The organism is Prevotella amnii DSM 23384 = JCM 14753 (genome assembly GCF_000378745.1).
GTDB classification, from domain to species: domain Bacteria; phylum Bacteroidota; class Bacteroidia; order Bacteroidales; family Bacteroidaceae; genus Prevotella; species Prevotella amnii.
Genome location: NZ_KB905270.1, coordinates 57672 through 115342, shown reverse-complemented (window position 1 = coordinate 115342; position 57671 = coordinate 57672). Strand labels below are relative to the sequence as shown.

Annotated in this window: 66 protein-coding genes (2 of these 66 cut by a window edge); 21 read left to right on the top strand and 45 right to left on the bottom strand. The window is 37.0% G+C overall.

Annotation, left to right across the window (positions count from 1 at the left end):
• The 30 genes from rpsD to rpsL all read right to left on the bottom strand — a co-directional run.
• A protein-coding gene (gene rpsD, locus F596_RS0103595) for a 30S ribosomal protein S4 (RefSeq protein ID WP_008448319.1) crosses the window boundary here: on the bottom strand, positions 1-153 show its 5' end (the start). 453 nt of this gene lie to the left of the window's left edge; only the first 153 of its 606 coding nucleotides appear in the window; the start codon lies at positions 151-153; its stop codon lies off the left edge, out of view.
• Between the two features lie 31 nt (positions 154-184).
• Entirely contained in the window at positions 185-574 is a 390-nt protein-coding gene (gene rpsK, locus F596_RS0103590) for a 30S ribosomal protein S11 (protein ID WP_008448330.1), read from the bottom strand.
• 20 nt (positions 575-594) lie between these two features.
• A complete protein-coding gene (gene rpsM, locus F596_RS0103585; RefSeq protein ID WP_008448269.1) occupies positions 595-975 on the bottom strand; it encodes a 30S ribosomal protein S13 in 381 nt (126 codons plus the stop codon).
• A 98-nt stretch (positions 976-1073) separates the two neighbouring features.
• Positions 1074-1190: a 50S ribosomal protein L36 gene (gene rpmJ / locus F596_RS0103580; protein ID WP_004352823.1), complete on the bottom strand. Its 117-nt coding sequence runs from the start codon at positions 1188-1190 to the stop codon at positions 1074-1076.
• Between the two features lie 11 nt (positions 1191-1201).
• A complete protein-coding gene (gene infA / locus F596_RS0103575; RefSeq protein ID WP_008448263.1) occupies positions 1202-1420 on the bottom strand; it encodes a translation initiation factor IF-1 in 219 nt (72 codons plus the stop codon).
• Between the two features lie 133 nt (positions 1421-1553).
• Positions 1554-2888: a preprotein translocase subunit SecY gene (secY, locus tag F596_RS0103570; protein WP_008448317.1), complete on the bottom strand. Its 1335-nt coding sequence runs from the start codon at positions 2886-2888 to the stop codon at positions 1554-1556.
• A 4-nt stretch (positions 2889-2892) separates the two neighbouring features.
• Complete coding sequence (gene rplO, locus F596_RS0103565; protein ID WP_008448332.1) at positions 2893-3339, bottom strand: 50S ribosomal protein L15; 447 nt, start codon at positions 3337-3339, stop codon at positions 2893-2895.
• Positions 3340-3363: 24 nt separating this feature from the next.
• A complete protein-coding gene (gene rpmD / locus F596_RS0103560) occupies positions 3364-3540 on the bottom strand; it encodes a 50S ribosomal protein L30 (RefSeq protein WP_008448268.1) in 177 nt (58 codons plus the stop codon).
• A gap of 19 nt (positions 3541-3559) precedes the next feature.
• Entirely contained in the window at positions 3560-4072 is a 513-nt protein-coding gene (gene rpsE / locus F596_RS0103555) for a 30S ribosomal protein S5 (RefSeq protein WP_008448282.1), read from the bottom strand.
• A gap of 6 nt (positions 4073-4078) precedes the next feature.
• Positions 4079-4423, bottom strand: a complete 345-nt coding sequence (gene rplR, locus F596_RS0103550; protein ID WP_008448265.1) for a 50S ribosomal protein L18 — start codon at positions 4421-4423, stop codon at positions 4079-4081.
• Between the two features lie 21 nt (positions 4424-4444).
• Positions 4445-5011 carry a 50S ribosomal protein L6 gene (gene rplF / locus F596_RS0103545; protein ID WP_019035882.1) on the bottom strand — a complete coding sequence of 189 codons (567 nt, stop codon included), beginning with the start codon at positions 5009-5011 and terminating at the stop codon, positions 4445-4447.
• 15 nt (positions 5012-5026) lie between these two features.
• Positions 5027-5422, bottom strand: a complete 396-nt coding sequence (gene rpsH / locus F596_RS0103540; protein WP_019035881.1) for a 30S ribosomal protein S8 — start codon at positions 5420-5422, stop codon at positions 5027-5029.
• A gap of 119 nt (positions 5423-5541) precedes the next feature.
• Complete coding sequence (gene rpsN, locus F596_RS0103535) at positions 5542-5844, bottom strand: 30S ribosomal protein S14 (RefSeq protein WP_008448326.1); 303 nt, start codon at positions 5842-5844, stop codon at positions 5542-5544.
• A 5-nt stretch (positions 5845-5849) separates the two neighbouring features.
• A complete protein-coding gene (rplE, locus tag F596_RS0103530; RefSeq protein WP_019035880.1) occupies positions 5850-6404 on the bottom strand; it encodes a 50S ribosomal protein L5 in 555 nt (184 codons plus the stop codon).
• Entirely contained in the window at positions 6404-6721 is a 318-nt protein-coding gene (rplX, locus tag F596_RS0103525; RefSeq protein WP_008448305.1) for a 50S ribosomal protein L24, read from the bottom strand. Before rplX ends, rplE begins: the two co-directional genes overlap by 1 nt.
• Positions 6722-6740: 19 nt before the next feature.
• The gene (gene rplN, locus F596_RS0103520; protein WP_004335794.1) at positions 6741-7106 is read right to left on the bottom strand and encodes a 50S ribosomal protein L14; all 366 of its coding nucleotides are present in this window, start codon (positions 7104-7106) and stop codon (positions 6741-6743) included.
• Positions 7107-7108: 2 nt separating this feature from the next.
• A complete protein-coding gene (rpsQ, locus tag F596_RS0103515; RefSeq protein WP_019035879.1) occupies positions 7109-7375 on the bottom strand; it encodes a 30S ribosomal protein S17 in 267 nt (88 codons plus the stop codon).
• 2 nt (positions 7376-7377) lie between these two features.
• Positions 7378-7572, bottom strand: a complete 195-nt coding sequence (gene rpmC, locus F596_RS0103510) for a 50S ribosomal protein L29 (protein WP_008448280.1) — start codon at positions 7570-7572, stop codon at positions 7378-7380.
• 5 nt (positions 7573-7577) lie between these two features.
• The gene (gene rplP, locus F596_RS0103505) at positions 7578-8006 is read right to left on the bottom strand and encodes a 50S ribosomal protein L16 (RefSeq protein WP_008448314.1); all 429 of its coding nucleotides are present in this window, start codon (positions 8004-8006) and stop codon (positions 7578-7580) included.
• Positions 8007-8020: 14 nt separating this feature from the next.
• Positions 8021-8758 (bottom strand): 30S ribosomal protein S3, encoded by a 738-nt coding sequence (gene rpsC / locus F596_RS0103500; protein ID WP_008448273.1) that lies wholly within the window; start codon positions 8756-8758, stop codon positions 8021-8023.
• 8 nt (positions 8759-8766) lie between these two features.
• Entirely contained in the window at positions 8767-9177 is a 411-nt protein-coding gene (rplV, locus tag F596_RS0103495) for a 50S ribosomal protein L22 (protein WP_008448267.1), read from the bottom strand.
• A gap of 42 nt (positions 9178-9219) precedes the next feature.
• On the bottom strand, positions 9220-9486 hold the full coding sequence (gene rpsS, locus F596_RS0103490) for a 30S ribosomal protein S19 (protein ID WP_004335814.1): 267 nt from the start codon (positions 9484-9486) through the stop codon (positions 9220-9222).
• 22 nt (positions 9487-9508) lie between these two features.
• A complete protein-coding gene (gene rplB / locus F596_RS0103485) occupies positions 9509-10336 on the bottom strand; it encodes a 50S ribosomal protein L2 (protein ID WP_019035878.1) in 828 nt (275 codons plus the stop codon).
• Positions 10337-10343: 7 nt separating this feature from the next.
• Positions 10344-10787: a 50S ribosomal protein L23 gene (rplW, locus tag F596_RS0103480; RefSeq protein ID WP_008448287.1), complete on the bottom strand. Its 444-nt coding sequence runs from the start codon at positions 10785-10787 to the stop codon at positions 10344-10346.
• Between the two features lie 21 nt (positions 10788-10808).
• Positions 10809-11438, bottom strand: coding sequence for a 50S ribosomal protein L4 (gene rplD, locus F596_RS0103475; RefSeq protein ID WP_008448323.1), 630 nt, complete (start codon positions 11436-11438; stop codon positions 10809-10811).
• On the bottom strand, positions 11438-12052 hold the full coding sequence (gene rplC / locus F596_RS0103470) for a 50S ribosomal protein L3 (RefSeq protein WP_008448336.1): 615 nt from the start codon (positions 12050-12052) through the stop codon (positions 11438-11440). The genes rplD and rplC overlap by 1 nt, the downstream gene beginning before the upstream one ends.
• A 51-nt stretch (positions 12053-12103) precedes the next feature.
• Positions 12104-12409, bottom strand: a complete 306-nt coding sequence (gene rpsJ, locus F596_RS0103465) for a 30S ribosomal protein S10 (RefSeq protein ID WP_008448278.1) — start codon at positions 12407-12409, stop codon at positions 12104-12106.
• A gap of 89 nt (positions 12410-12498) precedes the next feature.
• Positions 12499-14613 carry an elongation factor G gene (gene fusA, locus F596_RS0103460; RefSeq protein WP_019035877.1) on the bottom strand — a complete coding sequence of 705 codons (2115 nt, stop codon included), beginning with the start codon at positions 14611-14613 and terminating at the stop codon, positions 12499-12501.
• A gap of 37 nt (positions 14614-14650) precedes the next feature.
• Positions 14651-15127 carry a 30S ribosomal protein S7 gene (rpsG, locus tag F596_RS0103455; protein WP_008448289.1) on the bottom strand — a complete coding sequence of 159 codons (477 nt, stop codon included), beginning with the start codon at positions 15125-15127 and terminating at the stop codon, positions 14651-14653.
• Positions 15128-15332: 205 nt separating this feature from the next.
• Entirely contained in the window at positions 15333-15716 is a 384-nt protein-coding gene (rpsL, locus tag F596_RS0103450) for a 30S ribosomal protein S12 (RefSeq protein WP_004335835.1), read from the bottom strand.
• Between the two features lie 798 nt (positions 15717-16514).
• Here rpsL and bamJ point away from each other — a divergent pair.
• From bamJ to rbr, 9 genes are all read left to right on the top strand, one after another.
• Positions 16515-17120: a BamJ family beta-barrel-assembly machinery protein gene (gene bamJ / locus F596_RS0103445; RefSeq protein ID WP_019035875.1), complete on the top strand. Its 606-nt coding sequence runs from the start codon at positions 16515-16517 to the stop codon at positions 17118-17120.
• Positions 17121-17152: 32 nt separating this feature from the next.
• Positions 17153-18043 carry an FKBP-type peptidyl-prolyl cis-trans isomerase gene (locus F596_RS0103440; RefSeq protein ID WP_019035874.1) on the top strand — a complete coding sequence of 297 codons (891 nt, stop codon included), beginning with the start codon at positions 17153-17155 and terminating at the stop codon, positions 18041-18043.
• Between the two features lie 92 nt (positions 18044-18135).
• On the top strand, positions 18136-19101 hold the full coding sequence (locus F596_RS0103435) for an FKBP-type peptidyl-prolyl cis-trans isomerase (protein ID WP_019035873.1): 966 nt from the start codon (positions 18136-18138) through the stop codon (positions 19099-19101).
• A 243-nt stretch (positions 19102-19344) separates the two neighbouring features.
• Positions 19345-19821: an Lrp/AsnC family transcriptional regulator gene (locus F596_RS0103430; protein ID WP_019035872.1), complete on the top strand. Its 477-nt coding sequence runs from the start codon at positions 19345-19347 to the stop codon at positions 19819-19821.
• A gap of 42 nt (positions 19822-19863) precedes the next feature.
• Positions 19864-21720, top strand: coding sequence for a gamma-glutamyl-gamma-aminobutyrate hydrolase family protein (locus F596_RS0103425; protein WP_019035871.1), 1857 nt, complete (start codon positions 19864-19866; stop codon positions 21718-21720).
• 35 nt (positions 21721-21755) lie between these two features.
• Entirely contained in the window at positions 21756-22787 is a 1032-nt protein-coding gene (locus F596_RS0103420) for a M28 family peptidase (protein ID WP_008448041.1), read from the top strand.
• 306 nt (positions 22788-23093) lie between these two features.
• Positions 23094-23363 (top strand): co-chaperone GroES, encoded by a 270-nt coding sequence (locus F596_RS0103410; RefSeq protein ID WP_008447979.1) that lies wholly within the window; start codon positions 23094-23096, stop codon positions 23361-23363.
• Between the two features lie 48 nt (positions 23364-23411).
• On the top strand, positions 23412-25040 hold the full coding sequence (gene groL, locus F596_RS0103405) for a chaperonin GroEL (protein WP_008448026.1): 1629 nt from the start codon (positions 23412-23414) through the stop codon (positions 25038-25040).
• A 484-nt stretch (positions 25041-25524) separates the two neighbouring features.
• Entirely contained in the window at positions 25525-26178 is a 654-nt protein-coding gene (rbr, locus tag F596_RS0103400; RefSeq protein ID WP_008448005.1) for a rubrerythrin, read from the top strand.
• Between the two features lie 183 nt (positions 26179-26361).
• Here rbr and F596_RS0103395 read toward each other — a convergent pair whose 3' ends face one another.
• The 5 genes from F596_RS0103395 to ribD all read right to left on the bottom strand — a co-directional run bounded on the left by F596_RS0103395 (position 26362) and on the right by ribD (position 33733).
• Positions 26362-28611, bottom strand: a complete 2250-nt coding sequence (locus tag F596_RS0103395) for a monovalent cation:proton antiporter family protein (RefSeq protein ID WP_019035868.1) — start codon at positions 28609-28611, stop codon at positions 26362-26364.
• Positions 28612-28708: 97 nt separating this feature from the next.
• On the bottom strand, positions 28709-29932 hold the full coding sequence (gene pepT / locus F596_RS0103390) for a peptidase T (RefSeq protein WP_008447947.1): 1224 nt from the start codon (positions 29930-29932) through the stop codon (positions 28709-28711).
• Positions 29933-30265: 333 nt separating this feature from the next.
• Positions 30266-31810, bottom strand: a complete 1545-nt coding sequence (gene guaA, locus F596_RS0103385) for a glutamine-hydrolyzing GMP synthase (protein WP_019035867.1) — start codon at positions 31808-31810, stop codon at positions 30266-30268.
• 65 nt (positions 31811-31875) lie between these two features.
• Positions 31876-32649: a sugar phosphate nucleotidyltransferase gene (locus tag F596_RS0103380; protein ID WP_019035866.1), complete on the bottom strand. Its 774-nt coding sequence runs from the start codon at positions 32647-32649 to the stop codon at positions 31876-31878.
• 142 nt (positions 32650-32791) lie between these two features.
• Positions 32792-33733: a bifunctional diaminohydroxyphosphoribosylaminopyrimidine deaminase/5-amino-6-(5-phosphoribosylamino)uracil reductase RibD gene (gene ribD / locus F596_RS0103375; protein WP_019035865.1), complete on the bottom strand. Its 942-nt coding sequence runs from the start codon at positions 33731-33733 to the stop codon at positions 32792-32794.
• A gap of 28 nt (positions 33734-33761) precedes the next feature.
• Between ribD and prmC the strand changes: the two genes are divergently transcribed.
• The 7 genes from prmC (at position 33762) to F596_RS0103340 (ending at position 40776) form a co-directional block, all read left to right on the top strand.
• On the top strand, positions 33762-34622 hold the full coding sequence (gene prmC, locus F596_RS0103370) for a peptide chain release factor N(5)-glutamine methyltransferase (RefSeq protein WP_024992609.1): 861 nt from the start codon (positions 33762-33764) through the stop codon (positions 34620-34622).
• Positions 34619-35104, top strand: a complete 486-nt coding sequence (locus tag F596_RS0103365) for a regulatory protein RecX (protein ID WP_019035863.1) — start codon at positions 34619-34621, stop codon at positions 35102-35104. Before prmC ends, F596_RS0103365 begins: the two co-directional genes overlap by 4 nt.
• Positions 35088-35792 (top strand): ComF family protein, encoded by a 705-nt coding sequence (locus F596_RS0103360; RefSeq protein WP_008448055.1) that lies wholly within the window; start codon positions 35088-35090, stop codon positions 35790-35792. The genes F596_RS0103365 and F596_RS0103360 overlap by 17 nt, the downstream gene beginning before the upstream one ends.
• Positions 35793-36022: 230 nt before the next feature.
• On the top strand, positions 36023-36655 hold the full coding sequence (gene pyrE, locus F596_RS0103355) for an orotate phosphoribosyltransferase (RefSeq protein ID WP_008447963.1): 633 nt from the start codon (positions 36023-36025) through the stop codon (positions 36653-36655).
• Position 36656: 1 nt separating this feature from the next.
• On the top strand, positions 36657-37079 hold the full coding sequence (locus tag F596_RS0103350) for a polyketide cyclase (RefSeq protein ID WP_008447938.1): 423 nt from the start codon (positions 36657-36659) through the stop codon (positions 37077-37079).
• A 36-nt stretch (positions 37080-37115) separates the two neighbouring features.
• Positions 37116-39635 (top strand): ribonucleoside-diphosphate reductase subunit alpha, encoded by a 2520-nt coding sequence (locus F596_RS0103345; protein ID WP_008447928.1) that lies wholly within the window; start codon positions 37116-37118, stop codon positions 39633-39635.
• A gap of 97 nt (positions 39636-39732) precedes the next feature.
• A complete protein-coding gene (locus F596_RS0103340) occupies positions 39733-40776 on the top strand; it encodes a ribonucleotide-diphosphate reductase subunit beta (protein ID WP_008448011.1) in 1044 nt (347 codons plus the stop codon).
• A gap of 165 nt (positions 40777-40941) precedes the next feature.
• Here F596_RS0103340 and F596_RS0103335 read toward each other — a convergent pair whose 3' ends face one another.
• Genes F596_RS0103335 through F596_RS0103325 form a run of 3 tightly spaced genes read right to left on the bottom strand, consistent with a single transcriptional unit; the run spans position 40942 to position 42734 of the window.
• Positions 40942-41544: a DUF3109 family protein gene (locus F596_RS0103335; protein ID WP_019035862.1), complete on the bottom strand. Its 603-nt coding sequence runs from the start codon at positions 41542-41544 to the stop codon at positions 40942-40944.
• A complete protein-coding gene (ung, locus tag F596_RS0103330; RefSeq protein ID WP_019035861.1) occupies positions 41538-42203 on the bottom strand; it encodes a uracil-DNA glycosylase in 666 nt (221 codons plus the stop codon). The genes F596_RS0103335 and ung overlap by 7 nt, the downstream gene beginning before the upstream one ends.
• Positions 42204-42248: 45 nt before the next feature.
• On the bottom strand, positions 42249-42734 hold the full coding sequence (locus F596_RS0103325) for an arginine repressor (RefSeq protein ID WP_019035860.1): 486 nt from the start codon (positions 42732-42734) through the stop codon (positions 42249-42251).
• Between the two features lie 303 nt (positions 42735-43037).
• Here F596_RS0103325 and F596_RS0103320 point away from each other — a divergent pair, with 303 nt between their 5' ends.
• Together F596_RS0103320 and F596_RS0103315 are read left to right on the top strand one after the other, a co-directional pair.
• Positions 43038-44282 (top strand): clostripain-related cysteine peptidase, encoded by a 1245-nt coding sequence (locus tag F596_RS0103320; protein ID WP_019035859.1) that lies wholly within the window; start codon positions 43038-43040, stop codon positions 44280-44282.
• Between the two features lie 223 nt (positions 44283-44505).
• On the top strand, positions 44506-45225 hold the full coding sequence (locus tag F596_RS0103315) for a Bax inhibitor-1/YccA family protein (RefSeq protein WP_019035858.1): 720 nt from the start codon (positions 44506-44508) through the stop codon (positions 45223-45225).
• A 433-nt stretch (positions 45226-45658) separates the two neighbouring features.
• On the opposite strand, the gene F596_RS0103310 is transcribed toward F596_RS0103315, so the two are convergent.
• The gene (locus F596_RS0103310) at positions 45659-48166 is read right to left on the bottom strand and encodes a hypothetical protein (RefSeq protein ID WP_238292653.1); all 2508 of its coding nucleotides are present in this window, start codon (positions 48164-48166) and stop codon (positions 45659-45661) included.
• A gap of 32 nt (positions 48167-48198) precedes the next feature.
• Positions 48199-48411, bottom strand: a complete 213-nt coding sequence (locus F596_RS11765) for a hypothetical protein (RefSeq protein ID WP_154648169.1) — start codon at positions 48409-48411, stop codon at positions 48199-48201.
• Between the two features lie 699 nt (positions 48412-49110).
• On the opposite strand from F596_RS11765, the gene greA reads away from it, so the two are divergent.
• Both greA and F596_RS0103290 read left to right on the top strand, forming a co-directional pair.
• A complete protein-coding gene (gene greA / locus F596_RS0103295) occupies positions 49111-49581 on the top strand; it encodes a transcription elongation factor GreA (protein ID WP_008448036.1) in 471 nt (156 codons plus the stop codon).
• Positions 49582-49601: 20 nt separating this feature from the next.
• Positions 49602-50000, top strand: a complete 399-nt coding sequence (locus tag F596_RS0103290; RefSeq protein WP_019035854.1) for an HIT family protein — start codon at positions 49602-49604, stop codon at positions 49998-50000.
• A 92-nt stretch (positions 50001-50092) separates the two neighbouring features.
• Here F596_RS0103290 and F596_RS0103285 read toward each other — a convergent pair whose 3' ends face one another.
• Positions 50093-51445 carry an MATE family efflux transporter gene (locus F596_RS0103285; RefSeq protein WP_019035853.1) on the bottom strand — a complete coding sequence of 451 codons (1353 nt, stop codon included), beginning with the start codon at positions 51443-51445 and terminating at the stop codon, positions 50093-50095.
• Between the two features lie 282 nt (positions 51446-51727).
• Between F596_RS0103285 and nhaA the strand changes: the two genes are divergently transcribed.
• Entirely contained in the window at positions 51728-53029 is a 1302-nt protein-coding gene (nhaA, locus tag F596_RS0103280) for a Na+/H+ antiporter NhaA (RefSeq protein WP_019035852.1), read from the top strand.
• A gap of 669 nt (positions 53030-53698) precedes the next feature.
• Here nhaA and trpS read toward each other — a convergent pair.
• The 4 genes from trpS to gltX form a co-directional block, all read right to left on the bottom strand.
• A complete protein-coding gene (gene trpS, locus F596_RS0103275; protein ID WP_008448028.1) occupies positions 53699-54787 on the bottom strand; it encodes a tryptophan--tRNA ligase in 1089 nt (362 codons plus the stop codon).
• Between the two features lie 69 nt (positions 54788-54856).
• Complete coding sequence (locus F596_RS0103270) at positions 54857-55357, bottom strand: hypothetical protein (protein WP_019035851.1); 501 nt, start codon at positions 55355-55357, stop codon at positions 54857-54859.
• Positions 55354-56589: a 3-deoxy-D-manno-octulosonic acid transferase gene (locus F596_RS0103265; RefSeq protein WP_024992612.1), complete on the bottom strand. Its 1236-nt coding sequence runs from the start codon at positions 56587-56589 to the stop codon at positions 55354-55356. Before F596_RS0103265 ends, F596_RS0103270 begins: the two co-directional genes overlap by 4 nt.
• A gap of 31 nt (positions 56590-56620) precedes the next feature.
• On the bottom strand, positions 56621-57671 hold the 3' portion of the coding sequence (gltX, locus tag F596_RS0103260; protein WP_019035849.1) for a glutamate--tRNA ligase. Its footprint extends 467 nt past the window's final position; 1051 of the gene's 1518 nt are visible here — the last part of the coding sequence; its start codon lies beyond the right edge, outside the window; the stop codon is at positions 56621-56623.

Genomic DNA, 57671 nt, shown 5'->3' with positions numbered 1-57671 from the left:
TAGCTGAGCACCGTATTCTGAAACCTTACGACGACGGTTATTACCATGTTGCCCAGGAGGAAAATTTCTCTTAGACAATACCTTATCTGCGCCGAAAATTGGCTCACCAAAACGGCGTGCTATTCTAGATTTTGGACCTATATATCTTGCCATATTTTTTTCTTTAAACTTTTATAAGATGTTATTATACACGACGACGCTTTGGTGGACGACAACCATTATGTGGTAAAGGGGTTACATCTACTATTTCTGTAACTATAATACCCGCAGCATTTACTGCTCGGATTGCACTCTCACGACCATTACCTGGACCTTTAACAAACGCTTTAACCTTACGTAAACCTAAGTCAAAAGCTGCTTTTGCACAATCCTCTGCTGCCATTTGAGCTGCATAAGGAGTATTCTTCTTAGAACCACGGAATCCCATCTTGCCTGCAGAAGACCAAGAAATAATCTGACCTTCATTATTTGCCAAAGATACTATAATATTATTAAAAGAGCTATGCACATGAAGCTGTCCCATAGCATCTACTCTTACACTTCTTTTCTTAGATGTTGCTGTTTTTTTTGCCATAATTAATTTCCTCCTTAAAATTACTTAGTAGCCTTCTTCTTGTTAGCAACAGTCTTCTTTTTACCCTTACGAGTACGAGCATTATTTTTTGTACTCTGACCGCGAACAGGAAGACCGTTACGATGCCTAACACCACGATAGCAACCAATATCCATTAGGCGCTTTATATTCATTTGGATCTCTGAACGAAGATCACCTTCTACTTTGAATTCAGCACCGATAATCTCACGGATCTTAGCTGCTTGTTCATCAGACCACTCACTTACTTTAAGGTCTCGGCTGATACCAGCTTTATCCAATATCTTTGCTGAACTACTTCGACCTATACCATAAATGTAGGTCAATGCGATTTCGCCACGCTTATTTTGGGGCAAATCTACTCCAACAATTCTTATTGCCATTGTTAAATAATTAATTAATTTAAATGTCTATTTACGATAAAAATCATGCAAAGGTAAGTATTATTTAGCACAATAACATACCTTTACATATTTTTAACTTAACCCTGACGCATCTTAAACTTAGGGTTTTTCTTGTTAATAACGAACAAGCGACCTTTACGACGAACTATCTTGCAGTCGGCTGTACGCTTTTTTAATGATGCTCTTGTCTTCATATCTTTGATATTTATTTGTATCTGAAAACAATTCTACCCTTTGTTAAATCATAAGGACTCATTTCTACCTTAATCTTATCACCGGGTAAAATCTTAATGTAATGCATTCTCATCTTTCCAGAGATATGAGCAATGATTTCTACACCATTCTCTAACTCTACACGAAACATTGCGTTGGAAAGTGCTTCTAGGATTATACCATCCTGTTCTATTGCAGTTTGCTTTGCCATATATAATAATAACTCTTTTTTTCTTTTCTAATTTGACATATAATAAATTTAACTCATACAGACAAATAAATGACTAGCACTAATTTAATATTTATATTATATCTTTTTAGAATCTATTTTTAAGACAAAGAATTTAATAGGCTGATACACCATTACGTGTATGACCAGAATTTAATAGACCATCATAATGACGCATCATCAAATGAGATTCTATCTGCTGTAAAGTATCAATAACAACTCCAACAAGAATCAATAATGATGTTCCGCCAAAAAATTGTCCAAAAGCATCCTGAACATTAAGTAACCCTGCAAAAGCTGGCATAACAGCAATAAAGGCTATAAATAAGGATCCTGGAAAAGTAATACGAGACATTATAGTCTCTATATAATCTGCAGTTTCCTTGCCTGGACGAACTCCTGGTATAAAACCATTATTACGTTTCATGTCCTCTGCCATTTGGGTTGGATTTAATGTAATTGCTGTATAAAAATAAGTAAATGCAATAATCAGAATAACATAAACAATATTATATGGCAGGCTCTTAGTGTTCATCATCGCCTGAAGTACAGAACTAGAACTATCAGTCGAATATTGTACTACTGCTAAAGGAATAAACATCAATGCTTGAGCAAAGATGATAGGCATTACATTTGCAGCAAACAATTTTAAAGGTATGTACTGACGTGCACCACCATATTGCTTATTTCCTACAACCTTCTTTGCGTATTGCACAGGAACTTGTCTTGTTCCTTGAACTAAAAGAATCGCAGCACATACTACAAGATATAGAACAATTATCTCTACGATAAACATAACGAATCCACCACCAGTTATAGCCTCAAAACGGCTTGTTAGCTCTTGAAAAAACGCTTGCGGTAGACGTGCTATGATACCCAACATAATGATTAAAGAAACACCATTGCCCACACCTTTATCTGTAATACGCTCACCTAACCAAAGAATAAACATTGAACCAGCTGCTAAAATAATAGTAGCTGGTATTGCAAATGCCGTCCAAGAAATACCAGAAGCAACTGCTCCTGCTGCTTGTGCTCTCAGGTTAGTTAGATACATAGGTGCCTGAAACAGTAAAATAAATACTGTTAAGGCACGTGTATACCAATTTATTTTCTTTGTTCCACTTTCGCCCTCACGCTGTAACTTTTGAAAATAAGGAACAGCAACGGCAAGAAGCTGCATAACGATAGAAGCTGAGATATAAGGCATTATTCCTAATGCGAATATAGACGCATGGGAAAATGCACCACCTGAGAACATGTCCAAAAGCGACATTAAGCCACCTGCAGTCTGCGACTGTAATTTTTGCAATAATGCTGGATTAATACCAGGAAGAACCACAAATGATCCAAAACGGTAAATTGCTGCGAACAAAATGGTGATAAGAAGACGCTGACGCAAATCTTCCACCTTCCAACAGTTCTTCAGTGTCTCAATAAACTTCTTCATCTACTTAGATTATAGTTGTATTACCACCTACTGCCTTGATAGCCTCTTCAGCAGTTTTAGAGAACGCATTAGCTTCAACTTCTAGTTTAGCCTTTAACTCACCTGTACCAAGTATCTTTACGAGATCTTTGTTACGAACTAAGCCTGCAGCTTTAAGATCTACTAAACTAATCTTTGTCAAATTAGACTTTTCTGCTAAACTCTGAAGAGTAGAAAGATTTACAGGTACATATTCCTTATGGTTAATATTTTTAAAACCACCTTTTGGAACACGACGCTGTAATGGCATCTGCCCACCTTCAAAGCCTATCTTTCTCTTATAACCAGAACGAGCTTTAGCTCCTTTATGCCCACGAGTAGAAGTGCCTCCTAATCCAGAACCTGTACCACGACCAAGACGCCGACGTGTGTGTGTAGAGCCTGCTGCTGGTGTTAAATTATTTAATTTCATACTAATTTAATCGTTAAAAAATAATTAATCAACTACTGATACCAAATGATGAACCTTTGCAATCATTCCACGTGCACTTGGTGTATCTTCTATTTCTATAACTTGTGAAATTTTGCGGAGACCTAAAGCTAGCAATGTGGCTTTTTGATCTTTAGGAGCACCTATTCGACTCTTAATTTGCTTTACCTTAATTGTTGCCATTATTAAAAATCTCCTTTATTTAACCGTTAAATACTTTATCCATACTAACACCTCGCTCACCCGCAACTGTATAAGCATCACGCATCTCTGAAAGAGCTGCAATAGTTGCCTTAACTAAATTGTGAGGATTTGATGATCCTTTTGATTTGGCTATAACGTCAGTAATACCTGCGCTCTCCAATACAGCACGCATAGCACCACCAGCTTTCAAACCAGTACCTGCTGCAGCTGGCTTCAATAAAACCTGAGCACCACTAAAACGAGTTTCTACCTCATGAGGAACGGTACCTTTCAAAACAGGAACCTTCACTAAATTCTTTTTAGCAGAGTCTGTTCCCTTCTGAATAGCAGCTGTAACTTCACCTGCCTTACCTAATCCCCAACCTATAACGCCATTACCGTCACCTACAACGACGATAGCTGCAAATGTGAAAGTACGACCACCTTTAGTAACCTTAGTTACACGGTTAATAGCAACCAAGCGATCCTTAAGTTCAACATCACTATTTACTTTTACTTTATTAAATGCCATAATCGTTTAGAATTTAAGTCCTCCTTCACGTGCAGCTTCAGCTAATGCCTGAACACGTCCGTGATATAGATAACCGTTACGGTCAAAAACTACTTTCTCAATACCTGCAGCCTTAGCATGTGCAGCTACTAATTCACCTACTTTTTTAGCTTGTTCTATTTTAGCTAATTTCTCCATGCCTAATGACGAAGCAGAAGCAAGAGTTGTACCATTCAGGTCATTAATTACCTGAGCATAAATTTGCTTGTTACTACGAAAAACACTCAAGCGTGGACGCTCTGCGCTACCTGTTACATTCTTTCGAATGCGTAGCTTTATCTTAAGCCTTCTTTGTTCTTTCTTTGTTGTCATAATCGTAATGAATAATTAAAGTTACTTAGCTGCAGCGGTCTTACCAGACTTTCTGCGAATAACCTCACCCTTGAATAATATACCCTTACCTTTATATGGTTCAGGCATACGGAAAGAACGGATCTTTGCACAAACAAGACCTAGCAACTGCTTATCTGCTGTTTCTAAGGTAATAATAGGGTTTTGGTTACGCTCACTCTTTGTTTCAACCTTAATCTCAGCTGGAAGCTGAATGAAAATTGGATGTGTATAACCCAAAGAAAATTCTACTATGTTACCTTGGTTAGAAACACGATAACCAACACCTACAAGCTCCAACGTTTTAGAATAACCTTGACTAACACCTATTACCATATTGTTTACCAAAGAACGATACAAACCATGAAAGGCTTGCTTCTGCTTGTAGTTAACAGGGCTATTTTCATCTACTTCAAAGCTAACCTCTTTATCACTTATAGATACTTTAATAGAGGCATCTACTTTCTGTGATAGCTCCCCTTTAGGACCTTTCACTACAACTACACCATCATTAAAGGTTACTATAACTCCTGTAGGAATACTAATTGGTAATTTTCCTATTCTTGACATAATATAAACCTCCAATTAATAAATATAACAAAGAACTTCACCACCAATCTTCTCGGTAGCAGCTTCTTTATTAGTCATTACACCCTTAGACGTAGATATTATAGCTATACCTAGTCCATTAATAACTCTCGGCATATCCTTATAACCAGTATACTTACGTAAACCTGGTGTAGAAACGCGCTTCAAATTTTTAATTGCGTTCTTCTTTGTTATAGGATCATACTTTAAGGCCACCTTGATAGTGCCTTGAGGACCATCTTCTATGAACTTATAATTCAAGATGTAACCCTTTTCAAAGAGAATCTTTGTAATAGATTTCTTTAAATTTGACGCAGGAACTTCAACGACACGATGATGTGCCATAATTGCATTTCTGAGTCTAGTCAGATAATCTGCTATTGGATCTGTCATAATATATAAAATTTTAATTAATCGGGACTACCCCGACAATATTAAAGAATACTTTTCAAAATGATTAGCAAAAGTAATGTTAACATTACATTTCGCCAATCATAATAAATATATCTAAATTACCAACTTGCTTTCTTAACTCCTGGTATTAAGCCTTGTGAAGCCATCTCACGGAACTGAATACGAGAAAGACCAAACTGACGAATATACCCCTTTGGACGACCAGTTATTTTACAACGATTATGTAAACGTATTGGATTAGCATTCTTAGGAATAGCTTGCAACTTACGTGCAGCCTCATATGCCTCCTCTGGGTCGTTAGAAGTCGCAACAATCTTTTTTAGGGTCTTGCGCTTTTCTGCGTAACGAGCAACTAGTTTAGCACGCTTTATCTCACGCGCTTTCATTGATTCTTTTGCCATATCAATTAATCGTTTTTAGCATTCTTAAAAGGAAGACCGAAACCTTTTAATAGAGCAAAACCTTCTTCATCTGTTTTAGCAGAAGTTACAAAAGTAATGTTCAATCCTTGGATACGATCTACCTGATCGATATTAATCTCTGGGAAAATAATCTGCTCAGTTATACCGAGAGTATAATTTCCACGACCGTCAAATTTGCTTTCAATACCTTTGAAGTCACGAATACGAGGTAATGACACACGTACTAACTTTTCTAAAAATTCGTACATACGTTCACGACGTAAAGTTACCATTACACCGATAGGCATCTTCTTACGAAGTTTGAAATTAGCAATATCTTTCTTCGAGTAAGTAGCAATAGCCTTCTGACCAGTTATCGTAGTTATCTCATTAATAGCTACTTCTATAATTTTCTTATCCTGAGTAGCATCGCCAAGACCTTGATTAATAACTATTTTCTTCAATACAGGAACTTGCATAACAGAAGAATAGTTAAACTGCTTCTGAAGTGCTGGAACTATTTGTTCCTTATACTGTTTCTTTAATTGAGCTGTATTCATCATTTAATTTCCTCCCCAGATTTTTTTGCGATACGCTTAACTGTTTTACCTTCACGTTCGATCTTAACACGTGTAGCCTTACCGCTCTTAGGATCTATAAGATTTAAATTGGAGATATGAATTGGAGCTTCCTGCTTAACAATTCCTCCTTGTGGATTAGCAGCAGAAGGCTTAGAGCTCTTTGAGACAATATTAACACCCTCAACAATAGCACGTTCTTTGTCTGTAACAACTTTAAGCACCTTGCCTGTTTTACCTTTATCTCTACCAGCTAGGACAATTACCTGATCGTCTTTCTTTATATGAAATTTTGCCATTTTCTTTTCAATTTATAAATTAAAGAACCTCAGGTGCTAATGAAACAACTTTCATATTAACTGCACGTAATTCACGAGCAACTGGTCCGAAAATACGACTTCCACGAATTTCACCTGCATTATTTAATAACACACATGCGTTATCATCGAAACGAATATATGAACCATCAGCACGACGAATTTCCTTCTTAGTGCGTACTATCAAAGCCTTTGAAACTGCACCTTTTTTCAATTCACTTGATGGAATGACGTTTTGTACAGCAACTACGATAACGTCACCAACACTTGCATAACGACGGCGAGTACCACCTAGCACACGAATACACTTTGCTTCACGAGCACCGCTATTATCACATACTGTAAGTTTTGATTCTACTTGTATCATAATTACTTAGCTTTTTCAATAATTTGAACTAATCTCCATCTCTTTGTTTTAGAAAGAGGACGAGTTTCCATAACCATTACGGTATCACCGACATTTGCCTCATTTTTCTCGTCATGAGCATGGTATTTCTTTGTCTTTTGAACAAACTTACCATATATAGGATGCTTTTCTTTAAACTTAGCAGCAACAACTATGGTCTTATCCATTTTGTTACTGATAACCACACCCTGTCTTACTTTTCTTAAATTTCTTGTTTCCATCTGGATCATTGTTATTTATTAAGTTCCCTTTGACGGAGTTCTGTCTTCATACGTGCTATATCACGACGAGCAACCTTAATTTGAGATGGATTCTCAAGTGGAGTAACCTGATGATTAATCTTCATTTTAACAAGAGCAACCTCAGCATTCTTTAGCTTCTCAACCAACTCACTGGTTTCGAGTTCTTTTACTTCTTTAATCTTCATCTTTCTTAAGCGTTTTTATCGAAATCACGTCTAACAATAAACTTTGTCTTTACAGGTAGTTTTTGTGCTGCGAGACGAAGAGCCTCTTTAGCTATATCAAAACCTACACCTTCTACTTCAAAGAGGACACGCCCTGGAGTAACAGGTGCAACCCATCCTGCAGGATCACCCTTACCTTTACCCATACGCACATCAGCAGGCTTACGAGTAATAGGTTTGTCAGGGAAAATACGTATCCAGACTTGACCTTGACGGTTCATGTAACGATTTATCGCTACACGAGCTGCCTCTATCTGACGACTATCGATCCATTTAGCTTCAAGCGTTTTGATACCAAATGATCCGAAAGCCAATTGTGTACCTCTGTGAGCATTTCCTTTATTTCCACGTCCATCTTGAGGTCTTCTATATTTTACTCTTTTTGGCTGTAACATGATAGCTTTTACTTTTAACGATTATTGTTTCTTCTGCGATTACCTCTACCAGAGCGACCATTTCCGTTCCCCTTATTAGAACGAGCAGATGTCTTGTCTTGTGTAAAGTTAGGTGTAAGCTCTACCTTATTATAAACTTCACCTCGGCAAATCCAAACCTTAATTCCCAAAAGCCCTACTTTAGTAAGAGCTTCTGTAGCACAGTAATCGATGTCTGCGCGGAGAGTATGTAAAGGTGTACGACCTTCCTTAAACATCTCCTTACGTGCCATTTCAGCACCATTAAGACGACCTGCTATTTGAACCTTAACACCTTCGGCTCCGGCACGCATCACATTTGCAATAGCCATCTTGATTGCACGACGATAAGCGATCTTTCCTTCTACCTGACGAGCTATATTGTTTCCAACTATATTTGCGTCTAGATCAGGCTTCTTGACCTCAAAAATATTAATTTGAATTTCCTTCTTAAAAAGGTTCTTCAACTCTTCCTTTAACTTATCTACATCTTGACCACCTTTACCAATAACGATACCTGGACGAGCTGTACAAATAGTAATGGTAACGAGCTTCAAGGTACGTTCAATAGCAATACGAGAAATACTTGCCTTTTCAAGACGCTTATTTAAATAAGCCCGTATTTTACGATCTTCTACAAGGCTTTCTCCAAAATTTTTGCCACCGAACCAATTTGATTCCCAACCGCGGATTATCCCCAAACGATTGCTAATTGGATTAACTTTCTGTCCCATTATACTATTTATTTATCATTATTAGCGTCAGCCTTCGAATCAACGAAAAGTGTGACGTGGTTAGAACGTTTACGAATTCTATAGCCACGGCCCTGTGGTGCAGGACGCATGCGCTTCATTGTAACACCTCCATCTACGAAGATCTTAGAGATATAAAGTTCACCGTCTTCAGCTTTGCGGTCATTTTTATTTTCCCAGTTAGCAATTGCAGAACGTAGTAATTTCTCTACATTTTGTGCAGCAGCCTTCTTTGAGAATCTTAGCACACCAAGGGCACGATCAACTTCCATTCCACGTACCATGTCAACAACATAGCGCATCTTACGCGGAGAAGAAGGACAGTCCTTGAGCTTTGCAAAATACTGGCTTTTTAAAGCTTCTTTACGAGCTTCAGCCTTTATATGTTTTCTTGCTCCCATTATTTATATTATTCTATTTTCTAAATGGATAATATGACCTGCTTAACGCTTATTACCTGAATGACCACCAAAACGGCGTGTAGGACTAAACTCGCCGAGCTTATGACCTACCATATTCTCAGTAATATAAACAGGGATAAATTTATTTCCGTTGTGTACAGCAACAGTATGTCCCACAAAATCAGGGGAAATCATTGATGCTCTAGCCCAAGTCTTAACTACATTTTGCTTGCCACTCTCATTCATAGCGAGAATCTTTTTCTCGAGAGACACGTTAATGTATGGACCTTTTTTTAATGAACGACTCATAACTTACTCTTAATTACTTAGTTTACTTCTTATTAGCTCTCTCAATAATGTACTTGTTTGAAAGCTTCTTTGGTGCACGAGTCTTGAGACCCTTAGCATACAAGCCCTTACGAGAACGTGGATGACCACCAGACTGACGACCTTCACCACCACCCATTGGGTGATCTACAGGGTTCATAACAACACCACGGTTGTGAGGACGACGACCCAACCAACGTGAGCGACCAGCCTTACCAGACTGCTCCAACGCATGATCAGAATTTCCTACACTTCCCACAGTAGCTTTACAAGCAGATAAGATCTGACGAGTTTCGCCAGAAGGTAGCTTGATAACACAATAATTACCTTCACGAGAAGTAAGCTGAGCAAAGTTACCTGCCGAACGGACTAATAAAGCACCCTGACCTGGACGTAACTCTATGTTATGAATTACCGTACCAACAGGAATATTAGTAAGAGGTAGAGAGTTACCTACTTCAGGAGCTGCTTGAGCACCTGACATCAAAGTAGCACCAACCTGCAAACCGTTAGGAGCAATAATGTAACGTTTTTCACCATCAGCATAGTATAACAGCGCAATTCGAGCAGATCTGTTAGGATCATACTCGATTGTCTTAACTACAGCTGGAACACCATCCTTCTCTCGCTTAAAATCAATAAAACGATACTTCTTTTTATGACCACCGCCTATGTAGCGAACTGTCATCTTTCCAGTGTTATTTCTACCACCAGTAGAACGTTTACCGTAAACGAGAGACTTCTCTGGCACGGATGCAGTAATATCCTCGAACGTGCCAATAATCTTGTGTCTTTGACCCGGAGTTACCGGTTTTAATTTACGTACTGCCATTTTTTATTTAAATATTGCTGTAAAAATCAATAGTATCGCCAGACTTCAAAGTGACGATCGCCTTCTTATATGCGTTCTTCTGTCCTTTTACAAGACCTGCCTTTGTATAGCGCGCCTGTCGCTTACCAGCATAACGCACTGTATTTACGTCAATTACCTTAACGTTATACAGACTTTCAATTTCCTTCTTAATCTCAAGCTTATTAGCCTCAGGCTTACAAATAAAACCGTACTTAGCATGTGCTTCCTTTTCATAAGTATACACAACCTTCTCTTTTTTTACGCCTTCAGGCTTAGCTTTTGTCTTAACAACATAACTACGAACTTCCTTCTCTGCGTTATGAGCCTTTCCGATTTTTTCGCTACGAGTACTAAACTTCTTACTTTCAGAAGACTTGTCTGTAATCTTAGTCATCTTCTCGGTGACCATTGGTTTAATAATAAATCCCATAATTGCTGCTGTCTCCTAATTTTACTTGGTTAAGATTCCGTCTATCACTTTTAAAGAATTCTCCGTAATAACAAGCACATCTGCATTAAGTACTTTATACGAATTAAGCTGTGCTGCTATCATTACTTCAGACTTCTTCAAATTGCGAGCTGACAAATATACATTTTTTTCTGCTTCTGGCAAAACTAAAAGTACTTTCTTGCCATCAACTTTAAGATTTTTAGTAATATTTACAAAATCTTTTGTCTTTGGAGTATCTAGCTTGAAATCTTCTACAACAACAACAGCATTCTCCTGTGCCTTATAAGACAAGGCTGATTTACGGGCAAGAACTTTTACTTTCTTATTCAACTTGAAGCTATAGTCACGTGGTTTAGGTCCAAACACACGACCTCCACCAACAAGTACTGGTGAGTTTATATCACCACGACGAGCTCCGCCGCCACCCTTCTGACGCCCAAGTTTACGAGTAGAACCAGCATGTTCACTTCTTTCCTTCGACTTAGCAGTGCCTTGTCGCTGAGCTGCTAAATATTGCTTAACAGCAAGATAAAGAACATGATTATTTGGTTCAATACCGAAGATATTCTCGTTAAGAGTTACCTTACGGCCGGTCTCCTGACCTTTGATATCTAATACGTTAATATCCATTATTTTTCAATTATTACGGTTGAACCATTGCATCCAGCAACACTCCCTTTTACAAGAAGTATATTGTGTTCTGGAATAACCTTTAACACTTGTAAATTTTGAGTTGTAACACGATCGCCACCCATTTGGCCTCCCATGCGCATACCCTTAAAAACTTTAGCTGGATAAGAACAAGCACCAATAGATCCCGGCTTACGTGCACGGTCGTCCTGACCGTGAGTAGACTGACCTACACCACCGAAACCATGACGTTTAACAACGCCTTGGAACCCCTTACCCTTAGAAGTACCAACAACATCTACATACTTTGTGTCGTTAAATAATTCAACAGTAATGGTGTCACCGAGGTTATACTCCTCGTCAAACTTGAACTCGGCCAAGTGCTTCTTTGGTGTTGTGCCGGCTTTCTTAAAATGTCCCTGCAAAGGCTTAGAAGTTCTCTTCTCTTTTGCCTCGCCGAAACCTAACTGAACAGCCTTGTAACCATCTTTTTCTACAGTTTTAACCTGGGTTACAACACAAGGACCAGCTTCGATAACAGTGCACGGTACATTCTTACCGTCGGCACTGAAAACGGATGTCATTCCGATTTTCTTTCCTAATAATCCTGGCATTTCAATTTAATATTTAATATAATAAAAATTTTCTTTATTTAAAGTACTATCCTATACCTTTATCTCAACTTCAACTCCTGAAGGTAACTCCAGTTTCATTAAAGCATCAACAGTTTTAGCTGTAGAGCTATAAATATCGATTAAACGCTTAAAACTTGATAACTGAAATTGCTCACGAGACTTCTTATTAACGAAGGTAGAGCGATTAACTGTATAAATACGCTTATGTGTTGGCAATGGAATAGGACCACTAACCAAGGCACCTGTTGCCTTAACTGCTTTAACGATCTTTTCTGCTGACTTATCTACCAACTGGTGATCGTAAGATTTCAACTTAATACGAATCTTCTGACTCATCTTTTTCTATAATTTTAATTTTATTTTTATATCTGAACATTAGTATGCCCCCTATAAGAGTCATTCGCTATAGGGGGATAACTTATTGTTTATTTCACTAAATCTGAATTACCTTTCAGCTCATCTAAGATTTCTTTAGCAAGATTAGCCGAAACAGGAGAATGGTGATCATACTCCATAGAAGAGGTAGCACGACCTGAAGTTATAGTACGTAAAGCTGTTACATAACCAAACATCTCTGACAATGGAACCATAGCTTTAACAATACGAGCACCGCTACGAGCTTCTTCCATACCTTGTACTAAACCTCTACGCTTGTTCAAGTCGCCTATAACATCTCCCATGTTTTCTTCAGGAGTAACAACTTCTACCTTCATTATAGGTTCCATCAGCACAGGTCCTGCTTTAGGTGCTAATACTTTAAATGCTTGATGAGCAACAAGCTCAAAAGATAACTGGTCAGAGTCTACAGGGTGGAAAGAACCATCGGTTAAAGTAACCTTAAGCCCTGTAAGAGGGAAGCCACCAAGAACACCATTTGATAGGCAATCTCTGAATCCTTTTTCTACAGAAGGAATAAACTCCTTAGGAACATTACCACCTTTAACAACGTTGATAAACTGTAAATCGCCCTCAAAGTCTTCATCCTTAGGCTCTATAGTAACATCGATACAAGCAAACTTACCACGACCTCCAGACTGCTTCTTATAAGTTTCGCGACTCTGTGCAGCCTTTGTAATAGCCTCCTTATAGTTCACTTGTGGCTTGCCTTGATTACACTCTACCTTAAACTCACGCTTCAAACGGTCTATAATAATATCCAAATGAAGCTCACCCATTCCTGATATAATAGTCTGACCACTCTGCTCATCAGTACGAACAGTAAATGTAGGATCTTCTTCTGCAAGCTTAGCAAGACCATTATCAAGCTTAGCTACATCTGCCTGGCTCTTTGGTTCCACAGCTATAGATATTACAGTATCAGGGAAAGTCATAGATTCGAGTACTATAGGTGCATTCTCATCACAAAGAGTATCACCTGTACGAATATCTTTAAAACCTACACCAGCACCAATATCTCCAGCATCAATAGAATCCATAGGTATTTCCTTGTTAGAATTCATCTGGAACAAACGGCTTATACGCTCTTTTTTCCCTGATCGTGGGTTATAAACATACGAGCCTGCTTCTACCTTACCAGAATAAACGCGGAAGAACACTAAACGCCCCATAAATGGGTCGGTAGCAATTTTAAATGCAAGTGCTGCAGTAGGTTCAGATTCACTTGCCTTGCGCTCTTCTTCCTCTTCTGTATCAGGGTTAGTACCTGTTATGACTACAGTATCTAACGGAGAAGGTAAGAAAGCACAAACATAGTCAAGTAAAGGCTGAACACCCTTATTCTTATAAGAAGACCCAAGCAACATAGGGCAACATTCCATAGCTATACAGCCCTTACGAATAGCTGCGATAATTTTATCTTCAGGAACATCTTTACCTTCCAGATAAAGTTCCATCACCTCATCATCAAAGTTAGCTGCACCCTCTAACAATTTATCACGCCATTCAGCAGCTTCATCAGCAAGATCAGCAGGAATATCTTCTATATCATATTCTGCTCCCATAGTTTCATCGTGCCATAAGATAGCCTTCATTTTAATAAGGTCTACTACACCTTTAAAGTTCTCTTCAGCACCAATAGGAATCTGAATAGCTATAGGGTTTGCACCTAAAATATCTTTCATCTGAGCCACTGTCTCAAAGAAATCTGCACCAGAACGGTCCATTTTATTAACGTAACCTATACGTGGTACATTATATTTATCAGCCTGACGCCATACTGTTTCTGACTGTGGCTGAACACCGTCTGCAGCAGAATAAGTAGCGACAGCACCATCAAGAACACGTAGAGAACGTTCTACCTCAGCAGTAAAATCGACGTGTCCCGGAGTATCTATCAAGTTGATCTTATAAGAATTACCTAAATAATTCCAGTTACAGGTTGTAGCAGCAGAAGTAATAGTAATACCACGTTCTTGCTCCTGAGCCATCCAGTCCATAGTAGCAGCGCCATCATGCACCTCACCTATTTTATGAGTTTTACCTGTATAGAAAAGGATACGTTCAGAAGTAGTCGTCTTACCAGCATCAATGTGAGCCATGATGCCAATGTTACGAGTTAAATGTAAATCGCGATTAGCCATTTTTTTATTTTACCTATTTTATAATATCAGTACTCGATTAAAATCTAAAATGAGCAAACGCACGGTTAGCTTCTGCCATACGATGCATATCTTCCTTACGTTTATAAGCACCGCCCTGATTATTGAAAGCATCAACAATTTCAGCTGCAAGCTTCTCTGCCATACTCTTTCCGCCACGCTTACGTGCAAAAAGGATCATATTCTTCATAGACACACTCTCCTTACGATCAGGACGAATCTCGGTAGGAACTTGGAATGTAGCACCACCTACACGGCGACTCTTTACCTCTACTTGTGGAGTAATGTTATCAAGAGCTTGCTTCCATATCTCAAGAGCCGACTTCTCTTCGTCTTTAACCTTACCGGCAACTATATCAAGAGCATCGTAAAAAATTTCGTAAGAGGTATTCTTCTTACCATCATACATTAAGTGGTTCACAAACTTAGAAACCTTTTGATCATTAAACTTTGGATCAGGAAGGATTATACGCTTCTTTGGTTTTGCTTTTCTCATTTTCTTTTTTAAAATTTTATATTCTGCGGAGGCTGTCGTAATATTTTCGTTCTTCAACGTTCTCTCCAGAACATTTACTCAACCTTGTTATTAACAATTCTCCAGCAAAACTATCTTAACTATATTTCTTTTATTTTAAGCACCAAGCTATCAGTCATCTCCGACTTTTATCAGCTCTTAGCTTTAAGATTTTAAATACTAAAAATTACTTTTTAGCAGCTTTTGGACGCTTAGCTCCATACTTAGAACGACGCTGTGTACGATTAGCTACACCTGCGGTATCAAGCGTACCACGAACAATATGATAACGAACACCTGGGAGATCTTTTACACGACCACCACGAACAAGAACGATAGAGTGCTCTTGCAAGTTGTGCCCCTCTCCAGGAATGTATGAGTTAACCTCCTTTTGATTTGTTAAACGCACACGAGCAACCTTACGCATTGCTGAATTAGGCTTCTTAGGAGTAGTCGTATAGACACGAACACAAACACCACGACGCTGAGGACAATTATCCAAAGCAGGCGATTTGCTCTTATCTACGATATCCTTTCTGCCCTTTCTTACTAACTGTGAAATAGTAGGCATAATTTTAATTTTTATTTATATATTTATTTTATTTATTATCAGCTTGTTATGGCTATTAAAACGTTACTCTTTAGATTAAAAAAGAACATTACGCCATTTCAGAGTGCAAAGGTACAAACTTTATTTCTAATAGACGCCTACCTTTAATAAGTAATATTTTAGGAAAACTTATAATTAACAATAAATAACTTTTATTTGTTTATTTACATTGTTTTAATTTCCACCTTATTATAATATATTAGGTTACTACATTTACCATGCACCAAACTTAATTCTCTAAAAAAATCCTACTTTATAAAAGCTTCTACTATTCTTTTGTATAATTAACAACATCGAAAAGTTTATAGTCATCAATAATCTATTAATAATATACGTAGCAACATTTTTGATTAAACTTTCATTCAGAACTTACAAAACTTTAATATCTTTTCCTATCTCACCACTATTTCAATGTATAAAGGTGATATAAAGAAAGACTAAAGATGACGATTTTTATAAATAAAGATAAATTATTGCTATGGAAAATAATTTATTTTTGAATGATTTTTAATCTATTTTTGTATTAAAAATAGATTATTTTTACTGTTTACACCTTATTTTCATATCATTAAAAGCCTCCATGTAAACAGATAAAATATCAAATATTTATTATTTATCTCCTTTAAAAAGTATAGTAACACTTTAAGCTAAAAGATAAATCTATACAAATTTAGTAATTTTAATTAGCTGAAATGCTATTCATTGTAGCAAAAATATTATCTTTGCAGCTAATTATAATTAACACACAAAACAAATTAGATGGACAAATTAAGCTATGCCTTAGGCATTGGTATCGGAACCCAGTTGTCAGAAATGGGTGCTAAAGAGCTAAATATTGACGATTTTGCACAAGCAATAAAGGATATTCTTTCTGGCACATCACTAAAGATGGAGCAGGGCGAAGCCCAGCAACTATTGCAAAAATTCTTTCAAGAAAAGGAATCCAGGCAAGCTGCAGCAATGGCTGAGGCTGGTAAAGCTTTTAAAGAAGAGGGTGAAAAGTTTTTAGCAGAGAATGCAAAAAAGGAGGGTGTGAAAGTATTACCATCTGGTCTTCAGTATGAGGTATTACGTGAAGGCACAGGCAAGCAGCCTTCTGCAACATCTACAGTAGAGTGTCATTATGAAGGCACACTCATAGACGGCACAAAGTTTGACAGTTCTTACGATCGTAACCAAACTGCTACTTTTGGGCTTAATCAGGTTATAAAAGGCTGGACAGAAGGTGTACAGCTAATGAAAGAAGGAGCTAAGTATCGTTTCTTCATTCCTTACACACTAGCTTATGGCGAGCGTGGTGCAGGTGGTTCTATACCTCCATGTGCAGCGTTAATATTCATAGTAGAGCTTGTTGCTGTAAAATAAAAAAAGAGAAAATATAAAATAATAATAACGAAATGAAAAAAATCACATTCGCTGCTGCCGCTATTGTAGCAGCAACAGTTTTCACTTCTTGTGGAAACTCTAATCCAAAAGCAGAATTAAAATCGGACGTAGACTCGTTAAGTTATGCTATCGGTATCGACCAAGGTCAGAACGTTAAGCAATATCTTGCTTCTATGAAGATAGATACTGCTTATATTGACGAATTTGTTAAGGGTCTAAACGATGCTACTAAGAGTGCAGATGACAAAAAGAAATCGGCTTATAATGCAGGTATAGGTGTTGGTCAGCAAATTAGTCAGATGATTAAGCAGCAGATTAATAAGCAAATCTTTGGAGAAGACTCTACACAGAGCATATCTATAGACAATTTCATAGCAGGCTTTGCTGCATCTGCAAAGGGTAAGGGTCAGAAGATAACAGTACAGCAAGCTCGCAAGATAGAACAAACTGTAGCTGCAGCTATTCAGGAAAAGAGCGCAGAAAAGACATATGGTGCTTACAAAAAGCAGAATGAGGCTTACCTTATAAAAAATGCTAAGAAAGCAGGTATTAAGACATTAGGGCAAGGCGTTCAGGTGCTTGAGATAAAGAAAGGTACAGGAGTAACACCTAAGACTTCTGACATTGTAAAGATAAACTATGTTGGTAAAACTATAGATGGTAAGGTTTTCGACCAGCGCGACGGAGCTACCATGCCTGTAAGTGGGGTTATACCTGGCTTTACAGAGGCATTGACAAAGATGCCAGTAGGGTCTAAGTGGGAAATAACAATACCAGCCTCAGCAGGTTATGGTGCAAGACAAGCAGGTCCTCAGATTAAACCTTTCTCTACATTGATATTTACAATAGAGCTTGTATCTATAGAGAAAGCTCCTTCTGTAACTTCTCCTGTACAGAAATAAGCTATTATATATATACTAATGGTGCGGTAAGGTCGATTCTAAGGAATCGACCTTATTGTAATAAACAAGTATTATTATAAATAAAAGAAAACATGAAGAAAATTTTAACTTTAGTAGTCATCATTATGATTAGTGGAGCATTCTCAAGTATAAGTGCTCAAAGAAAGAAAAACAAGGAAAGGGTAATAGTAGAGCAAAAGGTAGCTGATAAGATAATATTAACAACCCCTTCTGATACATTAAGTTATGCAACTGGCGCAGCTGTTACAGGAGGTTTGGACCAATATTTATCACAAAAATACGGTATAGAAGAAGCTAATAAGGTCTATTTCCTTCGTGGTCTTAAAGAGGCTTTTAATCGTCGTTCTGATAAAGCCTTTTTAGCTTACATGGCAGGTTTTGCTATTGCAGAGCAAATACAGAAACAAATATTGCCTAATATAAAGTCTCAATTTAAAGAAACAGGGGTTAATATAGACGATGATAAGCTATTTGCAGGGTTTGTTGCAGCATTAGAAAAAGATAGCAGTGTGTTTACTCAAGCTAAAGCAGAAAAATATTTTGAAGCAAAACGCATAGCTTTACGAGAGAGTAGGGACAAGGCTAACAAAGAAGCTGGCGAACGTTTCTTGTCAGAGAATGCAAAGAAAGATGGTGTTATCACCACAGCTACAGGGCTACAATATATAATATTACAAAAAGGAACAGGCCCCATACCTACCAAGGATAGCCAAGTAAGAGTAGTATATGAAGGAAAGACTATAGATGGAAAAGTGTTTGACGCCACTTCTCTACATGGTAAAGACTATGACGTCTTTGGTGTTAGCGGTCTTATAAAAGGCTGGACAGAAGCTCTTTGTATGATGCCCGTAGGCTCTAAGTGGACTATTTTCGTGCCTCAAGACTTGGCTTATGGTGCGCGTGGAGCAGGCGAGAAGATAGCTCCCTACTCTGCTTTAATATTTACTATGGAACTAAAAGGTATTGAGAATAAAGCTGAAGAAAAGGCTGAACCTGTAAAGAAAGTTATTAAGAAAGCTACAAAAAAGCAAAAATAAAAGAGTTTCGAGATATATTAAAAAAAGCACTTTAAATAAAAAAATGCGCCTATTGGGCGCATTTTTTATAACATATTGTTTGCTAATAAAAATAGATTATTTACTTTTGTTTATTCTATTAGGATCTATGCTATGTGAATAGCTTTCTATCAATAAGGATATATTCACAACCGTGTAGGTGCTACATAAAAATATATTTTATAACTAACACATAATTCTCTATTGTTTAATACAAAACAAAAAATGGGAAAAATAGACAAATTAGATAAAAAGATCCTGAGTATTCTATCACAAAATGCTCGTATGCCTTTTAAAGACGTGGCTGCAAAATGTGAAGTTTCGCGTGCTGCAATACATCAACGTGTACAACATTTAGTAGAAAAAGGTGTTATTACGGGTAGTGGTTATTATATAAATCCGAAAAGTTTAGGTTATTCCACTTGCACTTATGTAGGGTTAGACCTTGAACGCGGTTCTATGTATAAAGAGGTAGTAGCTCGGCTAAATAACATACCCGAAGTAGTAGAATGCCATTTTACGACAGGGCCTTATACCATGCTTGTAAAGCTATATGCTAAGGACAATGAGCAATTGATGGATTTGCTAAATAACAAAATGCAAAGTATACCTGGTGTGGTATCAACAGAAACGCTTATTTCTCTCGAACAAAGCATAAAGAGGGAAGTGCCTGTTGTAAACAATTCTAACGAAGAAGAATAATCAAAAATATAAGAAAAAACAGAAAGGAGAAAAGAAAACAGAATGGATTATAATCTACAAGCTCATCTTCAAGAGGTATATGATAGGTTTCCAGAATATAAGAACATGCCTATAATAGGTATAACAACCAATCATACTGACACAGATGCCACATTGAGAGAGGTATATTATGAACAAATAGTAAAAGCAGGAGGTGTACCTATGTTGCTACCTCCCATCGCTGATAAAGATGTAATACTAAATAGTTTGGAAAAGATAGATGGTTTGTTACTTACTGGTGGCGGTGATATTAATCCGCTTTGGGAGGGTGAAGAGCCATCACCACATTTACATAACATTAATGCTAAACGCGATTTAGCCGAACTAATGATTACCCATCTCGCTTTCAACAGGCAAATACCTATAATGGGCATTTGTCGTGGTATTCAGACTATGGTAACAGCTTTAGGTGGAAAAGTGCAGCAGGATATTTATGAAAACTATATAGAAGACACGTGTTCTGATAATGAAAAAACAGGAAAAACCCAGTCTGTAGCTACTTTTCATTCTGCAAAAATAAAACACTCACAAGACGCAGATAAAGCAGAACCTACACATAGCGTAACTGTTATACCAAACACTATTTTATCTTCTATCTATAAAACAGAAAAAATTTTTGTTAATTCGTATCACCATCAGTCTGTAAAAACACCTGGCAAACATTTTCAAGTATCAGCACTTGCTCCAGATGGAGTTATAGAGGCTATAGAAAGTGTAGAATGTAAGCCCTTAATAGGAGTGCAATGGCATCCTGAATGGATGGGAGAAGAAGGAGGGAAGCTATTTTCGTGGCTTGTAAAACAGGCAAGTATATTTTGTTCTGCTAAACAAGTACATAAACACATTCTTACACTTGACACCCATTGTGACACACCAATGTTCTTCCCTCAAGGAGTACATTTTGAGAAAAGAGACCCTCGCATACTTTATGACCTACACAAGATGACCGAGGGACGACAAGACGCTGTGTCCATGGTAGCTTATCTTCCACAACCTAAAAAAGGAGAATTGTTTGCCTCAAAAATAGATATTGAAGGACTAAAACGATATAATCCTGATCTCAAAGAGCAACTTAACATTATCACCCCTTTTAGCTATACAAATTTTATTTTTGACAAAATAGAACAGATAGTACATCAAAATAGCAAATATTTAGCTATTGCACGCACACCGTCTGACCTCTATGAAAACAAACATAACAATAAAAAAAGTATAATATTAGCCATTGAAAACGGGCTTGCTATAGACGGGAAACTCGAAAATATTAAACATTTTGCACAACGTGGAGTATCATATATTACCCTTTGCCATAACGGAGACAATGATATTTGCGACTCTGCACGTGGCTCAAACACTCATGGAGGTGTAAGCCTTTTTGGCGAAAAGGTTATACAAGAAATGAATAAAAATGGCATTATGGTGGATCTTAGCCATGGGGGCGAGAAGAGTTTTTATGACGCTTTAGACATAAGCCAAAAACCTATAGTATGCAGCCACTCTAACAGTAAAGCTCTTTGCGATGTTCCTCGTAACCTTACAGATGACCAAATGAGAGCACTTGCCGCAAAAGGAGGTGTAGCTCACATCACGCTTTATCATGGTTTTTTAAAAACACAAGGTCAAGTCACTATACTTAACGCCATAGAACATCTTGAGCATGCCATAAAGATTATGGGTATAGACCACGTTGGTATAGGTACCGACTTCGATGGAGATGGCACCATAAAAGGAATGGCTGATGCCAGTGAGATGATTAATTTTACCATTCATTTACTTCGTCGCAAATATAATGAACATGATATAGAAAAGATATGGGGTAAAAATTGGCTTCGTGTTATGGCGCAAGTGCAACAAGTTTAATAGTTTTTTTTAGAATTTCACACAACAGAATAAACATGAAAAAAAATATAACATTTCTTCTTTCTGCCCTTATTTTAATAATAATAGCTACATCTACCATAAGCTGTAAAGGAAAGAATAATTCTAAATCATCTAATAATGACGAGCAAAAAGATGTATCTATAGCAAAACCTGTAGGACCTAATTTCAATGAAGACTCAGCTTATACCTTCATTGCAGCACAATGCAAGTTTGGCGAACGCATAATGAACTCGGACGCACATGAAAAATGCAGAGCATGGATAGTGAAAAAATTTAAAGAATATGGCTGTACTGTAAAAGAGCAAAATGCCAACTTAAAAGGCTATGACGGTACCATATTAAGGGCTACTAACATCATTGCACAATATAATCCCAATGCAAAAAAACGTATTTTGATATGTGCTCACTGGGATTCTCGTCCTTGGGCTGACAACGATCCCGACTCTTCCAACCATAAAAAACCTGTTATGGCAGCTAACGATGGTGCAAGTGGTGTAGCTGTTATGATAGAACTATCTCGCATATTAAACAAGAAAAAACAACCTTTAAATATAGGTATCGATTTCGTTTGCTTCGATGCCGAAGACTGGGGAGTACCCTCATGGGAACATACTGTAACAGATACCGGAGAGAGTTGGGCTTTAGGAGCACAATACTTTGCTGATAATTACTATAAGAAAACAAAGCCACTATTTGGTATTCTCTTAGATATGGTAGGTGGCGAGGGAGCACAATTTTATCGTGAAGGAATGTCTATGCAGTATGCTCCTGACGTTGTTGAGCGTGTATGGAATGCTGCTAAAGAAGCAGGATATGAATCTTTTTTTCCTGATGATATGGGGGGAATGATTACAGATGATCATATTCCTATAAATAAAAAAGCGGGTATTCCTACAATAGATGTCATTCCATACTATCCTGATTGCCAACAAAGCTCTTTTGGTCCGACATGGCATACCATATACGACACTATAGAACATATTGATAAAAACAGCTTAAAAGCAGTAGGGCAAACTATGATACAGGTTATCTACACCTATAAATAATATGTTTCTAAAGAAAAATGTTTAGCTAATATTACACCTTTCTTTGGTGTACATATTAGCTTTTATATGTTGCTTTGAAGAAAAAAAACTTCTTTACACCTATTTCGCAAGGCATAACAACAAAAGATGCACACCTCTTAAAATAAGAAATAAGTAAAATCTTTATCTGCCATCTTGGCATGATTTTATGTCAGAAGCCTACCTTTGGCACGATTTTGGCATATATCATAGCGAAAAGCCTAATATTATATATGGGCTATCCAAAAAAGATAATACAGATTTAAAACTTTTAAAAATATAATAATTATGACAATCAAACCATTAGCAGACAGAGTATTGGTACTCCCTGCACCAGCAGAAGAAAAAGTAGGTGGAATTATCATTCCTGATACAGCTAAAGAAAAGCCACAGCGTGGCAAAGTAATAGCAGTGGGCAATGGCACTAAAGATGAAGAAATGATTCTGAAGGTTAATGACGAGGTGTTATATGGCAAATATGCTGGCACTGAGATAGAGTGTGAGGGTGAGAAATATCTTATGATGCGCCAAAGCGATGTTTTGGCAGTAGTAAAATAAGAAAGCAAAGTATTACAACATTTTTTTAATATAAAGTAAGTAAAAACAATGGCTAAAGATATTAAGTTTGACAAAGACGCACGTGAGCTATTAAAGAGCGGTGTTGACCAGTTGGCTAACGCAGTAAAGGTAACCCTTGGTCCTAAGGGTAGAAACGTAGTAATAGGCAAGAAGTTTGGTGCTCCTCAAATAACTAAAGATGGTGTAACTGTAGCTAAGGAAGTGGAGCTTGAAGATACTTTTGAGAACGCTGGTGCACAGCTTGTTAAGAGTGTAGCAAGCAAAACTGGTGATGATGCTGGCGATGGTACTACCACAGCTACCATTCTCGCACAGGCTATAGTTAACGAGGGCTTAAAGAATGTAGCAGCAGGTGCCAACCCTATGGACTTAAAACGTGGTATAGATAAGGCAGTAAATAAGGTTGTAGATTTTATAAAAGATAGTGCCGAGATAGTAGGTGATAACTATGACAAGATAGAGCAAGTAGCTACTGTATCTGCTAATAATGACCCTGAAATAGGTAAGCTATTAGCTGACGCTATGCGCAAAGTTTCTAAAGACGGTGTAATAACAATAGAAGAAAGCAAAACTCGTGAAACATCTATTGGTGTAGTAGAAGGTATGCAGTTCGATCGCGGTTATCTATCTGGCTATTTTGTAACCGATACAGATAAGATGGAGTGTCAGATGGAAGATCCTTATATCTTGCTTTACGATAAAAAGATTTCTTCTGTAAAAGACTTCCTTCCTATTCTCCAGCCTGTTGCAGAAAGTGGTAGACCATTATTGGTAATAGCAGAAGATGTCGACTCTGAGGCTTTAACAACACTTGTTGTAAACCGTCTTCGTGCAGGTTTGAAGATATGTGCTGTAAAGGCTCCTGGCTTCGGCGATCGTCGTAAGGCTATGCTCGAAGATATTGCAGTGTTAACAGGTAGTGTCGTTATCAGCGAAGAGAAAGGCTTAACCCTTGACAAGACAACCTTAGACATGCTTGGTCATGCTAAGAGAGTTACCGTTAGCAAAGACTATACTACTATAGTAGATGGTGGTGGCGAGAAGCAGCTTATAGCAGATCGTGTGGCACAAATAAAGACCGAGATAGCTAACTCTACAAGCTCTTACGATAAAGAAAAATTGCAGGAACGTTTGGCTAAACTTTCAGGTGGTGTTGCAGTATTATATGTAGGTGCTAACTCTGAGGTAGAAATGAAAGAAAAGAAAGACCGCGTAGACGATGCTTTATGTGCTACTCGTGCAGCTACTGAAGAAGGTGTTGTTGTAGGTGGAGGTACTACATACATTCGTGCACAAGAGGCTTTAGAAAATCTAAAAGGTGAAAACGGTGATGAGCAAACAGGTATAAACATCGTATGCCGTGCTATCGAAGAGCCTTTACGTCAGATTGTATTCAACGCAGGTGGCGAAGGTGCTGTTGTAGTAGACAAAGTACGTCAGGGCAAAGGCGACTTTGGTTACAATGCTCGCAAAGAGCAATACGAAGATCTTCGTGCAGCTGGTGTTATTGATCCGGCTAAAGTTGCTCGTGTAGCATTAGAGAATGCCGCTTCTATCGCAGGATTATTCCTAACTACAGAATGTCTTATCGTAGATAAACCAGAAGAGACCCCAGCTATGCCAGCAATGAATCCTGGTATGGGTGGAATGATGTAATGTTGAAAACAATTTAAACATCATAACAAATTAATAAATTAAGAAAAAGCTGTCCCTTAAATAATAAAAAGGGGCAGCTTTTTTATCATTATACTAATAAATATAAAAAGAAAAACTATAAAGATTTTTCTCATAATAACAAAACACAAGAAAACACTGTAACAAATCAATACCATAGCATTCACAACTATTATACACAAACCAAAGCTATCTATTTATAAGACCATAATTCATTAAGTGAAAATAAAAAACATTACTACTTAGAAAATGTAAAAATAGACCGCATAAGATTATTTTCTTTTCCTTTTTCAGAAAATATTACAAAAAGAATATTTATCTTTGCATCACTTTTAAGCAGTTAACATCTGCTTTAATAAAGATAAGTTACGACATATTCTCTTGCTACAAACAAGAAATATACTAACTTACTCTTCTTCCCTAAAAAGGGAAAAGCTATATAAAAACATTATGAAATAAAAACATTATGAAAAAAGTATTTATTTGTACCGTATGTGGGTACATGTATGAGGGCGAGGAACCATTAGCTGAATGCCCTGTATGCCATGCTAAAGCAAACAAAATGGAAATGATAGATTCTGAAAAGCTAAAAGGAACTAAAACTGAAGCTAATCTTCAGGCAGCTTTTTCTGGTGAAAGTCAAGCACATACTAAATATCTATACTACGCTTCAAAAGCTAAAAGTGAAGGTTACGAGCAGATAGCAGGCTTCTTTACAGAAACTTCTATCAACGAGAAAGAGCATGCTAAACTATGGTTTAAGATTTTACATGGAGGTGTAATACCCACTACAACTACCAATTTGGAAAATGCCGCAGATGGTGAAAACTATGAGTGGACAGATATGTATGACCAAATGGCTAAAGACGCTATAGAAGAAGGGTTTAAAGGTATAGCTACCAAGTTTAAGCTCGTAGGTTCTGTAGAAAAGCATCATGAGGAACGTTACCGTAAGCTACTAAAGAATATCGAAGATCAAGTAGTATTCTCACGTGATGGAGATGCAATATGGCAATGCCGTAACTGTGGTCATATAGTAATAGGTAAGAAGGCTCCAGAGTTCTGCCCTACTTGCAACCATCCAAAGAGCTTCTTCCAATTACAAGAAAACAATTTCTAAACTCTTTTCTTTTTTGTAAAAAAAAATAACAACTTATCATTTCATAAATATAGGGTGATGTTATATCTAACATCACCCTATATTCTATCATATAAACATCTATACCATCTATATTAATAAAGGTATAATATATAAATAATACAACGAAAATACTTAGATTAAAACAATCTCTTTTTTATCTAACTACCCTCCTATGTTTTTAAGATCTTTCTCCTCACCTACTACCCATATAACATCGCCTGATACTAAAGGTATGTTAGGATTTATGAGAGTGAGCTTTTGTTGTCCCTGTTCAATACCTACTACCATACAATTATAACGATCGCGCAAACCACTTTCTTGAATGCTCTTACCAACAAAAGGACTATCTGACGCTATTACTATCTGACGAAGTTTCATCTCACGCTTCTCTATATCTATATCATAATCAATAACATCATGCTCTATAGCCGAAGAAAACTTCGTTAACTGCTCATCATCACCAATAGCCTCTATTTTGTCATTTGGAAAAATATGCACACTACCATTAGGAATATTGATACGTCTACTACCACGAATTATGCTACTTATATGTACACCAAAACGAGTTCTAAGCTCTAAACTACTTAACGACTTACCTGCCCACAATGAGCCTTCTGGCATTTCTATAGTTCCTATATGTATATCACGGTCGAGAAGGTCATTTGCAAACTGTGGCTTAGCCTCACCCCGTATCTGTGCATGAAGATCACGATTACAAAGATTTTGCACAAATACACGTTCTAAAGATATACTACGAGCCTTTAATGTGCGAGATAATACTATAAGCAACAGCACTATTAATGCCACTACTATAATAAGAGCTGTACGAAAACGAGATAAATAATTAATAACATAAAAGACAAAACCCATTGCTACAAAACCTCGAATAACCATAGTACCTATTAAAGAAAGACGGTTAAGACGATTACGAATCCATAAAATACGAAACTCTTCAGAATGATTTATTTTCATCAAAATAGAACGCAAAAACGGACTTATCAATGCTAATGTAACAACACCACAAACAGTATTACCTACCCACTCCACATTAAACCACTCTACAGATATATTACGCAAATATGGTAATAACACTGAAAACATCACCGCTATAACAGCTATAGACAATATACTATAAATCAAAGTACTAGAAATCATCGACTTTACAAGACGATGCCAATAACGCTCATTTATAGGATTATAAGTAGGAGCTGCCTGAATATGCTCTAAACGACGTACCCAATACTTAGGAAGAATCCGAGTAAGAAGATTATAAGCAGGCTCACCTGCACGTATCATATAAGGAGTAAGAAATGTAGTAATTACCGATACTGCAACAACTGCAGGGTAAAGAAATTTTGCTATTACACCCAAAGATAAACCCAAAGAGGCTATAATAAAAGCAAACTCACCCACTTGAGCCATAGAAAAGCTACAACGCATAGATGTCTTCAAGGGCTGACCACTAAGAAAATATCCTAATGTACCAAAAATAATCTTACCCAAAAGTACTGTTAGCGTTAGCAAAATAATAGGCACAGCATACTTCACTAATATTACAGGATCTACTAACATACCCACTGAAACAAAGAAAATAGCACCAAAAAGATTCTTAACAGGCTCTACTAAATGCTCTATACGTTCAGCTTCTACTGTTTCCGAAAGTATACTACCCATTACAAAAGCACCAAAAGCTGCACTAAAACCTACCTCTGTAGACAATACTGCCATTAAACAACACAAACCTAAAGCTACTATAAGCAACGTCTCATTATTAAGATACTTACGCACAGAACGTAATATTAAAGGAATAGCAAAAAGCCCTATAACAAACCACAACACAAGAAAGAATACTATTTTTATCAAGCTACCTAATATCTGACTACCACTAAGACCATTACCAGCTGCAATTGTACTAAGCATCACCATCATTACAACTGCAAGAATGTCCTCCAAAATGATAACACTCATCACATTTATAGCAAACTTTGTTTGCGTCAATCCCATATCAGTAAATGCTTTATATATAATAGTAGTAGAACTTATTGCTATCATACCACCTAAAAACATACAGTCCATCTGCTCCCAACCAAAGAAACGACCAACAACAAAACCTAAAAAGGTCATTGAAAAGGTTATTATCATACTTGATATAATAGGAGATGCACCCATCTTTAATATCTTCTTAATAGAAAACTCTAAACCAAGCGAAAATAATAAAAAGATAACCCCTATATCTGCCCATGTATGAATATTAGCCTTATCTATCACGCTCATTGTATAAGGCATCTGAGGAGATACTATAAAGCCTGCTACTATATAACCAAGCACTAACGGCTGATTAAGTTTTTTAAAAATAATCGTAACAAAGGCTGCTACTATAAGAATCAAGGCGAGATCAGAAATTAAACTCATAAAAAGAAATATGTTCTTATGTTTTTCAAAGAAAAAGAGAGAAACTTCTCATTATACATACATAAAAAAGAAGCTCTCTCTCTATAATAAAATATTATTAAGCATTATAATCGGCTGTAAGACGACATAAATTTACTATAACTTCCATGGCTTTCTTCATAACCTGAATGGAAACAAACTCATGAGGTCCATGAAAATTAACACCGCCCGCAAATATGTTTGGACAAGGTAATCCTTTAAAAGACAACTGTGCACCATCTGTTCCACCACGAATAGGCTGTACCTTAGGAGCTACACCTGCTTCATGCATAGCCTGAAGAACAAGATCAATAACATGCATATTAGGCTCTATCTTTTCCTTCATATTATAATACTGGTCGGTAAGTTTTAGTTCTACAGTGCCATCACCATACTTTGCATTTAGCTTTTTTACACAAGAAGCTATGAACGCCTTACGAGCCTCAAAACGCTGACGATCATGGTCACGGATAATATAACTTAAAGTAGCCTCTTCACAACGACTCTCAATACCCAACAAATGGTAAAAACCTTGATAACCTTCTGTCGTTTCAGGAAGCTCATCCTTTGGTATCATAGACTGAAATTCACATGCTAATACACTTGCATTAATCATTTTACCTTTAGCATAACCAGTATGAACACTTCTACCATGAATCAACAGCTTTGCTCCTGCTGCATTAAAATTTTCAAACTCTAATTCTCCTATATCACCTCCATCAATAGTATAACCCCATTCACAACCAAATTTCTCTACATCAAAATGATGAGCGCCCATTCCTATCTCCTCATCAGGATTAAACCCAACACGAATATCACCATGTTCTATCTCAGGATGGTCACGAAGATAACACATAGCTTGCACTATCTCTGCAATACCTGCTTTGTCGTCTGCACCAAGAAGAGTTGTGCCATCGGTTACTATAAGATCTTCACCTTTATGCTCTAATAACTCAGGAAAACGTGAAGGTGAAGACACCATATCATCATTCAAACGAATATCACCTCCATCATAATTGCTTATTATACGAGCTTTAACATTAGCACCACTTGCATCAAGAGCTGTATCATAATGAGATATAAAACCTATTGTTGGAATCTTACGCTTACTATTAGATGGTAAAGTGGCATAAATATAACCCATACTATCCATTTCTACGTCTTTTAATCCCTCTTTCTCTAATTCTGATTTTAGATATTTAGCAAAGACAAGCTGCTTCAAAGTGCTTGGTATAGTATCCGACTCATCTGCAGACTGAGTATCAAACTTAGTATAATTAATAAATCTTTCTTGTATTTCCATATTCTAACTTATTGCCATTTTAAATACAAAGATAAGAATAAAAAAGAAAAACGATTGTTTTTTTTCATATTATTTATTACTATGCTGATAATACTTATCTTTTCTACTTTTTCTGCTTAATATTCATATTTAAAAAAACCTTGGCTGATATCACATCACCCAAGGAATAAATACTAAAACTAAATTAACCACTAAAAAAACTTTTTACAAAAGTACATCTTATCATATATTTATGCAAGTAACATATCTTAATATTACCGTAGCTTTAACATCTTTTGCACAAAGATATAAACAAGATACATTACTTTTTTAAAAATATTTTTCTTCTATATTCTACTCCCATTCTATTGTCGAAGGAGGCTTTGAAGAGATATCGTAACAAACTCTATTTACTCCTCTTACCTTACGGATTATCTCATTAGAAACATCAGATAAAAAGTCATAAGGTAAATGAGCCCAATCGGCTGTCATTGCATCAGTAGAAGTTACAGCACGTAATGCTACCGGATGCTCATACGTGCGTTCATCACCCATAACACCTACCGAACGAATAGTAGACAACAGCACACAACCTGCTTGCCAAACATTATCATAAAGACTCGATCCATCAGCCATAATATAATTATACATCTTCTCTATATAAATATCATCGGCTTCTTGAAGGATGTGAACTTTCTCACGAGTAACATCACCCAATATACGAACTGCTAATCCGGGACCTGGAAAAGGATGACGCTTAATAAGACGTTCGGGCATCTTCAAAGAGTACCCCACACGACGAACTTCATCTTTAAAAAGCCACTGAAGAGGTTCACATAGCTGCAAATGCATATCAGAAGGAAGACCTCCCACATTATGATGACTCTTTATTACCATTCCTGTGATACTTAAGCTCTCTATTCTATCTGGGTATATAGTACCCTGAGCAAGCCACTTAGCATCGGTAATTTTCTTAGCCTCTGCGTTAAACACCTCCACAAAATCACGACCTATAATCTTACGCTTCTGCTCTGGATCGGTAACCCCCTGAAGATCATTAAAAAACTTATCCGAAGCATCAACCCCCACTACATTTAAGCCTAACCCTTTATACGCCTCCATAACCTTATTATACTCATTCTTACGGAGCATACCATGATCGACAAATATACAAGTAAGGTTACTACCTATGGCTTTATTTAACAACACAGCACAGACAGAAGAATCTACTCCACCTGACAAACCTAATATAACACGATCATTACCCAACTGGTTTTTAAGCTCCTCTACAGTAGTATCTATAAAAGACGCTGCACTCCAACTCTGCTTACTTCCACAAATATCTACAACAAAATTTTTAAGTAACTCAAAACCTTGTAAAGAATGATATACCTCAGGATGGAACTGTACCCCCCATACTGGTATATTCCTAAAGGCATAAGCAGCATACTTAACATCAGCAGTAGACGCAACAATATCACTATCTACAGGAATTGCTGTTATTGTATCACCATGCGACATCCACACTTGAGAATGCTCATCGAACCCCTTAAAAAGAGCATTATCTGTATTAACAGTAGCCAAATTAGCACGACCATATTCACGAGTGCCCGTCTGCTCCACCTTACCTCCACATTCTTGAGAAATAAACTGTGCACCATAACATATACCAAGCACAGGTATCTTACCCATAAAATCGCTAAGATCTACCTTAAAAGCCTCAGGATCATGCACTGAATAAGGGGAACCTGAAAGTATAACACCTATAACAGAGGGGTCATCTTTAGGAAACTTGTTGTAAGGAAGAATCTCACAGAAGGTATCCAACTCGCGCACACGGCGACCTATAAGCTGGGTAGTCTGTGAACCGAAATCTAAAATGATAATCTTTTGTTGCATATCTTGTTTTGTTTTTGTTAAGAGAAAGCTTATATTTAAGAAATATTATTATAAGCCCACATACACTATAACTGTTTTACTAAAAGCTCTGCATCACCAAGCGATGCTATCTTTCCTACATCAATTAGCTTTAGATCGTTCTTCACCTCGCCATGGAAACAAAGCTCACGACAATGACGTAAGTAAAAGTCTATTATAGGAAAAACATCACTTTCTTCACGCCTCATCACATCAAAGACTGAAGATGACACCGCATGAATACCCGAAAAAGCATAAAGCCGATAGCCATGAGCTAAAGCAACGCTATCACAAGGAGACTTAAAACATAAACCTTGAAGCTCTGCATAAGGCGATCTTACTTCAGAAGTAGACACATTTGTCCAACCCATAAGACGCATATCTTCAGAAAAGATAAGATAACGCTCAGTCTTACGACTACTAACAAGTAACAAAGCATCAGCAACACTATTAGAAGCATTGTTATAAAACTTTGTTAAATCTACATTGCTCAATATATCTACATTATGTATTAAAACAGGTTCTTCTCTACTAAAAAGAGAAGCAGCTCGCTTAATACCACCACCTGTATCAAGGAGCTGCTCAGTTTCGTCGGATATATCTATACGTATTCCATAATTATGAACACATAAATAATTTATTATTTGCTCTGAAAAATGATGCACATTCACCACTATATGAGTCGCACCAGCGTCCTTAAGCCGCACGATAACCCTATCAAGAAGCTCTCTACCGCCCACTCGCACCAACGCCTTGGGCATTGTTTCTGTAAGGGGTTTTAAACGAGTACCTAAACCCGCCGCAAATATCATTGCCTGCATTGTATATCTTAGAAATATTTTTACTGCTTTAACAAGCTACAAAGATAATAATTTTACTTGGAAATCAAAAGATATACCACGATTAATTCTTTCCTTATTTATCAAAGCATAAGATAAATATTACTATTATAAAATGAAACACTTATCGTTTATAAGTAGTAATAATATTATCAAAATATTCTTTTTTCACTACTCTTATGTCTGTAGGAAGTTGCGGAGCCTTAATTCCTTCTTTTATAGTTAATGACGACTCTTCTACTCTTATTTCATCATATAAATCATTCTTAATAAAGTTTTCTAAAGTCATAGCACCACCTTCGATAATAACACTTTGACACTTTCTTCTGTATAACTCATTCAATAGAGTAGGTATATCGTGAATAGCTTCAGGCAAAGTAGATGATAATACTACTTTTAAAGGACTCTTCCCCCACCACTTTCGTACATTAAGCTGTGGATGCTCTAACATTTCAGTGTTTCTCCCTACAATTATTGCATCATTTTCTGCTCGCAACTTATGAACAAGCATTTTAGTAAACGAAGTAGAAATCTTAAGCACATCTCCTTTTGTGCCTATAAATCCATTAGCTGTTTGTGCCCATTTTAATATTATATATGGACGCTTTTTTGTATTAAACGTTATAAAGCGCTTATTAAGTGCTAAGCATTCTCGCTCCAAAACACCCACACTAACAGGTATTCCTGCTTCTCTTATACGCTGAACACCTCTCCCTGATACCACAGAAAAAGGATCTATACAGCCACACACCACTCTGCCTACTCCTTTTTTTATAATAAGATCTGCACAAGGTGGAGTTTTACCAAAATGCGAACAAGGTTCGAGATTTACATAAATCGTACTTTTAGATAATAAATGTTCGTCTTTTTTTCGTACAGAAGCAAAAGCGTTTACTTCCGCATGCTCCTTTCCATAACATATATGATAACCTTCACCTATAATCCTACCTTTATCCGACACTATCACAGCTCCCACCATCGGGTTAGGTTTAGCTAATAGCATGCCATTCTTTGCCAACTGCAAACAGCGCCGCATGTACATTTCATCGATTTCTTTTAATTCCATTTTCGTTATTTTTTATAACTTTGCCATTATGAAATATCAACATCTTTGGCAAAGGCTAACCCCTTTATACAATCCACGTGAAGCACAAGCCATTATCAGACTTATCTTAGAAGAGGAGTTTAATCTTTCCTTTGCTGATATTCTTATAGGCAAAGTTAATGAATTATCCCAAGAACAACAGCTAAAACTCGAGGAATTAATACGCCGTATAGAATCGTTTGAGCCCGTACAATATGTGTTAGGTAAAGAAACTTTTTTAGGTAGATCCTTTCATGTGCGCTCCGGAGTATTAATACCACGCCCAGAAACTGAAGTACTTGTAGAATGGGTGAAAGAAGATTGTTGTACTACTGCTTGTAACTTATTAGATTCTAATAATATAAAAATTTTGGATATAGGAACCGGAAGTGGATGTATAGCAATTACCCTTTCGCTCGATATTCCACATAGTAATGTTACAGCTTGGGATATAAGCAAAGAGGCTTTGCTTATTGCTAAAGAAAACGCTTCCGCCTTAAAAGGAAAGGTAAATTTCCGGTTGCAAGATGTTTTCAATGTAAATGTAAGTGAAAGAAAGTGGAATGTTATTATAAGCAATCCTCCTTATATTTGCTGTAAAGAGCATACGTCAATGTCTGATAATGTACTCAAACATGAGCCACATATTGCACTATTTGTACCTGACGATGACCCTTTACGTTTCTATAGAGCTATTGCTAATATTGGAAAATCAGCTTTAACAAAAGGAGGCTCTCTTTATTTTGAAACTAATCCTTTATATATTAATGATATAAAAAACATGCTCGAAGATATAGGCTATACAATGATACAATACAGGAACGACCAGTTTGATAAACAACGATTTATAAAAGCTACTCTTTTTTTATGATACAAAAGAAACCTATAACAGAAGAACAAGCTCTAAAAAAAATGGGCAATTTCTGTGCAAAAGCTGAACATTGTTCAAGCGAGATAATGGACAAGATGTACAAAATGGGGCTTTCCGAAGAAGCTAAAGTGCGCATCTTAGGGAAACTTTTTGATTATGGATACATCAATGACGAACGTTATACTAAGGCTTTTATAAGTGATAAAATAAAGTATAATAAATGGGGAAGACGCAAAATAGAACAAGCACTGTGGGCAAAGCACATAGATAGTAAGATATATACGCCTGCCCTCGATGCTATACCAAACGAAGAATACCTCACCGTGCTACGTCCACTACTTAAAAACAAATACCCCTCTATTAATGCTAATAACGACTACGAACGATCCGTAAAACTAATAAAGTATGGTCTTTCCAAAGGATTCTCTTTCGATTTAATTAAACAATGTGTTGATACTGTTATAGATGAGGAAGAACTTTAATATATGGTCGAGCATAATAGACCTAATAGCTCCACGTGAATGTTGTGTTTGCAAAAAGCGATTAAGCCTTTCTGAAGATGTTATTTGTGCTACTTGTACATTACATTTTAACCGAACCAATTACTATTTATCACCTTACGACAATGAGTTAGCAAGATGTTTTTGGGGTAAAATACCTATTGAACGCTGCGTAGCATATCTTTTTTATCAGCATCATACCCAAATAAGTAATGCTATCTATGCTCTCAAATATGGCGATCGTCCCGATATAGGTGTTTTTTTTGGTGAGACTATAGCTAAGATATATACTCGTAATGGCTTCTTCGAAGGAATAGACGCTCTCCTTCCAGTTCCAATTTCCAAATATAGGTATAAACAGCGAGGATACAATCAGAGCCAAATGATAGCAAGGGGGATAAGCAATGTAGTAAATATACCTATATTAAACAATGTTATATGTAGAGATGTTTTCATACAAAGCCAAACAAAACTTGATCGTTGGCAGCGAAATGAAAACGTAAAGAACGCTTTTACCTTGATTAATAAAGAGATAATAAAAAACAAACATCTGCTTATTATAGATGATATTATTACCACGGGGGCTACTATTACCGCAATAAGCAAAGAACTACTAAAGGCTGAAGGGGTAAAACTAAGCATCTGCGGACTGGGATATGCTAAAGACTAATATCACCTGCTCCTAAAAACATAACATATAAAAGCCTGTCTTTATAGATATATTATAAAAAGAAAACGTTATCGTTAATAAACTTTTATTTTTTAACTATACCCGTATTAAATGCTTTTATTATAAATTGTAAATAAAAGGTAATACATAAGATTGAAGATAAAAGGGAGAGCTATCTCAAAAAAAATATGTAAGTTTGCAGATACAAACAATCACTTATAATTCATTTTATGGAAGATCTAAAGAAAGTTTTTGCAGGAAAGCTCCTAAGTATTAAAGCCATCAAGTTACAACCAAACGACCCTTTTACATGGGCCAGTGGGTGGAAATCTCCTTTTTATTGCGATAACCGTAAAACATTATCTTATCATGATGTGCGCTCCTTTGTAAAAACAGAGTTGGTACATGCCATCTTAAAACACTTCTCTGAAGCCTCTGCCGTTGCAGGAGTAGCTACTGGGGCTATTGCACAAGGTATGCTTGTGGCACAAGAGCTGGCTTTACCTTATGCATACGTACGCCCTAAACCAAAAGATCATGGTATGAAAAATCAAATAGAGGGCGAACTTCCTAAAGGATCGAAAGTGGTAGTAGTAGAAGACCTTATTTCTACAGGTGGCTCTTCTCTAAAAGCTGTAGCTGCTCTACGTGAAGCAGGATTAAAGGTAGTAGGTATGGTGGCTTCTTACACCTATGGTTTCCCTATAGCAGAACAAGCATTTAAAGAAGCTGGTGTAGAGCTTGTTACTCTTACCGATTATGAGCATGTAGTAGAAAAAGCTTTAGAAACAGGATATATAAAACAAGGTGATGTTGCGCTATTAAACAACTGGCGTAAAGACCCTTCTAATTGGAATAAATAAAATGAGTAAATTTGAAAGTAGTATAAAACAGATTGCTTATCCACAAGAAGATGTGTATAATATGCTAAGCAATCTAACTAATATAGAACGTATAAAGAGCCAGATCCCTGATGATAAGCTAAAGGATCTTACCTTCGATGAAGATACAATATCTATATCTGTAAACCCTGTTGGGAAAATATCCATGCGCATCATTGAGCGTGATGAACCTAAAACTATAAAGTTTGCCAGTGAAAACTCGCCCTTATCTTTTAATTTTTGGATACAAATACTCCCTACAGACGATTCTTCATCTAAAATAAAGCTTACTATAGACGCCAATATTCCTTTTTTTGCAAAAGGCATGGTAGCAGGGCCACTACAGGAAGGTGTAGAAAAAATAGCCGATGCGTTAGCCATGATACCATATAGTAGCGCAAAATAGCTCTTCTTTTATACATTTTTTACGGATTTTATTATAATGAACATTACAAAAAGAGATGGCAGCATAGAAGCTTACACACCATCTAAAATAATAATAGCAATAAGTAAAAGCTTTATAAGCACCGAAAATACAGGGCATCAGAAAGAAATAGAAGAGATGGCTTTAGAGGTAGAGTGCTTCATAAAAGAGAACACCGACAAGCGCGATGTAGAAAGTATTCAAGACCGTGTTGAGAAGACATTAATGAAACATGGGTTTTTCGATGAAGCTAAAAGCTATATTCTCTTTCGTTGGCAACGCAACGAACAACGCAAATATATAAAAAACATTGCTTTTAATATTGGCGATAATGAGATAGAAAAAGTCCTCAATGGTATTAGGCAAGACTTTCGTAGTGCAGAATACAGCGTAACATTACTTTCAGATAAGTTTATGAGCTTCTCTAAACCTTTAATGACACAAAAGGAAAAGATGAATGCTCTTATTAAAGCTGCCGTAGAACTTACCACTGCAGAATGTCCTAAATGGGAGATGATAGCAGGTAGGCTGCTTAGCTTTCAGATAAATCGTAACATAGACGAGGTAGAACGTAAGCTGGGGATTAGTTCTTTTTATGACAAGATACGCTATCTTACAGATGAAGGGTTATATGGTGGCTATATTTTAGAAAACTATTCTAAAGAAGATATAGCATGGGCAGAAAAACGAATGGATAACAGTCGTAACTACCTTTTCAATTATAGTGGTTTAGACCTTCTATCTAAACGTTACCTAATTCGCACTTTCGATCATAAAATAATAGAGCGCATACAAGAAATGTATATGGGTATTGCCCTGCATCTGGCAATGCCCGAAAAGGAAAACAGGCTCTCTTGGGTAGGAAAAATATACGACTTGCTAAGCAAGCTGGAAGTAACCATGGCCACTCCTACACTCTCTAATGCTCGTAAGCCAAGCCATCAGCTATCAAGCTGCTTCATAGACACTGTACCAGACAGCCTTATCGGCATTTATCGCAGCATTGACAACTTTGCCCAAGTGAGCAAGTTTGGTGGTGGTATGGGAATGTATTTTGGTAAAGTACGTGCCACAGGTGGTGATATTCGTGGCTTTAAAGGTGTTGCAGGCGGAGTAATACGTTGGATGAAATTGGTAAACGACACTGCTGTAGCTGTAGATCAGCTTGGTATGCGACAAGGTGCAGTGGCTGTATATTTAGATGTTTGGCACAAGGATATTCCTGAATTTTTACAGTTGCGCACAAATAACGGTGATGATCGTATGAAGGCTCACGACATCTTCCCTGCCGTATGCTACCCTGACTTGTTTTGGCGTATGGCAGAACAAAACCTTGATCAGAATTGGGTTTTATTCTGTCCTAATGAGATTTTACGTGTTAAAGGATATGCTTTAGAAGACTTCTATGGCGAAGAATGGGAACGCCACTATCAGGAATGTATAGACGACACACGCCTTTCACGCCGTGTTATAAGCATAAAAGACCTTATCAGGCTTATTCTACGTTCGGCAGTAGAAACAGGTACACCATTTACTTTTAACAGAGATACTGTTAATCGCGCTAATCCTAATGGTCATAAAGGCATTATTTACTGTTCTAACCTTTGTACAGAGATAGCACAAAACATGGCTGCTATAGAAGAAATAAGCCAAGAGGTGAAAACAGAAAATGGCGATAAGGTGGTAGTAACTACCGTTAAGCCCGGCGAATTTGTTGTGTGCAACTTAGCCAGTCTATCCTTAGGCAGGCTACCTTTAGAGGATAAAGACGCTATGTGCGATAAGATTAACACCGTTGTAAGAGCTTTAGATAACGTTATCGACCTCAACTTTTACCCAGTACCTTTTGCTAAAATTACTAATCATCGCTATCGTAGCATAGGGCTTGGGGTAAGTGGTTATCATCACGCCTTAGCAAAACGAGGAATAAAATGGGAAAGCGATCGCCACTTAGAATTTATGGACGAAGTGTTTGAAACTATCAATTACGCAGCTATAAAAGCCAGCTCTGATATAGCCAAAGAAAAAGGCAGCTACGAATACTTCAATGGTAGCGACTGGCAAACAGGAGCTTACTTTAAAAAACGCGATTACCGCAGCGATAAATGGAAACACTTACAGGAAAAGGTACAAACACAAGGTATGCGCAATGCTTATCTTTTAGCTGTAGCACCTACAAGCAGCACAAGTATTTTAGCAGGTACCACAGCTGGGCTTGATCCTATCATGCAACGCTTCTTCCTCGAAGAGAAAAAAGGAGCTATATTACCTCGTGTAGCACCAGAACTGTCTGATAAAACTTACTGGATGTATAAAGGTGCATACTACATTAACCAGCAATGGAGCGTTCGTGCCTCAGGCATTAGACAACGACATATAGACCAAGCACAAAGCATGAACCTTTATATAACAAACGATTACACTATGAGGCAAGTGCTTAACTTATATCTTTTAGCATGGAAGTGTGGTGTGAAAACAATATACTATGTTAGAAGCAAGTCGTTAGAAGTGGAAGAATGTGAAAGCTGCGCATCATAAGTAAAAAACTGAAGACTCTTTTACTTTTACTTTTTATGCTCTTGCAAATCATTAAAACTACATTATCAAATTATTAAATTCTCATTTTTTTATTAATATGTCTAAACTTCAACGTAACGCCTTATTTAATCCACAAGGCGACACTGACTTAAGATTACGTCGTATGATAGGGGGCAACTCCACTAATCTTAACGACTTTAATAATATGCGCTACTCATGGGTGAGCGACTGGTATCGACAAGCTATGAACAACTTTTGGATTCCAGAAGAAATTAATTTGGCACAAGATATAAAAGATTACCCCAACTTACCTGCTGCAGAGCGCAAGGCTTATGATAAGATTCTTAGCTTTTTAGTGTTCCTCGACTCTTTGCAAAGCAATAACCTCCCTACTATAAGCGAATATATAACAGCCAATGAGGTAAACCTATGCTTACACATACAAACCTTTCAAGAGTGTGTGCATAGCCAAAGCTATAGCTATATGTTAGACACAATATGCTCACCAGAGGAACGAAATGATATTCTTTATCAATGGAAAACCGATGAACACCTATTACGTCGTAACACTTTTATTGGCGACTGCTATAATGAGTTTCAGGCCAATCGTGATAAGTTTTGCCTTATGAAAGCATGCGTGGCTAACTTCATACTTGAGGGAATATACTTCTACAGCGGATTTATGTTCTTCTACAACTTAAGCAGAAATGGTAAAATGCCTGGCTCTGCACAAGAAATACGCTATATAAATCGTGATGAAAACACCCACTTATGGCTATTTCGTAATATCATTGTAGAGCTAAAACAAGAAGAGCCAGACCTCTTTACACCAGAAAAAGTAGCAGTATATGAAGAGATGATGCGCGAAGGGGTAAGGCAAGAAATAGCATGGGGGCAGTATGTTATAGGTAATGATGTACAAGGGCTTACTCAGCAGATGGTCTACGACTACATACGTTACCTTGGAAACTTACGCTGGAAGAGCTTAGGCTTCGATTATCTTTTTGAAGATAATCAGGCAGAGCCTGCCGATATGCAATGGGTAGCACAATACTCTAATGCTAATATGGTAAAGACAGACTTCTTTGAAGCTAAGAGTACTGCGTATGCTAAGAGTACTGCACTTATAGACGACTTATAAAAAGCTGCTATCTTATAATAAGAACAAAAACCTTATTTATAGTTTTTACTTTATTTAATAACAAAACAGTAGCTTTATATAATGGTGGAAAGTTAGGCGTAATGATGCTTGGAGCTTCTTAGAAGAGGCAAGCGTCATTACGCCTTTTTTGTCTTTTTAACTTGCTTACAGCAAAAGTATCTGCTCGCCTATGGCAGACAACTCATCATACCACTCTACACCAAAACGCCTTTTTAAAGGCACTTCCAAAAACTTATAAAGAGGCAGCTGAAGTGCTTCACCCTTCTTTATAGCATCTTTACATATATCCCACTTATGATAGTTTATACCAAAAGTACCGTCATGAAAGTCTTTCTCCCTTACCGGATAAAGAGCACATGATATGGGCTTAACAAAACTAATACTTCCCTCCCTGTACCTTTTTTCTAAAGAGCATAGACAGTTTTCCTTATCATAACAGGTAAACACACAATCCTTTCCGTTTACTATACTTGTAACAAGGTCGCCATCTATATCAGTATATGCCACACCCTGCTTGTCTATTACTGTCTGTGCAGATGCTGAAAGATCCTTCCAAACATCGTCTACAGAGCCTTCTATTTCCATTACCTCATCTATTGTTACAGGTGCGCCAGACTCTCCTTCCACACAACAACGCCCATGACAACTATCTAAATCGCAACAGAAGTTTACTGTAAACAGCTTAGTTGAGACATAAACATTACCCACCAGAACTATCTGCTCCGAAAAAGTATCTCTACTTACCATCTTATTTCCTCTATACCGTTACTCTTTAAATATAAGTTACAACGTGAGAAGTGGTGCTTACCAAACCACCCTCCACGATTTGCTGACAATGGTGAAGGGTGAGAACTGTCTAAAATACAATGCTTAGTAGTATCTATAAAAGCTCTCTTAGAACATGCAAACCTGCCCCAAAGCATAAAGACCAAATGCTCTTTTCTCTGGCTTAATATCTTTATTACTTCATTAGTAAACATGCCCCACCCTATCTTTTTATGACTATTTGCTTTCTGCGCACGCACAGTTAGCGTGGCATTTAGCAATAAAACACCTTGCTCTGCCCATCGTGTCAAGTCGCCAGATAAAGGTATTGGGCTACCTACATCACTTAATATCTCTTTATAAATATTTCTTAGAGAAGGCGGAACACTAACACTCTCTGGCACTGAGAAACTTAACCCCATAGCTTGCCCTTGCCCATGGTAAGGGTCTTGCCCCAGAATAACTACCTTAACCTTACTAAAAGGGCACAGGTTAAAAGCATTAAAGATGAGGCTCTTGTCCGGATAACAGGTGTACTGCTCATACTCTTGCTGCACTTTTTTATAAAGCTCTGTAAAATAAGGCTTCATAAACTCCTCTTTAAGCTCCTCTTTCCATGATGCGTCTAACAATAAGTCCATTTTCCTTTTTAACGTAAAAATATATACTTTTAAAGCCGTAAGCTACTAAACCTCATGAATAATGTCTGGTATGATTAAAGCAAACTTACCTTTTATCTCTTCCTTAGACATACCTTCTCTGATAGCTATAAATATGGTATCATAGCCTGCTATCGTGCCTAATATACCATCTATATGAGCCGAATCAATATCACAGGCTAATGCGCTGGCATATCCCTTACGCGTCTTTAACACTGCTAACTGCCCCGACATACTGAAAGACAAGCACCCCTCTTGCTGTAAGAGCTTGCCAGTAGATAACGGTGTAGATACACGCTTATAGGTTGTCTCATTAGGCAAAACATACACATACTTACCATCATGTGAGGCAGCCCTTGCTGCCTTTAGCTGTCTTAGGTCTCTGCTCAATGTAGCTTGGGTAAGCTTATAACCCCTCTTCTTAAGCTCTTTAAGCACATCTGTCTGAGACCCAAGCTCCATACTTGAGATAATAAGCCTCAAAGCCTCTAATCTGCTTTTTTTTACCTTCATCTTCTAATATTCATACCGTTTCTTTTCTTATACAAAACTATATAAAACACTGCATAAAAACAAATACTTTTGCAATAAAAACCATTTTCTTTTTTTTCCACTAAAAAAAACAACTATAAAGCCTTATACATAAGGACACGTTACGCATAAATCACGCACACTGTAAACAAATGTATGAAGACGAAAAAAGAATATTTTCGTTAAAGTTCCTTTTAAATTCATATTTTCACAGTTTTATTCTAAATAACAATGTAACTTTGCCCTAAGTAATATAAAGCTAAGCAGCACACTGAAACAATAATAATGACAAAAAAATATTTATACCACTTATTATTACTTCTTATAGCAGCAGTAATAGTAATAAGTTGTAAGACAGATGAAGAAGATACACACTTTGGTAACGATCCCTTTACCTCAAGTGTCTTAATAGTATATATGCCATGGACAGGCAATGCCGATAATACTTACGCGGGCTTGTTAGAAGATTTTAAAAACAATATAAAAGGTATTGAAGAGGGAATAAAAAAAGAAGGTGGCATTGCTAATGGTCTAAAGATAATGGTGTTTCTAAGCAAGTCGGCAGAAGAATCGGAACTTTATCTATTAACATATAAAGATGGAGCTGTTAAAGAGAATATTGTAAAAACCTATACCTCGACATACTCTTTTAACACCTCTAAGGGGCTTGCTTCGCTGCTTTCTACAGTTAAGACTTACACTAACGCAGACAGCAAAACAAAGTACGGCTTAATTATAGGTGGACACGGCACAGGGTGGACAGCAAAAGACGCATGGAAAGAATATCCTACCCGCGCGCGCAGGTCTGTAAAAACCGCATGGAAAGCACCACAATTTACAATGACACGCTTCATAGGTAGTGTTTCTGACAAAGAGTATGCTATGGACGTAGACGATGTTGCTCGTGGTATAAAACAAGCTGATATAAAGCTACAATACCTGCTCTTTGACAATTGCTATATGGCAAATGTAGAAACTGCCTATGCTCTTAAAGACGTTACCCGTTATCTCATAGCAAGCACAAGCGAGATACTTGCCGTAGGTATGCCTTACAAAGATATGTATGCTCATCTTAACCCTGAAAAGCCAAATTATAAAGAGGTGGTAAGCTCTTTTAAAAAGTTTTTCGATACATATCGTTTTCCTTATGGCGCACTATCTGTTATAGACTGCTCAAAGACTGAGCTTTTAGCAGAACAGATGAAAAAGCTAAACCATAAATATACAATACAAGATAACCAGAAAGATTATATTCAGAAGTTAGGAGGGTTTGAGCCTACTATCTTCTTTGACATCTTGTCGTATGTAAAACAAATGAAGCTATCTGAAGAGGAATTTTCTATCTTCCGTCAAACATTACAAAGCACCGTTATAGCATCTACTTCTACAAAGAATCTTTTTAGCGCTTTATATGTAAAAAAAAATATACCTGTAGAAGATTATAGCGGCTTAACCATATCAGACCCTACAACACACCCTGTAGCCCTAAAGACTATAAAAAGCACACATTGGTGGGAGGCAACCCACTAAGAGGGCAAAAAGCTGCAGAAAAAGCATTTCTAAAGATAACAGACTAACTATTAAGTTACTATAATGAAAATTAACAAACATAGCGCACAAAACCTTACCTAAAACCATAATATGGTACACCTTTTGTTCGTATCTGTAATATTATCAATGATATAAAATAAAATAAAACATGTCAGCTATATGCTGATGTAAAATAATAACATAAATAAAAATAAGAGCTAACATGAATTTTGACAACTTTTCTACTCAAGCTAACACAAGAGAGCGCGATCTTGCTATGCAAAAAGCTATGCCGGTATTAATGCGCAAAGTATTTACATGGATGACCATGGCACTTGTTATAACAGGCATCACAGCCTACTTTTTAAGCACGTCGCCTGCCATGATGCAAATGCTTTACACAAGCAGAATGCCTATTTTAATATGTGCAATCATTGAGGTAGGCATTGTTTTTTATGTATCGGCACGCATAAACAGGCTATCACTGCAAAGTGCTACAATGTGGTTTATATTGTTTTCTATTATCAATGGGGCTACATTAGGCTGGATATTTATGGCTTATAACATAGCATCTATAACAAAAACATTCCTTATCACAGCAGGAACATTTGGTGCTATGGCTCTTATAGGATATGCTACAAAACGCGACTTATCGCGCTTGGGCAGCATTCTCATGATGGCTGTCATAGGACTTATAATAGCAGGTATGGTTAATATATTTCTAAAAAGCTCTATGATGGACCTCATAGTTAGCGCATTTGGTGTATTAATCTTCACCGGACTAACAGCGTGGGACACACAGAACATAAAAAAACAGCTATCTTTAGTAGGCGATATTAATGAGCAGGCACAAAAAGTAGCTCTCATCGGAGCTTTAAGCCTGTACCTCGACTTCGTTAATCTCTTCTTATACCTATTACGCTTTTTAGGAGATAGAAAGTAAGAAGCACACATATTGTTGTTTGTTTCCAGTAAACATTTCTCATATTTTATGATTAAGGGCTAAAACCTATATATGGTTTTAGCCCTTTTCGTTGTTTTAACCTAACTCTCTCTTTAAAGCCTTATAAAGCTTATAAAACAACCTTTCCGAGAAAAAAGCCTACACTTAAAGCTGTAAAAGGCAAAAGTTAAAGCAGTAAAAGGAAAGGTTTAGCGAGGAAAAATAAATTATTTTAAAAGCATTTTTAGGTTATTTTTAGTATAAAAATAACTTATTTTTCTTTTTCATCTTTATTTTCCTTCCTCTTAAATGCTCTTCTATTGTTCATTTATAGCTAACGGTTTGTAAAAAGAAAGATAATCATAGCTTTTCTTTTAGCTATCTTTAACCACATATCTTCTTTTACCATACCGCTAACTATTTTAAAAAAAGGTTATTTCTTCTTTACGGGATAAGTCCAATCACTTTTCCCATCGTCTTCTGGGCGGTGAATAAGCGTGCCTTCATACATATCTCTTTGACTGTTGCGTGGCGCAAGCGGTCCGAACTCGTCAGTTTCTCTATCTGTCATCAAGCGTACACCGTAGCAGTACTTATTAACTGACCAATGCTTACGAGTAAATCCGTTTCTGTTATAAGCTCTACAACAGAGATCGATATTATGATCGACATCATCATTACTGTAGTTATCATAAAGCCAACGTGTCCTTGAAAAGTAAGTAATACTCCAAATGCCGGATATAGCATGTGGATACCCCACAGCAGGCAACACACGGTAACAATCTGCCTTATATAAAGGGTTCTGCGTCGAACACTCACCCCACCAACGCTCGTCTATAATATCTTTTACGCTAACATTAGCATGCCCTATCCATCGGCTCTGCACCACAATACGCATACCATGCTCGTCTTCGCTTAACTTATCATTACTTCCTGCATTAAGCACGCGCCAGCGATACACACACCTGTAACGGTTTCCTACGATGCTACGGTTTCTATTCTCCATCTTTGATGCCTCTTTGTTTTCACCACAAAAGCGTATAGCATAAAACTCAAGAGGGTTTTTAGGGTTATGCATATAGTAGCCATAAAACAATGGACTGGTTTGCCAATACGCGGTTTCGTCTTCAGCAGGATTTTTGCTTGAAGCAATAATACGACCTCTTGTGTCATCTTTGGTAGGGTCATACATCTCTAAGTATGGTTTAGGTGCTGACTTTATATCAGAATATTTTAAAAGGTCTTTATACAATTTTATTTCATTTATGTTTTTAATTATATTAGGGAAGCATATCCCAAACTCTTCACCGCTTGGTAAATGATAGCCTTCAGGCAAATAGCGTCTATCCTTATTAATAAAGCGCATCTTAAACGGACCATTCTTAATAGACCAATCATATACCTCCCCATTTTTATCTTCATTAGTATGCTGAAGGTTTTCACCATGAAAGCCCTTACCCTCTGTGCGGCTATTAGTTACAGCAAAACGCTCAAGAGGGTTTGCCCATGGATATTTTAGCTTTTCACCTTCCATAGCGCTAAACCTTGGGCGGCATACTCCAAGCTCTACTAAGAAGGCTTTTCCTGGCTTTTGCTTAAAGTCGAAAATCTTATATTCGCCCGACTTTAGTTCTCGCTCTTTAGCAGCATAAAGCCATTCGTTAGCATAATCGTATTTTTTACCTTTTTTCTGCTTACAACCAAGCATAAAGCCTCCACGCTCGGCAGTCATCTGCGAGGTACCCACCTGCTCTGTGTGAGGCACAGGCATACCCCATACATAAAAGTCGTCATAACCAGTCTTGTTATTTTTACGCATAGCGTTTGCGTCAAAGGTATATCTATACTCATATATAGCAGGACCCCAATCATTAGCATGTTTACTTTCTTCGTATCCTGTCTGAGTGGAAGTGTTATTAAAATGCGGACGCATATCGTATACATAATTCCAGTAAAAGTTACCTACTATGCTGTTAGTCCATGGGCGTATCTCACAGTCTACCCCTGCTGTGTAATCTTCTTTTAAGTCATCATCTTTTGTTCTAAACATAGTTTGTGGCATCATAAGAAATCCGCCATTAGCCGTAAGCTGCGAGCTGGCAAAAGTATATCTACATGCCTCAAGTGGCACCAAGCTCTCATCGCGCTTAATACGAAAATGTAACAGCGTTCCCATAGGTTTAAAGTTCCACTGATGCAAGCTTATCTTGTTGTCTTCTTTTATGTCTAACTTAGTCCACCCCGTTGTAAACGGTGCTGTTACCTGTATGTGTCCTTCACTATCTATAGTGTTATGCTTAGGCGAATTATTAGGATCGAAGTCTACATAGAAATGATAAAGCCTCTCTGCAAGCTTACGATCAGCCTCATTATTTTCAGGATTATTACGCGCTTCATCGTATTCCTTATTATATTCTCCTCCTATAATACCACATATATACCAGTTTTCTCCCTTCTTAATATCCACGTTACCATCGCCTTTAAGCCAGTGAAAAGTTACTTTCTTTGTAGAATATAACCTCACACCACCACCGGGCATAGTTTGTTGTATGTCCCATTCCAGCTCTCCAGCACCTAAAATAATATCTTTGGGATCGATGGCATCGCTCCAACCTATCTTCTTTCTTGCGTCTTTAGGCGCTTTAACAATAAAAACTCTTGCTTTAAGCTCAGAGCCTTCTGCTAAAGGCATATATTTCTCGTTTAGAGAAACAGCACGGCTTGTTGGCTCTATAGTAGGGTCTATAGGCTTACTTACATCAGGCAACTGCATTCCCGCATCTGCTGTTATAGAAACAGTAGACTGTGCAAGCTCAATGCCGTCCTTACCCTCTACTTTATTTAAAATCTTAGTTTTCCCAGCTATACCCTCATCACTGCATGAGGCAAACATAATATTAACAACTGCAAAAACCATCATTATCCCTAATGTTTTAACCATTGTTTTCTGTCTTAATAGTATCTGCATCTTATTCATTTATTTATATAATGTATTATATTATTTTCTTCTTCAGCACTTCTATTACCAGGCTTTTGTGGGTCATCTCCGTCATCTCCGTTCAAAGTACCTTCATAATGAAAACCTCCCATACCACCTGAAAACTCCATAATATTAGACGCTTCCATCTGTATTACCTCACAGATAGGTGGTATATACAAACACTTTTTTTTACTGTCTTTTTGCATACTTTTTTAAAATAAGAAAAATTATTATGTTGTTGTGAAATATCTTTATATAAGCATTTATACATAAAACGTAAGCTATAAAGCATAGCCCTTGCCCTTTTTAAGAGTTTAAAACCTATTCGTTTTGCAAAAGAAAAGAGATGTTTTTTTAAACATAACATGTCCAGACACGACAATACAGCCCTGCTCTGACCTATGAATAGACCAAAGAAGAAGCACTTTTTAGCCGCAAAATGGTAAAAAAAGTTAAATAACGGGGGGGTAATAACTAATATTAACAATTCGCTTAATGCATATATCTTTTTACCCAATCCTTTTAGGCAAGCAAAACCTGTGCTTAAGCATAACGCACCATATCGTTTTAGCTTATACATATATACACTGAAAAAAATATCCATTACCTTACACATTACTCTTTATATCATAGCATAAAGAGATATTATAGCTTTATGTTTTATTAATTCGTGCAAAGTTAAACATTTATATCTGAACAAAAACACTTTATCTAAAAAAAATAATAATAAGTAAATAAAACTATAAACTATTGGTTATATAAAAAACATTGCCTAACTTTGTAGCATCATTTTATGGGTAAAAAGATTTATAGGGATTCTGACAGCAAGCAATACGTGTTGGAATTCTTTTATTTTTATATCTGTTTAAAACAAGTAGAATTAATATATATAACACGAAATAATTATGGCATACATGTCACAAGAGGGCTATGACAAGCTCGTTGAAGACCTTAAACAACTTGAATCCGTAGAGCGTCCAAAGGCATCGGCAGCTATAGCAGAAGCAGCCGATAAGGGCGATTTAAGTGAAAACTCAGAATACGATGCTGCAAAGGAAGCACAACGCCACCTTGAAGCAAAGATACTTGAGATGAAAAAAACTTTAGCCGAAGCTAAGATAGTAGACACTTCACGCTTAAGCACTGAAGCTGTACAGATACTTTCTACAGTAGAGATGACCAACATCGATAACCAAACAAAGATGACTTACACCATTGTAAGCGAAACAGAGGCTAATATTAAGCAGGGCAAGATATCTATTAAGACACCTATTGCGCAAGGACTCTTAAACAAAAAGGTGGGCGATATAGCTGAGATAACAATCCCTCGCGGAACAATAAAACTAAGAATAGATAAGATTTCTATTGATGCATAAATAAAAAAAAAGAGGTTATTATGAGTATCTTTAGCAAAATTGCCGCAGGCGAAATACCAAGTTATAAATGTGCTGAGAACGATAAGTTTTATGCTTTTCTCGACATCAATCCTGTAACAAAGGGGCACACACTGGTAATCCCTCGTAAAGAGATAGACTATATATTCGACATGGAAGACGACGACTTAGCCGACTTTCAGATCTTTGCAAAGCATGTAGCCAAGGCTCTTAAAGAGGTGATACCTTGTAAGAAGATAGCTCAAGCCGTGTATGGCTTAGAAGTAAACCATGCTCACATACATCTTTTGCCTATAAACAAAGAAGAAGATGCTAACTTTCATTCTCATGTTACAATAAGCAATGAAGAGCAAAAGGAAATAGCCGAAAAAGTTTTTGCAGCTTTTTCTGCACATAAATAACATACAAAACAAAAGGGTGCGGAAAGCAAATAAACAGACATTTGCTTTCCGCACCTTTTTCGTTTCTTTACCCTAAGGCAAAAGCCTTTATATCATGATGCTTGCTCCATTCGGCTCATTCCTTTCCTATAATAATAATAATAAAGAATGCCTGCTAATGTGAGCGATATAGGAAAGGCTGCCCACACACCAACAATACCTCCATGAAAATATATACCTAAAAGATAAGACATAGACAAAGAGGTAAGAAAATAAGACACAAAAGCTACACCCATAAGTGGTTTTACATACCCTATTCCACGCAGCGAATTAGCATAATTTACCTGCATACCATCGCCAAACTGGTATATCATAAAAGGCACTACCAGCATAGCAACAAGCTGCTGCACCTGCACATTATCCGTAAAAAGCCCCCCTATGATATGCCGACAACAAAAGATGGGTATACAGGTGGTAAAGGCTAAAAGCAAAATGAGATGAAGCCCTGCTCTCGAGGTTATCCATACTGCCTCCCAGTCTTTACGCCCGGCAAAGTTACTTGTGCGCACAGCTACCGCAGCGGCTAAACCATAATATATCATATAGCCAAGTTGGGATATAGTAAGCATAACCTGATGAGCTGCAAGAGCTATAGTTCCTATCCACCCTACCATAATGCTCGAAGCTCCAAAAGCAGCTGCCTCTAATCCCATTTGGAAAGAGAGAGGCCAGCCTAAAGAGTTTTGTTCTTTAAAATCTGTCCATGAAAGCTTTCCTTTACACCAACCTTCAGCATACACCTTATAACGTCTATGCCCTCTAAAAAGAGCAAAAAGGATTAAAGCCATTACAACACGTGCAAACAAAGTAGAAAGTCCGGACCCATTAAGCCCCATATCAGGAAAGCCAAAATGCCCAAATATCAGCACCCAGTTACCAAAGATGTTCATCACGTTACCCACTACAATAACACACATAGCTGTAAGCGTGTCCGTGATACCATCAAAAAACTGCTTAAAAGTATTAAACCATGAGATAAATGGCAATGACACATACTGTATAAGGTAGTAATCCTTTATAAGAGGTAACAACTCTTTTGGCTGTCCTAAATGCTCTACATTAAGATATAATATCCCCATTGCTACCATCAGTATTATGGCAGTAACAGTGTTAGCAACAAAAGCATTTTTCATTACTTCGCCTATACGCGAAGGTCTACCTTGCCCGAAAAGCTTGCCCACGATAGGCGTAATTGCATACGAAAAACCCAACGACATAAGTATAGCCAGCGCAAAAACATTATTTACAAAAGCCGCAGCAGCCAGCTCGTATGTGCTATGATGCCCCACCATAAGAGTATCGGCAAAGGATAAAATAATATTACCTAACTGCCCTACTATGATAGGCACACCTAAAAAAATAAGATTTTTATAATGCGTTGTGTAAGTTGATAAATGATACGACATTTCTTTTTTATTATTTTATAGCTAACACCCTTACATAAAAACAATATACATGGGACAAGCTACGATAAGCATACGAGGGTACAAAGTTACTACTTTTTTAGCTTGATATGACTGTAAAAAGTTATAAAAGAATCTTTATAAGATTTTTTTCCCTATCTTTCGCCCTTGCTAAACCTAATGTTTTTATTAACTTTGCCAATCCAAAACTATTTTATTAAACAACATTTTCAGGATATTTTTTATTAATAATATAATTTAAAACATCAAAACATTAACTATCTCATGAACACTTTAAATAAAAAAGTATTCTTTCCCATAACACAATTTATGCGACAAGAAAAGTCTGGCGGAATAGTATTAGCTGTCGCCGTAGTAATAGCTCTTATCATGGCTAACTCACCTTGGCGCACCGCTTTTGCTCATTTCTTTGAATACCATTTAGGTTTTGTTGTAAACGGCAAGCAGTATTTTAACTTTTCTATAGAGCACTGGATTAATGACGGGCTTATGTCGCTATTTTTCTTTGTAGTAGGCTTAGAGCTCAAACGTGAGTTTATTGGTGGTGAGCTACGCGACATAAGAAAGGTAACCTTACCTATAGGAGCAGCCATTATGGGTATGATAGTACCTGCAAGCATCTTTCTATCACTCAATTTCGGTACTGAAGTATCTAACGGCTGGGGAATACCTATGGCTACAGATATAGCCTTTGCACTTGCTTTAGTATATATGTTAGGCGACAAAGTGCCACTATCTATAAAAGTATTCTTAACAACTTTAGCCATAGTAGACGACCTTGGGTCGGTTATAGTGATAGCCCTCTTCTATACTTCTAATATATCTTTTATAAATATTATTATAGGAGTGGCTTTTCTGCTAATAATGATGATAGCTAATAAGATGGGGGTAAAAAGCGTGTTATTTTACGGACTACTGGGTGTTTGTGGTGTGTGGACAGCTTTTTTAATGTCGGGTATTCATGCTACAATAGCCGCCGTGTTAGCTGCTTTTATGATACCTGCTGATGCAAAAATACCTGAAGCCACCTTCATGGCTCGGCTACGCCGCCAGATAAGGCTCTTCGCTCAGGCTGAAGGTAACGACGTAAGAACCTTAGAACACGAACAGGTAGAAATTATTACTCAGGTAAAAGCTGAAGCCATAAATGCCCTTCCACCGCTACAACGCCTCGAACATGGTATGCACTCCTTTGTCTCTTTCGTTATAATGCCTATTTTTGCCTTAGCAAATGCCGGGGTCAACTTTATAGATATGGACATTACAAGCATCTTTTCTAATAACATCAGCATAGGGGTTATGATGGGATTGTTAATAGGAAAACCACTTGGCATTGTAGTTGCCGTATGGGTATTAACAAAAATAGGGTTAGGCAAATTATCACAAGATATGTCATGGCGACGCATCTTTGGTATAGGCTTCTTAGCTTCTATAGGTTTTACTATGTCCATTTTTGTAGCATCGTTAGCTTTTGCCGACCCTAATTTCCACATACAAGCCAAAATAGGCATATTTGTAGCTTCCATAATAGGTGGCTTCATAGGATATAGATTATTAAAAGTATAATGCTATAACACTTACATTCTACAAGTAAGCCTTACTTAATATATCACCTTATATAAAAATGTCCATTAACTATAAAAAAAGCACGAATGCTTGATATGTATCAAAAATAGCACCGCTTCTATATATTTTTATGCCATTTTTCTTGTGTGTGTGCGAAAACAGCACTAACTTTGCATCATCAAAAAACAAAAATAGATTGTTTAGGTTAGTAGTAATAGATTTAGGTTTTTAGTTATTTAGTTTAAGGTAAGAACAAAAGCGATTGTTCAGGATTAACAAGTTCAATACAGGTTTTAGTCAAAGTAATAAAGATTGATTTAAGATTTAGGATAACAATTGATGCAAGATTTTGGGGAGCACCGTGAGGTGTGAACCATAAATCAAGCTTCAAAAAAAAAGAAATTATTAGTTTTCATTAAAAATATAAAAGAGTATCGATAACAAATCGGTACTCTTTTTTTACATTACAAGTGATTATTTTTATCCTATTCTAAAAAGATTTGATTATCTTTTTAGAATAGGATATTATCTATACTCAATCAAATAAAACGCTTTTGTAAACTATGCAAAGCTGCTATAAACAGCACAATATTCTATATATATGCCACAATAACATCGTTATCAAGGTAGACAAATCTGCCCTGCAAAGGGTACTATCATTTATGTTATTTATTTTGCTCTAAAGCGTTCTGCTTGCGAACGTATAAGCTCTGCATCATCAAAGTAATTTATCTGCATGGCAGCACGCACCTCGTCCATAGTTTTAGCAGCTTCTGCACGTGCCACTTCACTACCTTTTTTAAGAATATTATACACCTCTGGAATATCTTGCTCAAAGGTATGACGCCTAGCACGTATAGGCTCAAGTATCTTATTAAGAACACTATTCAAAAGCTTTTTACATTTCATATCGCCCACTCCACCTGCTGTATAGGCTGCCTTTAGCTCTTCTATATTAGCAAATTCTGGCCAAAACTCAGCAAAATCCTCATCGGTAGAAAACGCATCAAGATAGGTAAACACAGCGTTACCTTCTACATGTCCAGGATCAGATACATTAATATGAGCAGGATCGGTATACATTCCACGTACCTTTTGCCAAACAGTATCAGCACTGTCAGATAGATAAATACAGTTTCCTAAGCTCTTACTCATCTTCTCTTTACCATCAGTACCGGGCAAACGGCGTGCAGTAGCATTCTGTGGCAGCATTATATTAGGCTCAACTAATACTGGTGCATATATCTGATTAAAGCGTCTTACTATCTCACGAGTAACCTCTATCATAGGCTCTTGATCTTCACCAGCAGGCACCGTTGTACCTTTAAATGCTGCTATATCTGCAGCTTGCGAAACAGGATAAGCAAAGAATCCCATAGGAATATTAGCCTCAAAATTGCGCATCTTAATCTCTGTCTTCACAGTAGGGTTACGCTGTACACGACTAACAGTGATGAGATTCATAAAATAAGTGGTAAGCTCGGCAAGCTCCGGTATCATACTCTGAATATAAAGCACACATTTAGAAGGATCTAAGCCAACAGATAAATAGTCTAATGCTACTTCTATAATGTTTTGTCTAATCTTTTCAGGATTATCAGCATTATCTGTTAGTGCCTGCACATCTGCCATAAAAACAAACATTTTATCGTAATCCCCAATGTTTTGTAGCTCAACTCGACGGCGTAACGAACCTATATAATGACCAAGATGAAGTTTTCCGGTAGGACGATCGCCTGTTAGAATAATTTTTCTCATTGTATATTTTTTATTTTATATATCTAAAATAGAATCCTGTTTTCTATAAAACTTCCCTTGCAGGCGCACTTATTCTTGATCTGAAGAATTTTCTGTTTGTGTGGAGTCTGTAGGTAAATACTGCTCTTTTCTTTCTGTAGAAACCTTTTCCTCTTGTTTTACTTGTGGTGCAGTCTCTACCGTATCTGGCACAAGAGGTGTTGCAGGCTCTGGCTCTGGCTGCTCATAAGGAATAGTATCCATTACTGTTGTTTGTGGCTGAACAGGTTGCTCTGTGCCTGAAGGCTGCAGATAAAAATAAGCTCCAGCACAAACACATATAAATACTAACACACCTAATATGCTCCAAAGCATAATAGCAGAATGACTTTCCTTTGCCTTTTCTAATGTATAAGGCTTGTCATAAGAAGGCTCTTTATGAGGAATATATTCTTGATCTTTGCCTACTACTGGCAAAGTTATATCCATAATTCCTCCACAATGAAAACATTTACACTCTACCGTAGAGCCTTCTTCGGCATCTATTATAAACTTAGAACCACAGTTATCACAAGTTATCTGATACTTCATAGCTTTACCTTACTTAGTACTTTATCTGAAGCTCCTGCAAGCGAAGCTACATATTCTTCTCCCGAAGCACCACTTTTTAAACGAAAATTAATATCTTTCTCCAAACGTTCCATAAGAGTGCTAAAGGTAGAAATATCGCTAATTTCAAATCCACCACCACTACGTTTCAAGCCCTGAGCCTCTATAAAATGCTTATTATTAGGACCGAAAATGACAGGTTTTCCCCATACTGCTGCCTCAAGAACATTATGAATACCTACACCAAAACCTCCCCCAACATACGTTATATCGCCATAACGATAAACAGAAGAGAGCAAACCAAAACAATCTATTATTAATACATCAGCATTATAAACAGCATCTTCAGTGGTCTGCGTGTAACATACTACATTCTTATTTTGTAATAAAGACTTTATGCTCTTAATATGATTTTCGTTAATAACATGTGGAGCTATAATAAGTTTCCAATCAGAACGAGTATTAAAATATTTCAAAAAAACACTCTCATCTGGCTGCCAAGAAGAACCAGCTACAAAGACCTTAGGCTTATTATCTTCTGAAAGATGGATAAAACTTTCTATAATAGGTAACTGCTTACAATATTCTTTTATATTTAAAACACGATCAAAACGTGTATCACCTACTACAGTACTGTTTTTTACACCTATACCATTTAATAGCTGCTTACTCTCTTCATTTTGCACAAACAAATGAGTAAAACAATGAAGCACCCTACTATAACCACCTCCATACCATTTAAAGAAAACCTGTTCAGGACGAAATATACTAGAAACACTGTAAGTAGGTATACCACGATGCTGAAGTATATGAAGATAATTATACCAAAACTCATATTTTATAAAAAATGCCATAACAGGACGAATGGCACGAAGAAAAGCACGAGCATTAATAATAGTATCTATTGGGAGATAAGTAACAATATCTGCTACAGCATAATTCTTACATACCTCATAGCCTGAAGGTGAAAAGAAAGTTAAGAGTATCTTGTACTCTGGATATTCCTTACGTACCCTCTCTATAAGTGGACGCCCTTGCTCAAACTCTCCTAACGAAGCAGCATGAAACCAAACATATTTAGCGTTAGGATCTATTTTCTCTCGTATTACTTTAATAGCAACACGCTCACCACGCCACATCTTTCGCAGCTTCTTACTAAAGCAGCTACCCACTGCTATACAAAACTGAGTAAGATACATGATTATGTTATACATCTGCTATTATGCTTTATATATTGCTAAATAATTAACCTAATATCTTTATAGCCTTATATATACGATCAAGAGTCTCTTCCTTACCTAAAAATGCTGAAATATCAAACATACCAGGACCTTTTCCCTCGCCAACAAGAGTAAGACGAAAAGCATTCATAACATCGCCAAGCTTATAGCCCTTATCCTCTACCCACTTCATTACTACAGCCTCTTGCCCTGATATAGTAAAATCGTCTATGCCTTTCAATACCTCAGCAAGCTCACTCATCTGCTTAGAAGAATATTCTTTCCAACGCTTTCTAACAGTCTTTTCATCATAGGTAATAGGAGGAATAAAAAAGAATGAACAAAGACTCCAAAGATCTTTTACAAAATTTACACGATCCTTCATCATGTGAACAACTTGCGTAATCTGCTCCATAGAAGCATTTACACCATTGTTTGCTACTATAGGGGCAAACAACTGAGCTATTTCTTTATCGGTCTTTTTTAGTATATATTCATGGTTAAACCATATACCTTTCTTATAATCAAATTTAGCCCCGCTCTTAGAACATTTAGATATATCAAAGGCTTTAACAAGCTCATCAAGTGAAAATATTTCTTGTTCAGTGCCAGGATTCCAACCTAAAAGGGCAAGGAAATTGACAACTGCCTCTGGGAAATAACCACTTTCACGGTATCCTGAACTAACTTCATGAGTTTTAGGATCAACCCATTCTAAAGGAAAAACAGGGAACCCTAACCTATCACCATCACGCTTGCTTAGCTTACCCTTACCTTCTGGCTTTAACAATAATGGTAAATGAGCAAAACTTGGCATAGTATATTCCCAGCCAAATGCACGATAAAGAAGCACATGCAATGGCGCACTGGGCAACCACTCTTCACCACGAATAACATGAGAGATATCCATCAAATGATCATCTACAATATTTGCAAGATGGTAAGTAGGTAATTCATCTGCACTTTTATAAAGAACCTTATCATCTAAGATGTCTGTTTTAATGCAGACATCACCACGAATCATATCTTTAACATGAACCTCTTCACCCGGATCTACCTTAAAACGTACCACATAC

Excerpts from the sequence above, each read along its gene's own strand:
- prmC (WP_024992609.1), top strand. The coding sequence starts at position 33,762 with ATGAAATATCAACATCTTTGGCAAAGGCTAACCCCTTTATACAATCCA.
- F596_RS0103265 (WP_024992612.1), bottom strand. The coding sequence starts at position 56,589 with ATGTATAACATAATCATGTATCTTACTCAGTTTTGTATAGCAGTGGGT.
- rpmC (WP_008448280.1), bottom strand. The coding sequence starts at position 7,572 with ATGAAGATTAAAGAAGTAAAAGAACTCGAAACCAGTGAGTTGGTTGAG.
- rplC (WP_008448336.1), bottom strand. The coding sequence starts at position 12,052 with ATGCCAGGATTATTAGGAAAGAAAATCGGAATGACATCCGTTTTCAGT.
- rpmD (WP_008448268.1), bottom strand. The coding sequence starts at position 3,540 with ATGGCAACAATTAAGGTAAAGCAAATTAAGAGTCGAATAGGTGCTCCT.
- rplR (WP_008448265.1), bottom strand. The coding sequence starts at position 4,423 with ATGACAACAAAGAAAGAACAAAGAAGGCTTAAGATAAAGCTACGCATT.
- trpS (WP_008448028.1), bottom strand. The coding sequence starts at position 54,787 with ATGAGAAAAATTATTCTAACAGGCGATCGTCCTACCGGAAAACTTCAT.
- rplD (WP_008448323.1), bottom strand. The coding sequence starts at position 11,438 with ATGGATATTAACGTATTAGATATCAAAGGTCAGGAGACCGGCCGTAAG.
- rpsJ (WP_008448278.1), bottom strand. The coding sequence starts at position 12,409 with ATGAGTCAGAAGATTCGTATTAAGTTGAAATCTTACGATCACCAGTTG.
- rplW (WP_008448287.1), bottom strand. The coding sequence starts at position 10,787 with ATGGGATTTATTATTAAACCAATGGTCACCGAGAAGATGACTAAGATT.
- F596_RS0103285 (WP_019035853.1), bottom strand. The coding sequence starts at position 51,445 with ATGTCGTATCATTTATCAACTTACACAACGCATTATAAAAATCTTATT.
- rpmJ (WP_004352823.1), bottom strand. The coding sequence starts at position 1,190 with ATGAAGACAAGAGCATCATTAAAAAAGCGTACAGCCGACTGCAAGATA.
- F596_RS11765 (WP_154648169.1), bottom strand. The coding sequence starts at position 48,411 with ATGCAAAAAGACAGTAAAAAAAAGTGTTTGTATATACCACCTATCTGT.
- rplF (WP_019035882.1), bottom strand. The coding sequence starts at position 5,011 with ATGTCAAGAATAGGAAAATTACCAATTAGTATTCCTACAGGAGTTATA.
- ung (WP_019035861.1), bottom strand. The coding sequence starts at position 42,203 with ATGGACTTATTGTTAGACGCATCATGGAAAGAGGAGCTTAAAGAGGAG.
- F596_RS0103440 (WP_019035874.1), top strand. The coding sequence starts at position 17,153 with ATGAAAAAAATCACATTCGCTGCTGCCGCTATTGTAGCAGCAACAGTT.
- infA (WP_008448263.1), bottom strand. The coding sequence starts at position 1,420 with ATGGCAAAGCAAACTGCAATAGAACAGGATGGTATAATCCTAGAAGCA.
- bamJ (WP_019035875.1), top strand. The coding sequence starts at position 16,515 with ATGGACAAATTAAGCTATGCCTTAGGCATTGGTATCGGAACCCAGTTG.
- rpsG (WP_008448289.1), bottom strand. The coding sequence starts at position 15,127 with ATGAGAAAAGCAAAACCAAAGAAGCGTATAATCCTTCCTGATCCAAAG.
- greA (WP_008448036.1), top strand. The coding sequence starts at position 49,111 with ATGGCATACATGTCACAAGAGGGCTATGACAAGCTCGTTGAAGACCTT.
- rplV (WP_008448267.1), bottom strand. The coding sequence starts at position 9,177 with ATGGGAGCAAGAAAACATATAAAGGCTGAAGCTCGTAAAGAAGCTTTA.
- guaA (WP_019035867.1), bottom strand. The coding sequence starts at position 31,810 with ATGCAACAAAAGATTATCATTTTAGATTTCGGTTCACAGACTACCCAG.
- F596_RS0103350 (WP_008447938.1), top strand. The coding sequence starts at position 36,657 with ATGAGTAAATTTGAAAGTAGTATAAAACAGATTGCTTATCCACAAGAA.
- fusA (WP_019035877.1), bottom strand. The coding sequence starts at position 14,613 with ATGGCTAATCGCGATTTACATTTAACTCGTAACATTGGCATCATGGCT.
- F596_RS0103410 (WP_008447979.1), top strand. The coding sequence starts at position 23,094 with ATGACAATCAAACCATTAGCAGACAGAGTATTGGTACTCCCTGCACCA.
- F596_RS0103365 (WP_019035863.1), top strand. The coding sequence starts at position 34,619 with ATGATACAAAAGAAACCTATAACAGAAGAACAAGCTCTAAAAAAAATG.
- F596_RS0103335 (WP_019035862.1), bottom strand. The coding sequence starts at position 41,544 with ATGGTAAGTAGAGATACTTTTTCGGAGCAGATAGTTCTGGTGGGTAAT.
- F596_RS0103420 (WP_008448041.1), top strand. The coding sequence starts at position 21,756 with ATGAAAAAAAATATAACATTTCTTCTTTCTGCCCTTATTTTAATAATA.
- F596_RS0103360 (WP_008448055.1), top strand. The coding sequence starts at position 35,088 with ATGAGGAAGAACTTTAATATATGGTCGAGCATAATAGACCTAATAGCT.
- F596_RS0103290 (WP_019035854.1), top strand. The coding sequence starts at position 49,602 with ATGAGTATCTTTAGCAAAATTGCCGCAGGCGAAATACCAAGTTATAAA.
- F596_RS0103340 (WP_008448011.1), top strand. The coding sequence starts at position 39,733 with ATGTCTAAACTTCAACGTAACGCCTTATTTAATCCACAAGGCGACACT.
- rplX (WP_008448305.1), bottom strand. The coding sequence starts at position 6,721 with ATGGCAAAATTTCATATAAAGAAAGACGATCAGGTAATTGTCCTAGCT.
- ribD (WP_019035865.1), bottom strand. The coding sequence starts at position 33,733 with ATGGAATTAAAAGAAATCGATGAAATGTACATGCGGCGCTGTTTGCAG.
- rpsS (WP_004335814.1), bottom strand. The coding sequence starts at position 9,486 with ATGAGTCGTTCATTAAAAAAAGGTCCATACATTAACGTGTCTCTCGAG.
- rplO (WP_008448332.1), bottom strand. The coding sequence starts at position 3,339 with ATGAAATTAAATAATTTAACACCAGCAGCAGGCTCTACACACACACGT.
- F596_RS0103395 (WP_019035868.1), bottom strand. The coding sequence starts at position 28,611 with ATGAGTTTAATTTCTGATCTCGCCTTGATTCTTATAGTAGCAGCCTTT.
- F596_RS0103425 (WP_019035871.1), top strand. The coding sequence starts at position 19,864 with ATGGATTATAATCTACAAGCTCATCTTCAAGAGGTATATGATAGGTTT.
- F596_RS0103310 (WP_238292653.1), bottom strand. The coding sequence starts at position 48,166 with ATGGTTAAAACATTAGGGATAATGATGGTTTTTGCAGTTGTTAATATT.
- rplB (WP_019035878.1), bottom strand. The coding sequence starts at position 10,336 with ATGGCAGTACGTAAATTAAAACCGGTAACTCCGGGTCAAAGACACAAG.
- F596_RS0103315 (WP_019035858.1), top strand. The coding sequence starts at position 44,506 with ATGAATTTTGACAACTTTTCTACTCAAGCTAACACAAGAGAGCGCGAT.
- secY (WP_008448317.1), bottom strand. The coding sequence starts at position 2,888 with ATGAAGAAGTTTATTGAGACACTGAAGAACTGTTGGAAGGTGGAAGAT.
- rpsK (WP_008448330.1), bottom strand. The coding sequence starts at position 574 with ATGGCAAAAAAAACAGCAACATCTAAGAAAAGAAGTGTAAGAGTAGAT.
- rpsC (WP_008448273.1), bottom strand. The coding sequence starts at position 8,758 with ATGGGACAGAAAGTTAATCCAATTAGCAATCGTTTGGGGATAATCCGC.
- pyrE (WP_008447963.1), top strand. The coding sequence starts at position 36,023 with ATGGAAGATCTAAAGAAAGTTTTTGCAGGAAAGCTCCTAAGTATTAAA.
- F596_RS0103380 (WP_019035866.1), bottom strand. The coding sequence starts at position 32,649 with ATGCAGGCAATGATATTTGCGGCGGGTTTAGGTACTCGTTTAAAACCC.
- F596_RS0103320 (WP_019035859.1), top strand. The coding sequence starts at position 43,038 with ATGACAAAAAAATATTTATACCACTTATTATTACTTCTTATAGCAGCA.
- rpsE (WP_008448282.1), bottom strand. The coding sequence starts at position 4,072 with ATGGCATTTAATAAAGTAAAAGTAAATAGTGATGTTGAACTTAAGGAT.
- pepT (WP_008447947.1), bottom strand. The coding sequence starts at position 29,932 with ATGGAAATACAAGAAAGATTTATTAATTATACTAAGTTTGATACTCAG.
- rpsQ (WP_019035879.1), bottom strand. The coding sequence starts at position 7,375 with ATGATCCAGATGGAAACAAGAAATTTAAGAAAAGTAAGACAGGGTGTG.
- rpsN (WP_008448326.1), bottom strand. The coding sequence starts at position 5,844 with ATGGCAAAAGAATCAATGAAAGCGCGTGAGATAAAGCGTGCTAAACTA.
- nhaA (WP_019035852.1), top strand. The coding sequence starts at position 51,728 with ATGAACACTTTAAATAAAAAAGTATTCTTTCCCATAACACAATTTATG.
- F596_RS0103270 (WP_019035851.1), bottom strand. The coding sequence starts at position 55,357 with ATGAAGTATCAGATAACTTGTGATAACTGTGGTTCTAAGTTTATAATA.
- F596_RS0103345 (WP_008447928.1), top strand. The coding sequence starts at position 37,116 with ATGAACATTACAAAAAGAGATGGCAGCATAGAAGCTTACACACCATCT.
- rpsM (WP_008448269.1), bottom strand. The coding sequence starts at position 975 with ATGGCAATAAGAATTGTTGGAGTAGATTTGCCCCAAAATAAGCGTGGC.
- F596_RS0103435 (WP_019035873.1), top strand. The coding sequence starts at position 18,136 with ATGAAGAAAATTTTAACTTTAGTAGTCATCATTATGATTAGTGGAGCA.
- rplN (WP_004335794.1), bottom strand. The coding sequence starts at position 7,106 with ATGATACAAGTAGAATCAAAACTTACAGTATGTGATAATAGCGGTGCT.
- rpsL (WP_004335835.1), bottom strand. The coding sequence starts at position 15,716 with ATGCCTACTATTTCACAGTTAGTAAGAAAGGGCAGAAAGGATATCGTA.
- groL (WP_008448026.1), top strand. The coding sequence starts at position 23,412 with ATGGCTAAAGATATTAAGTTTGACAAAGACGCACGTGAGCTATTAAAG.
- rplP (WP_008448314.1), bottom strand. The coding sequence starts at position 8,006 with ATGTTACAGCCAAAAAGAGTAAAATATAGAAGACCTCAAGATGGACGT.
- F596_RS0103430 (WP_019035872.1), top strand. The coding sequence starts at position 19,345 with ATGGGAAAAATAGACAAATTAGATAAAAAGATCCTGAGTATTCTATCA.
- F596_RS0103325 (WP_019035860.1), bottom strand. The coding sequence starts at position 42,734 with ATGAAGGTAAAAAAAAGCAGATTAGAGGCTTTGAGGCTTATTATCTCA.
- rbr (WP_008448005.1), top strand. The coding sequence starts at position 25,525 with ATGAAAAAAGTATTTATTTGTACCGTATGTGGGTACATGTATGAGGGC.
- rplE (WP_019035880.1), bottom strand. The coding sequence starts at position 6,404 with ATGAATACAGCTCAATTAAAGAAACAGTATAAGGAACAAATAGTTCCA.
- rpsH (WP_019035881.1), bottom strand. The coding sequence starts at position 5,422 with ATGACAGATCCAATAGCAGATTATCTGACTAGACTCAGAAATGCAATT.